The 57671-nt window shown below is 53.1% G+C and carries 50 protein-coding genes (2 of these 50 cut by a window edge); 26 read left to right on the top strand and 24 right to left on the bottom strand.

Annotated elements, in window-relative coordinates; translation table 11 throughout:
- Positions 1–107: the start of a ribosome silencing factor gene (rsfS, locus tag FBR45_RS12555; RefSeq protein ID WP_138502803.1), read on the bottom strand. The gene continues 289 nt to the left of window position 1, outside the view; 107 of the gene's 396 nt are visible here — the first part of the coding sequence; the start codon lies at positions 105–107; the stop codon falls past the left edge of the window.
- Between the two features lie 114 nt (positions 108–221).
- On the opposite strand from rsfS, the gene FBR45_RS12550 reads away from it, so the two are divergent.
- A complete protein-coding gene (locus FBR45_RS12550) occupies positions 222–998 on the top strand; it encodes a biotin--[acetyl-CoA-carboxylase] ligase (RefSeq protein ID WP_138502801.1) in 777 nt (258 codons plus the stop codon).
- A gap of 37 nt (positions 999–1035) precedes the next feature.
- Here FBR45_RS12550 and pafA read toward each other — a convergent pair whose 3' ends face one another.
- Complete coding sequence (gene pafA, locus FBR45_RS12545; protein WP_138502799.1) at positions 1036–2730, bottom strand: alkaline phosphatase PafA; 1695 nt, start codon at positions 2728–2730, stop codon at positions 1036–1038.
- Positions 2731–3001: 271 nt separating this feature from the next.
- Here pafA and FBR45_RS12540 point away from each other — a divergent pair, with 271 nt between their 5' ends.
- Positions 3002–3814, top strand: a complete 813-nt coding sequence (locus FBR45_RS12540) for a sterol desaturase family protein (protein ID WP_138502797.1) — start codon at positions 3002–3004, stop codon at positions 3812–3814.
- A 4-nt stretch (positions 3815–3818) separates the two neighbouring features.
- Here the strand turns inward: FBR45_RS12540 and FBR45_RS12535 are convergent, their stop codons facing one another.
- Positions 3819–4793 (bottom strand): polyprenyl synthetase family protein, encoded by a 975-nt coding sequence (locus FBR45_RS12535; RefSeq protein WP_138502795.1) that lies wholly within the window; start codon positions 4791–4793, stop codon positions 3819–3821.
- A 249-nt stretch (positions 4794–5042) separates the two neighbouring features.
- On the opposite strand from FBR45_RS12535, the gene FBR45_RS12530 reads away from it, so the two are divergent.
- A complete protein-coding gene (locus FBR45_RS12530; RefSeq protein ID WP_138502793.1) occupies positions 5043–6032 on the top strand; it encodes a patatin-like phospholipase family protein in 990 nt (329 codons plus the stop codon).
- 87 nt (positions 6033–6119) lie between these two features.
- On the opposite strand, the gene FBR45_RS12525 is transcribed toward FBR45_RS12530, so the two are convergent.
- The gene (locus FBR45_RS12525) at positions 6120–9479 is read right to left on the bottom strand and encodes a TonB-dependent receptor (RefSeq protein WP_171044881.1); all 3360 of its coding nucleotides are present in this window, start codon (positions 9477–9479) and stop codon (positions 6120–6122) included.
- Between the two features lie 381 nt (positions 9480–9860).
- On the opposite strand from FBR45_RS12525, the gene selD reads away from it, so the two are divergent.
- The 7 genes from selD to FBR45_RS12490 all read left to right on the top strand — a co-directional run bounded on the left by selD (position 9861) and on the right by FBR45_RS12490 (position 15410).
- A complete protein-coding gene (gene selD / locus FBR45_RS12520) occupies positions 9861–10913 on the top strand; it encodes a selenide, water dikinase SelD (protein WP_138502789.1) in 1053 nt (350 codons plus the stop codon).
- Positions 10914–10969: 56 nt separating this feature from the next.
- Positions 10970–11755 carry an alpha/beta fold hydrolase gene (locus tag FBR45_RS12515; RefSeq protein WP_138502787.1) on the top strand — a complete coding sequence of 262 codons (786 nt, stop codon included), beginning with the start codon at positions 10970–10972 and terminating at the stop codon, positions 11753–11755.
- 56 nt (positions 11756–11811) lie between these two features.
- Complete coding sequence (locus tag FBR45_RS12510; RefSeq protein WP_138502785.1) at positions 11812–12513, top strand: SAM-dependent methyltransferase; 702 nt, start codon at positions 11812–11814, stop codon at positions 12511–12513.
- 78 nt (positions 12514–12591) lie between these two features.
- On the top strand, positions 12592–13233 hold the full coding sequence (locus FBR45_RS12505) for an MBL fold metallo-hydrolase (RefSeq protein WP_138502783.1): 642 nt from the start codon (positions 12592–12594) through the stop codon (positions 13231–13233).
- 94 nt (positions 13234–13327) lie between these two features.
- Positions 13328–14029, top strand: a complete 702-nt coding sequence (gene pssA / locus FBR45_RS12500; RefSeq protein ID WP_138502781.1) for a CDP-diacylglycerol--serine O-phosphatidyltransferase — start codon at positions 13328–13330, stop codon at positions 14027–14029.
- Between the two features lie 36 nt (positions 14030–14065).
- On the top strand, positions 14066–14317 hold the full coding sequence (gene purS / locus FBR45_RS12495) for a phosphoribosylformylglycinamidine synthase subunit PurS (protein WP_138502779.1): 252 nt from the start codon (positions 14066–14068) through the stop codon (positions 14315–14317).
- 85 nt (positions 14318–14402) lie between these two features.
- Positions 14403–15410 carry a 3-oxoacyl-ACP synthase III family protein gene (locus tag FBR45_RS12490; RefSeq protein ID WP_138502777.1) on the top strand — a complete coding sequence of 336 codons (1008 nt, stop codon included), beginning with the start codon at positions 14403–14405 and terminating at the stop codon, positions 15408–15410.
- Positions 15411–15471: 61 nt separating this feature from the next.
- On the opposite strand, the gene FBR45_RS12485 is transcribed toward FBR45_RS12490, so the two are convergent.
- Positions 15472–15843: a CoA-binding protein gene (locus FBR45_RS12485; RefSeq protein WP_138502775.1), complete on the bottom strand. Its 372-nt coding sequence runs from the start codon at positions 15841–15843 to the stop codon at positions 15472–15474.
- A 299-nt stretch (positions 15844–16142) separates the two neighbouring features.
- On the opposite strand from FBR45_RS12485, the gene FBR45_RS12480 reads away from it, so the two are divergent.
- Positions 16143–16772, top strand: coding sequence for an HNH endonuclease (locus tag FBR45_RS12480; RefSeq protein WP_138502773.1), 630 nt, complete (start codon positions 16143–16145; stop codon positions 16770–16772).
- A gap of 106 nt (positions 16773–16878) precedes the next feature.
- Here the strand turns inward: FBR45_RS12480 and FBR45_RS12475 are convergent, their stop codons facing one another.
- Together FBR45_RS12475 and FBR45_RS12470 are read right to left on the bottom strand one after the other, a co-directional pair.
- Positions 16879–20730: a sensor histidine kinase gene (locus FBR45_RS12475; protein ID WP_138502771.1), complete on the bottom strand. Its 3852-nt coding sequence runs from the start codon at positions 20728–20730 to the stop codon at positions 16879–16881.
- Positions 20731–20854: 124 nt separating this feature from the next.
- Positions 20855–21151: an iron-sulfur cluster assembly accessory protein gene (locus FBR45_RS12470; RefSeq protein ID WP_138502769.1), complete on the bottom strand. Its 297-nt coding sequence runs from the start codon at positions 21149–21151 to the stop codon at positions 20855–20857.
- Between the two features lie 133 nt (positions 21152–21284).
- On the opposite strand from FBR45_RS12470, the gene FBR45_RS12465 reads away from it, so the two are divergent.
- A complete protein-coding gene (locus FBR45_RS12465; protein ID WP_138502767.1) occupies positions 21285–21809 on the top strand; it encodes a DUF7935 family protein in 525 nt (174 codons plus the stop codon).
- A gap of 45 nt (positions 21810–21854) precedes the next feature.
- On the opposite strand, the gene FBR45_RS12460 is transcribed toward FBR45_RS12465, so the two are convergent.
- The 3 genes from FBR45_RS12460 to FBR45_RS12450 form a co-directional block, all read right to left on the bottom strand.
- On the bottom strand, positions 21855–22706 hold the full coding sequence (locus tag FBR45_RS12460; RefSeq protein ID WP_138502765.1) for a hydroxymethylglutaryl-CoA lyase: 852 nt from the start codon (positions 22704–22706) through the stop codon (positions 21855–21857).
- Positions 22703–23053: a transmembrane 220 family protein gene (locus FBR45_RS12455; RefSeq protein ID WP_077921977.1), complete on the bottom strand. Its 351-nt coding sequence runs from the start codon at positions 23051–23053 to the stop codon at positions 22703–22705. The genes FBR45_RS12460 and FBR45_RS12455 overlap by 4 nt, the downstream gene beginning before the upstream one ends.
- A 61-nt stretch (positions 23054–23114) precedes the next feature.
- Positions 23115–23846 (bottom strand): tetratricopeptide repeat protein, encoded by a 732-nt coding sequence (locus FBR45_RS12450; RefSeq protein ID WP_138502763.1) that lies wholly within the window; start codon positions 23844–23846, stop codon positions 23115–23117.
- 250 nt (positions 23847–24096) lie between these two features.
- Between FBR45_RS12450 and FBR45_RS12445 the strand changes: the two genes are divergently transcribed.
- The 3 genes from FBR45_RS12445 (at position 24097) to FBR45_RS12435 (ending at position 26704) form a co-directional block, all read left to right on the top strand.
- Positions 24097–25248, top strand: coding sequence for a galactokinase (locus tag FBR45_RS12445; protein WP_138502761.1), 1152 nt, complete (start codon positions 24097–24099; stop codon positions 25246–25248).
- Positions 25249–25276: 28 nt separating this feature from the next.
- The gene (fsa, locus tag FBR45_RS12440; RefSeq protein ID WP_138502759.1) at positions 25277–25945 is read left to right on the top strand and encodes a fructose-6-phosphate aldolase; all 669 of its coding nucleotides are present in this window, start codon (positions 25277–25279) and stop codon (positions 25943–25945) included.
- A 78-nt stretch (positions 25946–26023) separates the two neighbouring features.
- Positions 26024–26704 (top strand): cell division ATP-binding protein FtsE, encoded by a 681-nt coding sequence (locus tag FBR45_RS12435; RefSeq protein WP_138502757.1) that lies wholly within the window; start codon positions 26024–26026, stop codon positions 26702–26704.
- Between the two features lie 224 nt (positions 26705–26928).
- Here FBR45_RS12435 and porX read toward each other — a convergent pair whose 3' ends face one another.
- Complete coding sequence (porX, locus tag FBR45_RS12430; RefSeq protein ID WP_138502755.1) at positions 26929–28494, bottom strand: T9SS response regulator signal transducer PorX; 1566 nt, start codon at positions 28492–28494, stop codon at positions 26929–26931.
- 297 nt (positions 28495–28791) lie between these two features.
- Between porX and FBR45_RS12425 the strand changes: the two genes are divergently transcribed.
- Genes FBR45_RS12425 through FBR45_RS12415 form a run of 3 tightly spaced genes read left to right on the top strand, consistent with a single transcriptional unit; the run spans position 28792 to position 30975 of the window.
- Positions 28792–29943 (top strand): LysM peptidoglycan-binding domain-containing protein, encoded by a 1152-nt coding sequence (locus FBR45_RS12425; protein ID WP_138502753.1) that lies wholly within the window; start codon positions 28792–28794, stop codon positions 29941–29943.
- Between the two features lie 10 nt (positions 29944–29953).
- Positions 29954–30172: a hypothetical protein gene (locus FBR45_RS12420; RefSeq protein WP_129605953.1), complete on the top strand. Its 219-nt coding sequence runs from the start codon at positions 29954–29956 to the stop codon at positions 30170–30172.
- Complete coding sequence (locus FBR45_RS12415) at positions 30169–30975, top strand: TIGR02757 family protein (protein ID WP_138502751.1); 807 nt, start codon at positions 30169–30171, stop codon at positions 30973–30975. The genes FBR45_RS12420 and FBR45_RS12415 overlap by 4 nt, the downstream gene beginning before the upstream one ends.
- Positions 30976–31091: 116 nt before the next feature.
- Here FBR45_RS12415 and FBR45_RS12410 read toward each other — a convergent pair whose 3' ends face one another.
- Together FBR45_RS12410 and FBR45_RS12405 are read right to left on the bottom strand one after the other, a co-directional pair.
- Positions 31092–33377 (bottom strand): heavy metal translocating P-type ATPase, encoded by a 2286-nt coding sequence (locus tag FBR45_RS12410; protein ID WP_138502749.1) that lies wholly within the window; start codon positions 33375–33377, stop codon positions 31092–31094.
- A gap of 41 nt (positions 33378–33418) precedes the next feature.
- The gene (locus FBR45_RS12405) at positions 33419–33628 is read right to left on the bottom strand and encodes a heavy-metal-associated domain-containing protein (RefSeq protein WP_138502747.1); all 210 of its coding nucleotides are present in this window, start codon (positions 33626–33628) and stop codon (positions 33419–33421) included.
- A gap of 354 nt (positions 33629–33982) precedes the next feature.
- Here FBR45_RS12405 and FBR45_RS12400 point away from each other — a divergent pair, with 354 nt between their 5' ends.
- The 7 genes from FBR45_RS12400 to FBR45_RS12370 all read left to right on the top strand — a co-directional run bounded on the left by FBR45_RS12400 (position 33983) and on the right by FBR45_RS12370 (position 42836).
- Positions 33983–34843 carry an ABC transporter permease gene (locus FBR45_RS12400; protein ID WP_246082217.1) on the top strand — a complete coding sequence of 287 codons (861 nt, stop codon included), beginning with the start codon at positions 33983–33985 and terminating at the stop codon, positions 34841–34843.
- Between the two features lie 10 nt (positions 34844–34853).
- A complete protein-coding gene (locus tag FBR45_RS12395; protein ID WP_138502744.1) occupies positions 34854–36134 on the top strand; it encodes an ABC transporter ATP-binding protein in 1281 nt (426 codons plus the stop codon).
- Between the two features lie 13 nt (positions 36135–36147).
- Positions 36148–37764, top strand: coding sequence for a glycosyltransferase (locus FBR45_RS12390; RefSeq protein ID WP_212748625.1), 1617 nt, complete (start codon positions 36148–36150; stop codon positions 37762–37764).
- Positions 37761–38774 (top strand): polysaccharide deacetylase family protein, encoded by a 1014-nt coding sequence (locus tag FBR45_RS12385; RefSeq protein ID WP_138502742.1) that lies wholly within the window; start codon positions 37761–37763, stop codon positions 38772–38774. The genes FBR45_RS12390 and FBR45_RS12385 overlap by 4 nt, the downstream gene beginning before the upstream one ends.
- Before the next feature lie 49 nt (positions 38775–38823).
- Complete coding sequence (locus FBR45_RS12380; RefSeq protein WP_138502740.1) at positions 38824–39903, top strand: polysaccharide pyruvyl transferase family protein; 1080 nt, start codon at positions 38824–38826, stop codon at positions 39901–39903.
- A 1014-nt stretch (positions 39904–40917) separates the two neighbouring features.
- Positions 40918–41820: a glycosyltransferase family 2 protein gene (locus FBR45_RS12375; RefSeq protein ID WP_138502738.1), complete on the top strand. Its 903-nt coding sequence runs from the start codon at positions 40918–40920 to the stop codon at positions 41818–41820.
- Positions 41820–42836, top strand: a complete 1017-nt coding sequence (locus tag FBR45_RS12370; RefSeq protein WP_138502736.1) for a glycosyltransferase — start codon at positions 41820–41822, stop codon at positions 42834–42836. Before FBR45_RS12375 ends, FBR45_RS12370 begins: the two co-directional genes overlap by 1 nt.
- A 25-nt stretch (positions 42837–42861) precedes the next feature.
- On the opposite strand, the gene FBR45_RS12365 is transcribed toward FBR45_RS12370, so the two are convergent.
- Both FBR45_RS12365 and FBR45_RS12360 read right to left on the bottom strand, forming a co-directional pair.
- Complete coding sequence (locus tag FBR45_RS12365; protein WP_138502735.1) at positions 42862–45267, bottom strand: ABC transporter permease; 2406 nt, start codon at positions 45265–45267, stop codon at positions 42862–42864.
- Between the two features lie 30 nt (positions 45268–45297).
- Complete coding sequence (locus tag FBR45_RS12360) at positions 45298–45591, bottom strand: hypothetical protein (protein WP_138502734.1); 294 nt, start codon at positions 45589–45591, stop codon at positions 45298–45300.
- A 316-nt stretch (positions 45592–45907) separates the two neighbouring features.
- Here FBR45_RS12360 and FBR45_RS12355 point away from each other — a divergent pair, with 316 nt between their 5' ends.
- Complete coding sequence (locus tag FBR45_RS12355; protein WP_138502733.1) at positions 45908–46939, top strand: aldose 1-epimerase; 1032 nt, start codon at positions 45908–45910, stop codon at positions 46937–46939.
- 49 nt (positions 46940–46988) lie between these two features.
- On the opposite strand, the gene FBR45_RS12350 is transcribed toward FBR45_RS12355, so the two are convergent.
- The 9 genes from FBR45_RS12350 to FBR45_RS12310 form a co-directional block, all read right to left on the bottom strand.
- Positions 46989–49205, bottom strand: a complete 2217-nt coding sequence (locus tag FBR45_RS12350) for a penicillin acylase family protein (RefSeq protein ID WP_138502731.1) — start codon at positions 49203–49205, stop codon at positions 46989–46991.
- A 78-nt stretch (positions 49206–49283) separates the two neighbouring features.
- Entirely contained in the window at positions 49284–50807 is a 1524-nt protein-coding gene (locus FBR45_RS12345) for an amidase (protein WP_394344374.1), read from the bottom strand.
- Between the two features lie 358 nt (positions 50808–51165).
- Complete coding sequence (locus FBR45_RS12340) at positions 51166–51438, bottom strand: DUF4242 domain-containing protein (protein WP_138502726.1); 273 nt, start codon at positions 51436–51438, stop codon at positions 51166–51168.
- Positions 51439–51484: 46 nt separating this feature from the next.
- The gene (locus FBR45_RS12335) at positions 51485–51658 is read right to left on the bottom strand and encodes a DUF1059 domain-containing protein (protein WP_077921994.1); all 174 of its coding nucleotides are present in this window, start codon (positions 51656–51658) and stop codon (positions 51485–51487) included.
- A 222-nt stretch (positions 51659–51880) separates the two neighbouring features.
- Positions 51881–53134, bottom strand: a complete 1254-nt coding sequence (locus FBR45_RS12330; protein ID WP_138502724.1) for an MFS transporter — start codon at positions 53132–53134, stop codon at positions 51881–51883.
- Positions 53135–53215: 81 nt separating this feature from the next.
- Positions 53216–54517 carry a Gfo/Idh/MocA family protein gene (locus FBR45_RS12325; protein WP_138502722.1) on the bottom strand — a complete coding sequence of 434 codons (1302 nt, stop codon included), beginning with the start codon at positions 54515–54517 and terminating at the stop codon, positions 53216–53218.
- A 72-nt stretch (positions 54518–54589) separates the two neighbouring features.
- Complete coding sequence (locus tag FBR45_RS12320; protein ID WP_138502720.1) at positions 54590–55363, bottom strand: 3-ketoacyl-ACP reductase; 774 nt, start codon at positions 55361–55363, stop codon at positions 54590–54592.
- Complete coding sequence (locus FBR45_RS12315) at positions 55357–56802, bottom strand: oxidoreductase (RefSeq protein ID WP_138502718.1); 1446 nt, start codon at positions 56800–56802, stop codon at positions 55357–55359. Before FBR45_RS12315 ends, FBR45_RS12320 begins: the two co-directional genes overlap by 7 nt.
- A protein-coding gene (locus FBR45_RS12310) for a glycosyl hydrolase (protein WP_138502715.1) crosses the window boundary here: on the bottom strand, positions 56799–57671 show its 3' portion. 555 nt of this gene lie beyond the right edge of the window; 873 of the gene's 1428 nt are visible here — the last part of the coding sequence; its start codon lies off the right edge, out of view; its stop codon occupies positions 56799–56801. Before FBR45_RS12310 ends, FBR45_RS12315 begins: the two co-directional genes overlap by 4 nt.

Here is a 57671-nt window from a genome sequence, read left to right as displayed (position 1 = left end):
CGCAGGTCCATTACAACAATGTCCTGCCCTTTCTTTTCCTGCATGCCTCTGACCACAAAATCGCGGATCTGTTCAGGCGTAAAATCATTGCTTGGCTTAATTCTCATGCTTTCGGTTTAACATTGCACGATAAGCTAATCAGCGGGTACTTTATCGATAAAACAGTGAGCGTAGCCCACAGCACCATGTATTAGCTTCCTACTACTAAACTAAACAAAGATTTGTACAAAATCCATCCCAAAACGCATTTTGTCGGGCAAATTTACCAATACCTGCCAAGCTGTCAGTCTACGAACGACGAAGCGTCTGCTTTACTCGCTCATTCCGACGTTGTTGAAGGACTTCTCATCGCAACTGACAATCAGACGGATGGTCGGGGGCAGCGCGGTAACACCTGGGAAGCTCAGCCAGCCCAGAACCTGACCTTCTCTTTGCTGTTTAAACCCACTTTTTTAACCGCGACCGAGCAGTTCTGGCTTAATATGGCCGTATCGCTGGGCGTTCATGACACGATAGCTCCCCTGGTACATGAAGACTGTCGGGTCAAATGGCCCAACGACCTGTATATAGGCTTCCGCAAGACAGGAGGCATCCTGATCGAGAATACGCTCCAGGGTTATAACCTGGCCTGGTCGGTAGTGGGCATCGGTCTCAATGTGAACCAAACCGAGTTCAGTTATTCAACCGCAACCTCGCTCCAGCAGGAAGCACCCTTACCCAACGGTTACGATCGGGCTGGACTTCTGGCTATACTGTGCGAAAAACTCGAAAAGCGGTATCTCCAGCTGCGCGCTGGTCAACGTCAGGTGCTGAAGTCTGACTACATGCAGACGCTGTACCGGTATCAGCAGGAAACCCGCTTCAGCACAGAGGACCGGACGTTTATGGGTATGATTGTCGATGTCGACGAGACGGGCAGGCTGGTAGTTGCCGAAGCCGGACGAACCCATCGCTTCGGCTTTAAGGAGGTGTCGTTTGTACCTATGACCAGCGAGTAGCTGCTTGTTTACTCGCTGGTCATGACAAATCGACGGGTTACCGGATTCCTTCGCCTACCGGATCGCCGATGCAGCCGCTTGGCTCAAGAACGCCCAGTAAAGCGGTTATTGTAGGGGCAATGTCGTGGATATGGGTCCGCCGGAACGTCTGACCCGGACGAACGCCCCACCCGTACAACAGGAAAGGCACGTGTGTGTCGTAATTATAAACCGTTCCGTGGGTTGTGCCGCGGTTGCGCCCTTCAAACCAGCCCGCCTGCTGCATCACGTATATATCTCCGCTACGATTGGGAAAATACACGTTACGGAATAGATTGGTCTGAATATCGGGCAGCGATTCCGCATGCAGATTGTGTAGGTTGATTACGTTCACAACCCCGCGCTGTTTGAGCAGTACGCTACTGATCAGTTCATACACTTCCTGAATCGCAATTTTCTTCTCTACTAGCAGTGGATGATTCAGGTAGATTTGCTGATTGAAATAGGTTAGCATCCACTTCCCTGGTCCATACGCCTTTTCGAGAGCGGCTTTAACGGCATCGCTTACTTCTCCATAGGATTTTACATCGGCCGGAATGCGGTACTGCTGGGAGAAACCCGGCACATCGGCAGCGCCATGATCAGCAGATAAAAACGCCAGCCACTCCCCTTTGCCAACGGTAGCATCGAGCTGGGTAAACAGTTCGGTCAGCTGCCGGTCGAGCCGTAGGTAGTTATCTTCGGTTTCAATCGCATGGGTCCCGAAAGCGTGGCCGATGTAATCCGGCGAGGAGAAGCTAACACACAGCATATCCGTCACGCCACTCTGACCCAGCTTTTCGCCTTTGAGAGCCGCCAGCGCAAACTCTTTTGTCAGCTGATCACCATACGGGCTGGTGCGCAGCACTTCGTATTTGCTGCTGCCCGCCTGCACAACGAACTCATGCGGAAAAACCGATTTGGATTCGCCCGGCAGGGTTGCCTCGTAGGCCTCGTCATCAACGGTACTCTCCGTATACTGGTCCAGCGGTAATAAGAGCTCCCACTTCTGGCCGATATAAGTCTCGGGCAGCTTCCGGTCGTTGAACTCCTGAACCCAGCGGGGTAACTCTTTCTGATAAAAAGTACTGCTGATGAACTTACCGTCTTTCGAGTCGAACCAATAGGCTCCGTTGGCCGCGTGGCCAGCAGGCAGAATAGCGCCCCGATCTTTGAGCGCTATACCCACTACCTTGGACCGGCCATCAGTAGCCAGCTTAAGCTGATCGCCAATGGTGGTAACGAGCATGTTGCGGGGCGACATCTTGCCGGCTGTACCTGTGTTTCCGACCGTGTTGACACTGGTATCTTCGGCGCAGTATACCATCCGACCCAGGTTGCGATCGTAAAAATCGTTACCCACAATGCCGTTCAGCGCAGGGGCAGAGCCGGTATAAATAGCCGCATGCCCGGGTCCGGTATAGGTGGCCGCGTAGTGGTAATGATTATTACGGGCATTGAACCCTTCGTCCATCATCCGACGAAAGCCTCCTTTCCCAAATTTGTCATAGTACCGGTACAGGTAGTCATACCGCATCTGGTCAACCACAATACCGACCACCAGCTTTGGTCGTTTCAGGGGCTGACCGTCGGCGTTGGCTGCCGCCGGCGAAATAACTTTACGAGGACTTGTAGAGCGTTTTGGTTGAGATGGCGTTTGAGCAAAGACCGTTACCGTAGTCAGTATCCACCCCAGGAAAGTAAGCAGGCGCATGAAGCCGTATTGTTTATAGGTTCTTGAAACTACCAACAAACATACGAACAAAAGACGGGGTCGCCGTTTATACAGCGTAAACGGAATGTTATCAGCCAGCGCCGTAACAACCGCGTTTAACTTCTGCCTATCGTCAGCCAGGGCCGGATATACTGATCGAACGGATACTATCACCAGTAACCGGCAATGCTACAAACTTTTTCTAACATTGGCCGCCTTATTGCGTTGCTGTACTGGATATAACCCGGGAGCACCTGCTCTCCTACCCCCTATGATTCAACTAACCAACCCGGCCACGTTCTGGCTCACCGGGCTCTTTTTTTTCCTGGCTATATTCGGGCGGTATGTCTTGTTCTCCCTTGCGTTCTGGTGGCTCTTTAACGTATCCATGAAAGAGCAGTTTGCCAGCCGTGCCGTACAGACCCGGCCCCGGAAGAACGGGCAGGATCGGCGGGAGATTGGGTGGTCACTGCTCACCTCACTCATTTTCACGGCCATTGCGCTCGCCGTCATGCTGGCCTATCAGGCTGGGTATACGCAAATTTACACTCGCCTGACCCATTACCCGCTTATCTGGTATCCGGCCAGCATTATTCTGACTTTATTTCTGCACGAGACATATTACTACTGGCTCCATCGGTGGATGCACCGGCCGGGTGTTTACCGCTGGGTACATAAGACCCATCACGACAGTATCACTACATCACCCTGGACTGCCTTTTCCTTTCACCCGCTCGAAAGTACGCTACAGGCTATCGTGATTCCGGTGTTGCTATTCGTGTTTCCGCTTCACGTATCGGCCGTGGGGATTATCCTGATGATCATGACCGTATCGAGTGCCATAAATCACCTAAATACCGAGATTTATCCCCGCGATTTCAATCAGCACTGGCTGGGCCGCTGGCTGATCGGGGCCACGCACCACAGCCTGCACCATGCCCAGTTCCGCTTCAACTACGGCCTTTATTTTACCTTCTGGGATAAATGGATGCGTACGGAGAGTCCGGACTTTCACCGTCTGTTTGGCGAGAAAACGAAGCCGAGGCTGACCAGCAAGCAGGAAGTGGTTCATCAGGAATCCTGACTCATCACTTGCTGCGTTCGATCGTATACTGAACCAGTTGATGTAAGGATTGCCGGTACAACGAGTCGGGAAACGAATTCAGCAGCTGCTGTGCTTCGGCCACGTATTGATTCATCGCTTCGGTGGCGTATTCGATACCGCCCGACTGCTTAACGAACTGGATCACCTCATCTACCTTTCTGGGGTTTTCGCTCTCATTCTTGATAATGTTGATGATCCGGCGCTTTTGCAGAAAACCCGCCCGGTTGAGCGCATAGATGAGCGGCAGCGTCATCTTCTTCTCTTTGATGTCGATACCCAGCGGTTTGCCTACTTCTGCCGTACCATAGTCGAACAGATCATCTTTGATCTGAAAAGCAATGCCGACTTTTTCTCCGAATGCACGGGCTTGTTCGATACGGTCTTTATCGACCCCGGCCGAACGGGCACCTACGGCGCAGCAGGCGGCAATTAGTGACGCCGTTTTCTGACGGATTATTTCGTAGTATACATCCTCAGTGATATCGAGCCGACGGGCTTTCTCGATCTGTAGCAACTCGCCCTCGCTCAACTCCCGCACGGCCGTTGAAACGATCTGTAACAGCTCGAAATCGCCGTTATCGACCGATAGCAGTAACCCTCTGGAAAGCAAATAATCACCGACCAGTACGGCTACTTTATTTTTCCAGAGCGCATTGATGGAAAAGAAGCCACGCCGGTAGTTCGACTCATCGACAACATCATCGTGAACGAGGGTAGCCGTATGCAGCAGCTCAATCAGCGACGCCCCGCGGTAGGTCGATTCGGTAATTTCGCCACAGACCCCGGCCGTCAGAAAGACAAACATGGGCCGTAGTTGCTTGCCTTTCCGTTTCACGATGTAGTTCATGATCTGGTCGAGCAGCATGACATCGCTCTTCATCAAGTCCCGGAACTTGTGCTCGAACAGTTTCATTTCGGCAGCAATCGGAGCTTGGATGTCGGCGACGGTGAGGGGCATCTTCGATGAGTAGTAGGCAGTTCTTACGTAAACAGTTGGCAGACCGTAACTGGATCAGCTGGTTACAAAGCCTGCTGCGAACTGCTTACTGCCAACTAAATTTCCGGCAAGTATAGTAAGGAAAGCGGAGACGGGGAAAAACAAGCATAAAAACGCAATCGGGTAAACGCAGAATACAGGGTAGCTCGTTTTGATTGTGGTCTAAAAATCATCAATTTACCCGCCCTGATTTCTTCCATTCATCTGCATATGGTCAATAATCCAACGCCCCCTACTCCGACCCATAGTCCAGCTTTTTCAAACCCCAGACACAAAGCGCTAGTGCTGGGTGGTGGTTCGCTCAAAGGCGCCTTTCAGGTAGGAGCCGTCATGGCGCTGTTTGAGTCGGGCTTTGTACCAGATCAGCTCTATGGTATCTCGGTAGGCAGTCTGAATGCGGCTTTCCTGGCTAACGAAGCGGCTCATCAGCACACCAGTACGGGGCAGGTCGACTGGCCCAAAGCGGGTAAGGCGCTCATCGAATTCTGGATCCGACACATTACCAAACCCGACGATGTAGCCGTAATTCGCTCCCGATTTGTGATGGGTTATAATACGCTGCTAAGCCGATTTGACGGCCTGCTCGACAACTCCCCCATTCAGAACCTCATCCGGAGCCACCTCGATCTGGAAGCGCTCAAAACCGGCCCTATCAAAATAAAGGTGGGGGCTGTCGATATTATTGAAGGCGACATGCGCTACGCCGACGCCAGCGACCCGAATTTCCTGGATTATATCTACGCCAGCAGCTCATTGCCTTTCCTGATGCCAGCCATCCAGATCGGGGGCGACCATCGTCGGGCGTTTCTGGATGGGGGCTTACGCGAGGTGGCTCCGCTCCGGGTAGCTATTGAAGACGGGGCGGGCGAGATTGCCTGCGTAGCCTGCCATGCCAAACGCATCTATAACGAAAAGTTTAATTACCGTAATCTGCTCAATCTGATGGATCGGGTGAAAGACATTACGGTCAATCAGCTCGTCAACAACGACATCGCCTGGGCCGAACGTTATGCCGAGCGGGAACATCTGCACGGGCGCCAGCTCCACCTGACCATTATCCGACCTACCGAGCCACTTCATCTGAACATGATGAAATTCACCTCCGACGACATAGGGCGGCTCATTGTCATGGGTTATCAGGCCGGTACAGATATCATGAAGCTCAGAAAAAGTAATGATCAGGCAGCCGTTTTGCCTTAGTTGTAGTTCGTTACTATAAGCGTAAAATAAATAGAGTCCCTCACCAGGTCGGTGAGGGACTCTATTTATGCAGGGTAATCAATCCGATTAGTTGAAGATATAACGTAGACCCAGTTGCGCCTGCCAGCGGTTAGCAATGGCCGAACCCGCCTGGAACGTAGACGTGCGGGGAACCCGGTTAGCCGAATCAAAATAAGGGAACTGGAACACCGGGCGACCCGTAGCGGTTGCGCCTGTGTTGTCGTAACCAACGAAGTTGATCGGTGTAGCCGTAGTAGCAAACTGAGCGTTACCCCATTCCGAGTTGATCAGGTTGCCTACGTTGAATACGTCGAGCGACACCTGGAATGCGTGGCGAGTCTGACCAAAGTTCAACGAAAACTCCTGAAGTACTTTAAGGTCCAGACGGCTAACGAATGGTGTTTGGGCACCGTTCCGCTCAGCATACTGGCCACGGCGGGTGCTCAGGTAGGGATCCTGATCAATGAAACGGTTGAGATCGGCCCACTGCTGATCTGCCGTATAAACCGTAGCTGATGCGCCTGTACCGACGGTAATATTCCGAAGTTGAATATCAGCCTGCGTACGGGGAATAAAGATCAGGTCATTGGTCAGCTGAGCATCACCATTCAGGTCACCTGAGTAAGCATATGAGTAGCGGTTTCCTGATGAACCGTTATAGAAGAGCGAAATGGTCGTAGCAGCATGCTTGTTCAGATAATCGAAGCGGTAAGCCGCCACACCGATGATACGATGTGGCTGCAGAAAGCTCGAATACGATAACACGTTTGCGTTAGGATCTCCCGATATTGAACGATCGCGCCAGATCGACTGAGCAATGGAGCCACCGTCGTTAACCGAACGAGAGTCCGTGTAGGAGTAAGCTGCTTTTGCATAAAAACCATTGGCAAACTGCTTCTGAATTTCAGCCGTCAGGTTATAAGAATACCCCTGATTCGTGTTACGCATCAGAATGGCATCCGTAATGTTCGGGTTGGCCGCCGATACTGCAGTGCCTGAAAGCGTAGCTCCTGTTGTGGGGTTCTGGCCATAAATCCGGTTGTAGGCCACTGCTGGGAAACCAGCCGCGTTGTTGGCGTAATAGATGGGGCGGTTATCACCACCATCGGGCCCACGCAGGTTCTGGGTCGAGTTGGGTAGGTTTACGTTCTGATGATAAACCGCATTCAGGTCTTTGGTGTAAATTCCTTCCAGGGTCAGAATGTACCCTTTGCCCAGGTTACGGTCGATACCCAAGTTAGCCCGGAATACTTGCGGGAACTTGAAGTTCGGGTCCGTAATAGCAATATTGTATTGCGTGTTGGCAGCCGCGTTAGCCGGGCGATACCGGTTAACATCGGGGTTGAAAGGACGGGCCAAATCACCCGTAGCGGGTGGGTTGTTAATTTGCGAAGAACCAAACAATACCCCGTTGTTACTGGCCTGGTTTGAGATCCACACATAGGGTACACGGCCGGTGAAGATACCAGCGCCACCGCGCACCTGGGTGGTTTTGTCGTCTTTAACATCCCAGTTGAAACCTAAGCGGGGAGAGAACAGTACAGACGCCTTTGGAAACTCAGATGTGTTTAGCCGAACACCCTCCCTGAAACCAGTTAATGCAGCCAAGTTCTCGTTTTGCTGAATCTCAGTCGGGATCGTAGGCACATCAGCGCGCAGACCCAGCGTGAATTTCAGATTACGGGCAGCCTGGTATTCATCCTGGGCATACACACTGTACTGAGCCGCTTTGATGTCGGCAAAGGGGAACGCACCACCAGGCAGGGCTGAATACTGAATCTGGAAGCGGGTTGGCTGCGAAATGGCTGTACCACCAGCGATTGGTGTTTGAGTCGCATTGCTGATAAAGGCATCAACGCTGGCAAACTGATATTGACCCTGATAGTTCGGGGCAAACCCGTTTCTGAAGCTGTAGAATTCGTTATACGTACCCAGCGTAAAGGTGTGCTTACCGGCAAAAATGCTGAAGTTGTCCGAAATCTGGAATACGTTCGAATTCAGAATGTTATTAAACGTAAACGGCTCATAACCGAAAGCCGTCAGCTGCTGACCGGCTCCGTTGCCGATATCTACCAGCGGGAAGTCCTGCGGCAGATAAGGGGTTTCCCGGAAATCACGGAAAGCCGAGTAACCAATTTGGAATGTGTTGGCAAATTTGCTGCCAAAGGTGCTGTTCAGTTCACCAATTACCGACTGCAGGTTATTGTTGATCCGGTAGAACGAAGCCAGATAAGGAAGTGCGTTGGCATTAGGCCCACGGCCCTGTGGCAAAGCCCCCGATGTTGATGGCGTAATATCAGAGTACGATGTAAGGAAATTGTACTTGATATTCAGCTTATGATTCTGCGAAATATTCCAGTCTAAACGAGCTGTTCCCTTATCGCTATTGGAAGGCAGCGTGTATCCCTCATAAGGGCCAGGGTTAAATCCGTACTGCTGCTGAATAAAAGCTGACAGACGATCCAGATCAGCGGCTGAGGCTCTCGAAACGTTGGCTCCTGTCAGACCAGGCCGCGACGCTACCCAGTTACCAGGAACACCATCATTCCGGCGCTCGCGCTCATAGTTGACGAACAGGAACAATTTGTTCTTGATAATCGGACCACCTAACCGGAAACCAACGTTGTTCAGGTTGAAGGCGTTGATTGGCTGTTCCACTCCATTCAGTTTCTTACCTACAAACGATTGGTCACGGACATAATAGTAAACCGAACCCTGAATCTGGTTGGAACCGCTTCGCGTAACCGCATTGATACCGGCACCGGTAAACGCACCCTGACGAACATCGTAAGGAGCAATAGCTACCTGAAGCTGATCAATAGCATCGATAGAGATAGGCTGAGCACCTGCCTGTCCACCAACCGTCGACGATAGACCAAAGGCGTTGTTGAAGATAGCTCCATCAACTGTAAAATTGTTAAAGCCTGAGTTCCGGCCTGCAAAGCTCAACCCATTGGCACGGGCATCCAGACGCGTAAAGTCGGCAAACGAGCGGTTCAGCGTTGGTAATGTCGTAATCTGCGTGTTGGTAATCCCCGTAGCAGCACCCGTTCTGTTGTTGTTAATTACAGAACTCCGCGAAGACGTTACAACAACTTCTGATAGCTGTTTACCCGCTTCTACCAGCTTTACGTTAGCGTTGGCGGCAGAACCGAGGTTAGCGTACAGGTTTTCTACCTTATTGTCCTGATACCCAACATACGTGAATGTTAAGGTATACGGCCCGCCAATACGCACAGCAGGAAACGTATACTGTCCTTGCGCGTTCGTCGTTGTTCCGTATTGGGTGCCTGACGGGGTGTGAACGGCAATGACCGTTGCACCCGGCAAGCCTTCATTACTGGCGTCGGTAACAGCCCCGCTGATAGACGAGGTGGTTACACCTTGGGCAAAAACTCCGCTACCGCTGAGTAAGGCGAATAGCATACTGCAGAACAACGGAAACGCTGTCCTGAATTGCAGTAGTTTTCTGTACATAGAAGTGTTTGATTTGGTTTGTAGTTCTGCGAAGCGCATACGGTTAGGTTAAGCTTCAATTCGGCCGCAAAGATGGCATAATTTCTCTCGGGTTACAAAGCAAGCCTTCTTCAAAAAGTACCAACTTAAGTTATTATATAGGCCAGCATCACGGAATAAGCCAAAAAGGGTCGCTTTACGTTCTATTCGCCTGTGTTAAGTTTTTGTTAAGTCCATCTAATCAGTTTGGTACTCTTCTGACCAATTTCGAACCAACCTTTCTATTCAGGCGTATTACTATCGATTTAGTTGCCATTAAGTAGTCCGTTCCGACTTAGTTTTGTCCCTGCTATGACCCCAATTGACACAACAGCCGTTAAGCTTACTCAGTATAGTCACGGCGCTGGCTGCGGCTGTAAAATCTCCCCCAAAATTCTTGACAAAATCCTGCATACCAACGCCACGGCCTCGCAGCCCCAGTATAGTCAGCTGCTCGTGGGTAATGACTCGCGCGATGATGCAGCTGTTATGGATATGGGCAATGGAGAAGCCATTATCAGCACCACCGATTTCTTTATGCCCATCGTAGATGATGCGTTCGATTTTGGTCGTATTGCCTCTGCCAACGCCATCAGCGATGTCTACGCCATGGGCGGTGAACCGATCATGGCTATCGCCATTCTCGGCTGGCCCATCGATAAACTGCCGCCGGAGGTAGCCGGTCAGGTGCTCGAAGGGTCGCGGGCAATCTGCCGCGAAGCCGGTATACCCCTGGCCGGGGGCCACAGCATCGACTCACCTGAGCCTATTTTTGGCCTGGCCGTAACGGGAAAAGTCCGCATCGACCACCTGAAACAAAACAATACAGCAACTGCCGGCTGCAAACTTTATCTAACGAAACCGCTGGGCGTTGGCATCCTGACCACAGCGCAGAAAAAAGGCATCCTAAAGCCTGAACATGCTGATCTTGCCCCGGCTCAGATGGCCAGATTGAACAGTTTCGGAGCCGAACTGGGGCGCCTGCCCTATGTTAAGGCCCTGACCGACGTAACAGGCTTCGGTTTACTGGGACATCTGACCGAAATGGCCGAAGGGTCTGGCCTGACGGCTCTTGTTGCGTTCGATGCCGTTCCTAGACTGCCGGTCGTTGACGAGTATCTGGCTCAGAAAAGCTTTCCGGGCGGCACCGTTCGCAACTGGGACAGTTACGGACACAAAATCAGCGACTTGACCGAAACACAGCGGTATGTACTGGCCGATCCGCAAACGTCGGGAGGCCTACTCATTGCCGTTGACCCGAACAGCACAGTAGAATTCGAACGCGTAGCCCGGGAAAACGGCTTTACTTTGCAGTCATTTGGCGAGCTGGTTGACCAGCGCGACAAAGTTGTTTATGTACACTAGACCGCAGTGGCGTGGCAAATTAGTTGATACTGCTTCATCACTCACTCGTTACTGGAATGAAACTATTTTTCCGTCAGGTCGGCGATACAGGCCCGGCTATCGTTATCCTTCATGGCATCTTCGGCTCGTCTGATAACTGGCTGACCGTAAGCAAGACCATAGCAGCTCAGGGATATCGGGTGTTTGCTCTTGATCAACGTAACCATGGCCAGTCGCCCCGGGCCGATGAGCAGGACTATCAAAACATGGCCGCCGACCTGCGCGCCTTTCTGATCGACCAAAACCTGACGGATGCTATCCTGCTGGGCCACTCCATGGGTGGTAAAACGGTGATGCAGTATGCCATGAGCTACCCGAGTGACGGTAAGCCGGGTTCGTACCGCAAACTCGTTGTGGTTGATATAGCGCCCAAGTTCTATCCCGTTCATCACAGCGATATTATCCGGGGTCTGAAAGCCATTGACCTGCTTGGTCTGAAAAGCCGTAACGAAGCCGATACAATTCTGAGTCAGTACGAACCCGCTCTTTCAGTGCGGCAGTTTCTGCTCAAAAACCTGTACCGGAATGAACAGGGACAATTCGACTGGCGGCTCAATCTCCCTATCATTGAGCGGGAGTTGCATGGTGTGGGCGAAGAGCTAACCAACCCCCGAATCGTCACGGAGCCGACGCTGTTTATCCGCGGTAGTGAGTCGCCCTATATCCTGGATGATGACGTACCTTCTATCAGACGCATTTTTCCGAATGCACGGATCGAAACCATTCCGGGAGCCGGCCACTGGGTGCAGGCCGAGAAACCAGCGGAGTTCGTTGACACGCTGCTCCGTTTTTTACAAGCCTGACCAACCCCCTGCTCTTCTTCAGGGTATTGTATACAAAACCGAATCCCAGTTGCCGGATGCCGACGCTTTATCTTATACCGACGCTTCTTGCCGATGACACGGCGGCTGAGGTTCTCCCCCCCTACGTCCGTGAGGTGATCGAAAAAACCGACGCTTACTTTGTAGAGAACATACGCACAGCCCGCCGGTTCATCAGTGGTCTGAAAACCAGCCGGATCATTGACGAAACAACGTTCTTCGACCTCGATAAGGATACCCCCCCGACGGATACCCGCCGGCAGATCCAGGAACTGATGGAACGCAAACGAAACGCCGGGGTGCTGTCGGAGGCAGGCTGCCCGGGCGTAGCCGATCCGGGTTCTGTGGTCGTTGGCATGGCTCATGCGTTGGGCTGGCGGGTCGAGCCACTTGTAGGCCCATCCAGCCTGCTGCTGGCCCTTATGGCGTCGGGCCTGAACGGGCAGTCGTTCGTATTTCAGGGGTATCTGCCGATCGAAAAGGCAGACCGGGTCCGGACCATCCGGCATCTGGAAAAAGAAGCCCAGCAACGGCAGCAGACCCAGATTTTCATCGAAACACCTTACCGAAACGATGCGCTTATGGCCGATGTGCTGGCCAGCTGCCAGGGGAACACGCGCCTATGCGTAGCCTGTAACCTGACCGCCCCCGATGCCTTCGTCCGGACCCTGACCATCCGCGAATGGAAATCGCAGGTACCCGATCTGCGCAAAAAACCAACGGTGTTCCTACTTTTGTAGCGCAAAGGCGGAGCTGACTCCGCCCGTTTTTATTCATCAGCGCGGGCTTTCCCACCTGGCAGACTATCTGCATCGTTTATGATCCAAGCCTTTGAGTTTTCTCCCTTTCAGGAGAATACCTACGTTATTGCTGACGAGACATCGGGCGATGCCATCGTGATTGATCCTGGTTGTTACGAGCAGGCCGAGAAGGAAGCCCTAAGCCAGTTTCTCGACGCCCGCAAGCTTACGCTGAAATACATCCTGCTCACCCATGCTCATCTCGATCATGTGTTCGGGCTGGCTTATCTGAAGCGCCGGTACGGGGTTCCGGCCTATCTGCACGAGCGCGAACAGGTCATTTATGCCGATGTACCAACCCGTTGTGCGCTGTATGGTCTGCGCGGCTACGAGCACAGCGAGATCGATGCCTGGCTGAAAGAAGGCGATCAGTTTCAGATTGGCAGTCTGACACTCGACGTTCTTTTTACGCCGGGACATGCACCGGGGCATGTTGCGTTTGTTAACCATGCCGATCGGTATATAGTCGGGGGCGATGTCTTGTTTCGGGGGAGCGTTGGTCGCACCGACTTTCCGTACTGCAACCATAATGACTTGCTCAACAGCATCAGAACCAAGTTCTTTACCCTGCCTGACGACTATACGGTCTACGCGGGCCATATGGACCCCACTACCATTGGCCATGAAAAACGGACTAATCCCTTTGTAAAAATCAACTAGCCAGCCTGGCGGTCGGTCAACTCCCGAGGGCTAACTGTTATCCAGCCTCTTTTAACCCGCCTGCTGACCAGCGAACCGATCCGTTCGTTCATCCATGAAAGCCCTTCTCAAACATATTCCAAACGCCATGACCTGCGGTAACCTGCTCTGCGGGTGCATTGGTATGGTCATGGCCCTGCGGGGACAGCTCGAACTGGCGGCCTGGCTGATCGGGCTGGCGGCCATCCTCGATTTTGGCGATGGGTTCGTTGCCCGACTCGTTGATGTTTCGGGGCCTTTTGGCAAGGAACTCGACTCCCTGGCCGATGTCGTTACGTTTGGCGTATTACCCGCTACCCTCGTTTTTCAGCTTTGCTGGTTTCAGCAACTGGGTTCAATCTCGTACGCAGCCTTCCTGATTGCCGTACTGTCGGCGCTCAGGCTTGCCAACTTCAACATCGATACCCGCCAGTCCGAATCGTTCATCGGGCTGCCTGTCCCGGCAAATGCTATGCTGATTGCGGCTTTTCCGCTCATGGGCCGGTATCAACCCCAGTTCGACGCTATATGGCAGAATGATATTGCGCTGGGTATGATGATCGCCTTTTCGTTCATGCTGGTATCCGACCTGCCTTTGTTCGCGCTGAAGTTTAAATCATTTGGCTGGGCCGAAAATCGGGCGAAATTTCTTTTCCTGATCGCATCCGCGCTGCTACTGCTATTTTTGCAGTTTGCAGCCATTCCGCTCGTTATCTTACTGTACATCGTTGTTTCACTTTTTACCAATGACCGAACCCGTGATCGGGTCACGAAGTAACTCTTGCGTGAGCCGTTCACTTGTTCACTCTTTACCATGAAATACATAGCCGAGATCAACATCATGACTCGTCCGGAGATTCTGGACCCGCAGGGGAAAGCCGTACAATTAGGGCTGCACAATCTTCAGATGGATACAATAGATAACGTTCGGATCGGAAAGCACATCCGGCTCCAGGTCGACGCCGAAACGGAAGAGAAAGCCCGGGAAACCGTTGATGCCGCCTGTCGCCAGCTGTTGGCTAACCTGATCATGGAAGACTATTCGTTTGAGCTTCGGGTCGCCTGACCTCCAGACGCAACGGGTTTTATGGGGCTACAAGGTTTAGTACCTTTGCCCCTGTTTTAGCGTCTGCGGTCGCAGACATCAACGAATGAATACACTTCACTCAAAAATTACGGGTTTAGGCTACTACGTGCCCGAAACGATTGTCAAAAACGACGATCTCAAGCAGTACATGGACACGTCTGATACCTGGATTCAGGAGCGGACAGGCATAAAACAACGGCGCTGGTTCACGTACGGCAAGGATACCAATGCCAGTATGGCCACGGCTGCGTCACGCATGGCTCTCGACAGGGCCGGTCTGGATGCGTCGGCGGTTGACCTTATCGTATACGCAACTCTTTCGCCGGATTATTACTTCCCCGGTTCCGCTTTTCTCATGCAGCGTGAACTGGGCCTGGAGGGGGTAGCCGTTATCGATATCCGTCAGCAGTGTTCGGGTTTCGTGTACGCGCTCTCCATTGCCGATCAGTTCATCAAAACCGGCATGTACAAAACCGCCCTGGTAATCGGGTCAGAAATACAGTCGACCCTGATGGACAAAACCACCGAAGGGCGGGGTGTAGCAGTAATTTTTGGGGACGGGGCAGGAGCAGCGGTAGTTCAGGCTACGACCGACCCCAGCCACCGGATTCTGTCGACTCACTTGCATGCTGATGGTCGCTTCGCCGAAGAACTTTACCTGAAAGATCCCGGCAGCAGCCGACCCAATCATTTTATCACCCCGGAGACGGCAACCGAGAGCGGCAGCAGTGTTGTCATGAATGGCAACGCCGTCTTCAAACATGCGGTGGTTCGGTTTATGGAGGTGATCAATGAAAGCCTTACCGCCAATGGGTACCAGCCCGACGACCTGTCGCTGCTGGTGCCGCACCAGGCCAATATTCGCATTTCGAACTACGTTCAGCAGCAGATGGGCCTGCCCGACGAGAAAGTTTTCAATAACATTCAGTACTACGGTAACACAACGGCGGCTTCGATACCAATTGCCCTAACCGAGGCCTTCGACCAGGGACGGGTTAAGTCCGGCGACCTGATCTGTCTGGCCGCTTTCGGAAGTGGCTTTACCTGGGCCTCAGCCCTCATACGCTGGTAATAAAAAAGGTCGTATCGCACAGTTCAGCGATACGACCTTTTTTGTACTGTCCTGACCAGGCCTAATACGTGCCTACAGATAGCATGACCAGCGTACAGGCGTGCAACGGCTCAATCCCCTCCTGTTTCAACATCTGCTCAAACTCGGGGTTTTCTGCGCCCGGGTTAAAAATGACGCGCCGGGGCTTAAGCTGCCGGATGTACTCATAGTAATCGGGCTGATTACGCGCCCCGACATACATCGTCACGGTATCTATATCCTGAAGCGCCGGGCGACCAGTCTGAATAGGCTGATTGTCTATAGTTCCCTTTCGTAAACCGATCAATTCGACAGTATGTCCGTACCGCATCAGGCTACGGGCTGCCCGGTTTGAATACCGGTCTGTCTGCTCACTGGCTCCAATCACCAGCGTCTTTTTCGTGGCTGCGTCCATCTTTCTGTATACCAAGTAGCCTATATAACCCTGCGATTTAGAGCGAGGTTCAGGATTCTCCCTAGCAATTCATTTACTTTGTTGATAGTTTTGCTAACAGAATGACGGTATACACTATCTATATTTCCGTTGAGTACGCAAGCAACTCTACTTACCAAAACCACTATTTTGTTGATTTTCAACAATTTTGTAGAAAAACCGCCCAACCATTTTGTTTCATTTCTGTTATACATTAGTTAAACAGAAAGTGGTACATTCGTATTGGTTTTCTGTCCGTAAACGTCCAATTACTACCAGTTATGAACGATAAAAGAGGCCAGGATTATTGGAATGAGAAGTGGGTCACGATACCGTTCGAAGATGTCGAAAATCCTCCTCGATACGACGTATCAAACTACGGCAGATTGCGTAGCTACCAGTCAGATGCATCGGGGAAGCGAACCGGCGCCGGAGCTGGTAAGGAAGGAAAGCTTATCAAGGGCTCGGTCATCCAGGGCTATAAGTCACTTAATATACGAACTGAAGGAAAAACGCTTAACCGGTATATCCACAAACTGGTAGCCGAATATTTCATTGTTCGCGAGCGGGCCGACCAAACGTTTGTGATTCACCTTGATCATGATAAGCTCAACAATTATTATCAGAACCTGCGCTGGGTTACCAAAGACGAGATGGTCGAACACAACCGGGAAAATCCGAATGTGAAAAACCGCCCAACTGTTCGTAATGCCCGAAATTACAAGCTGACAGAAAGTAAGGTCAAGATTATCAAGAAGCTGTTGCGGAATGATAAGAATCGATTGAAAATGATTGCCAAGCAGTTTGGCATAACCCATACGCAACTTAATCGTATCCGGTCGGGGGAAAACTGGCGCCACGTTTCTATTGAAGATGATGTGCCCGCCGTAACCTCCAGCGACCGTTCATGACTAGTTGCAGCTGATTTTATTTGAGTGATGTTTGAGACAATGAGTTACAGCCGGTTGGGTATCCTGACCGGCTGACTATTTTTATAGCCTCAACGGTTTTTATCTTTCAGCTCACCGGCTGATTGATAGAAGGTAAGGCCACGCTGGCTAGTGGTAGCGATACAAAGAATGAGGTACCTACACCTTCGGTGGTTTCGAACCATATACTGCCGCCCGCGTGTTCAACTCCTCGTTTGGCAATGGCCAGTCCCAGCCCGGAGCCGCCCCGCTTCGTACTAAAATTAGGCAGGAACACCTTGGTATGAATGGCTTCCGGAATACCAGCTCCGTTATCGTGAATCTCTATTTGTACCTCGTCATCGTTAGTGTACAGCCGCAGATCCAGCACCGGTTTACGGTCGAGCGGCACAGACTGAATGCCGTTAATGATCAGATTAGTCAGTATCCGACCAATCAGCTGTCGATCACCAATGGCCATTACGGGCCCGTTAACGACCTGTCGCCGAAGCGTGATCCGCTGGTCGTCGGCGTACAGATCAGCTGCCTTGTTGAGCACTGCCGTTACTTCAAATGTTTCATTGATAGGCAACGGCATTTTGGCAAAGTCGGAGAAGGACGTAGCAATATCACTCAGGTTATCAATCTGGTCCAGGAGCGAATCGAACGTACGCTGAATAACCCGCCTGGTAGCCGACTCGTTGGCACCCAGTGAACCGTCGCTCCCGTTGGTATTGGGGAAAGTGCGCTGCAGGTGTTGCAGCGTCAGTTTCATCGGCGTGAGCGGGTTTTTGATTTCATGCGCAACCTGTTTGGCCATCTCGCGCCAGGCCGATTGTTTTTCATTCTGAGCCAGCGCCTGTTTGCTTTCTTCGAGCTTAACCAGCATCCGGTTGTATTCCCGGATCAGCAGCCCGATTTCGTCGTCAGAACGCCACGGAAGCGGATCGTTTGGCCGGTCGAGGTTCGTCTTGCGGATTTTCTGAGTCAGGAGTCGCAGCGGTTTGGTCAGTACATGCGAAGCGAAATAAGAGAGAACCAGGAAGAAGAGAAACAAGGCCGTAAAGATGCTCAGCGCCGAAGCGATCACTTCAATAATCTGCCGATCGAGCTCCGGGCGGGCGTAGAAATAAGGGATACTCAACACCCCCAACAACTTACCGTCGTAGGACTTTATTCCCGCATAGGCGGTACGATAGTGTTTGGTACCCAACGATTCGTCGAGCAGAATCTGGTTTTCTTTCTCCTCAATTACGCGAATGTAAGCTTTCGGGTTGATCTGTTTCGACAAGTACCCATTCGCATACATCAGCGGCCGGGTCGAGGTGTAGAGCCGCCCCTGCGTATCGAACAGGTTTATGTCAATATCCGCATCACGGGCAATCTTACTCAACTCCTCTTCCATAGACGCCTTGCTGCGTTTGTTAGCAACCAGGTGCTCATCCAGATACGTCACAAAATTAGCCGCAATGTTGCGGGTATTGCTGATGTACGTACTCTCCTGGTTCGTGATGTAGTTGGAGCTGATTACACTCAGGATAATAATGATCACCAGCAAGAGCGGCAGGAAAAAGGCCACATTCAGCAGGATCTGAATACGGGTCGAGTAGTTGATGCTGAACTGGGTAAAGCTGTAGTTGATCGCATAGGCTACAATAACCGCAATCACAGTCAGTACCAGCAACAGGTACAGGAACGAAAAGTTGGAGAAGATATTCCGAAACGGATACTCGTCCGACGATACCACCAGCAGCCGACCGTCGCGCCCCCGCAGGGCTACGTGCTGATACTGGTTGGTTGCCACCCCTTCGGTATACAAGCGGGGATCATTGAGCAGCGATGCCGGCATTTTCCGCTCGTAGTTGTAGCTGCCCGTACTGTATAAGAGCCGGTACTGGGGTAGCCCGGTCGAATCTGTTTTCTTAATACGGTCGAAAAATCCGTAACTGTAATCCTGCTCGTCGGGATCTTTCGTAAACTTCGTATCGACGAGCAGTTCAGGATAAACACTTTTCACGCGTTCGTTGCGGAGTCGCATATCCAGGACAATATACCCAACAGAATCGCGGGGAGCGGCTTTGACTCCTTCGTCCATGTAGAGGGAGCGTCCGAGCTGCCGAACCGTCATGAAGCATAGATACTGCTTCAGGAACTGATTGTCGGCTTCGTTAACAAAGTAGATACCGGCGTAATTGGTACGGTAGGCAGGTTTCCGATAACGAGTCGTCAGGTCGGCGAGCGATACCGCGTTCGGACTCACATCGAGCGGACGACCATCGGCTTTAAAGGAAAAAACCTCAATATCGTATTTGTCGAAATACTTGTCCAGGTGAAGGGTTTTTATCCGTTGCTGAATGCGTTCACGAACCAGCAGCGTGTCTGACCGGAGAGCGTGTTCAATTTCAGTATCGCGCACCACTGACTCCAGCGCTTTGCTCATCAGAAATTCGCCGAACTCATCGTTTTCAGCCAGTAACTGCGCAGCAAAAGCCCGTTCATGAACCAGCTGTTTCCGAATCTCCTGGGTGTACACCACATAAGCGGTAGTAACCGCGCAGACGAAAGCGGCCAGAAAAAGATAAATTGATGTTTTATAGCGGAAGGTGTAAAGCGTACGGGGAAACTTGCCTACGTAAATCAGCATGAAGTACAACCCGTTAACTCCATAAATAGTAATCAACGGCCAGTTGAGCAGGTAAGCCAGCAGCGCCGTAACCAGGGTTCCCAGCAGAATGAGGAGTATCCCCCGCCCTACCCGCGCAAGCCGGTTATAGCGAAGGAAAAGACTGGCCAGTAGATGAACCAGCAGGAAATAAACGAACGACACCCCAATGAACACCAACAGACACATTACCTTCAAAAAGGAAAAGTGGATGTTCAGGGTTATGTCCAGGGTAAACTGCGACTTTTCGTAAATATTATTCAGCTCGCTGTAGCAGAACGCAAAGACAACATAACTCGCTATGACGCAGCCGACAGAAACAATGGCCTTACCCCAGTCCGGTAACCGCAGAAGGGCAGTATAAGTAGCAGAACGGAAGTAGTAGTTTACCCAATACAGCGCCAGAATAGCCACCACCAGCACGTTCAGCAACAGATCGCCTAAGGACGGCACCAGGACCGATGATGCGTAGAACTTAGGATTGAACAGGTCGGATTCGATGAACAGAAACGGTACACCGAAATACAACATCAGCGCCCGCAACAGGAGTAAGTAGGCTGCCAGCCAGGCAAATCCAAGTTCATACAGCCTGCGCTGCCGAAGCCCCAGGATGACCTGTAGTATATAAAGTCCTAGAAAAATGATGCCAATCGTTGCCAGAATGATGGTATTGACCGGCGTAGAATGGTTTCGGTATACATCGACCCTGGGCGGTTCAACCGAAAACAGAAAGACCGACGCATTGTCATAAATAGCCTGGTACGGCTGCCGACGCTCGGCACTAACCGACTTTGGATCCAGAGCGAACAGGCTGGCGCTGTAGCCCGATTTTAGATAGGCGTTGGTATTGCGGTAATACCGATAAACGTTTACAAGCGAAAATACATCATTAACAACCGAGCCTGACAGAACCCGTCTGTGACTAACCAGATAACGCCCCTGCTCAAAATCGACCAGTTTAGGGTCCCTGACGTCCTGGATTCGTTTGTAATCGGGGATAAACCGATGATCGGACCAATAGAACAATTGTCCGTTACGAAAAACATAGAAAGGGTATCGGGTAGTCAGATTGAGGTTGGCAAACGGGGCTTGGGGTTGCTGGCCCAGCAGGGTAGCAATACGGTCGAGCTCTTCCGTGCTGACGGCCATCTCTTCCTTCACCCGCTGCTGTACCGTACTCAGATACTGTTCGTCCGTAGCAGCCGGTGCGTTTCGCTCGAGCAGGAAATAGCATAGTACCGACAACCCGACGGCCAGCACCGCCAAAATAAGGAAAATATGTTGCTCGATACGCTTCACTCGATTCGGTACGTTTTTACAAGCTGACTAGACCTAAAATCATGCCAAGTTTTTATCTTCTGGGGTAGTTCTGAATATCTAGTTTTCAATCTTTGAAAACAATATACTTAGTAGTTCCCTCAAACTACTTATTGCTATCGATCTTATCGACAGTAAAACCGCCCGTTTCGTAGCCGATTTCGACGCCTAATACGTAAAGTAAATGCTTGCGGTCAATAATGATGCGCACCCCACTGACGTTATACACTTCGTCGGCCGGTCCGGGCAGGTCGAAACCCAGTAGCCAGGACGCTCCGCAGCCTCCACCGCGGACCCCCACCCGCAGGCCATAGGTTTCCGGAATTTTATTTGCCTGAAGCGTATCGATTATTTGTTGACGCGCTTCTGTTTTCACAAAAACAGGATTGTCTAGTAATGACATATGGTACTAACGAGTCACAGATTCTGATATTTTATGGGTAGATATCAACAAAAAGCATCAATTTAAAGACTTATCTATCAATGGCCTGCTTGCCAAATTTACTTGTTTTGACGCAAATAACCTGTACCAATTTATGAACTTAGTGAGTGATTTTTTGAAGCTGATCATTCCGGCCGGACTTGTTTTGTACGGTATGTATCTGACGGTTAAACTGCTGCTGGAACGCGAAGCCGATCGCCATCGCTACGATACTAAAAATCGCTATACAGAAGCGGTAGTTCCCATTCGGTTGCAGGCTTACGAGCGAATGACGCTGTTCCTGGAGCGGATCAGCCCCAACAATCTGTTACTCAGACTGGGAGGCAGCTCTACCACCGTGCTTGATTTTCAGCAGCGACTCCTTCAGGAAATCCGGGATGAATACAATCATAACCTGTCGCAGCAGGTATACATGAGTCAGGCCGTGTGGGATCAGATTCAGGCTGCCATGAATGATGTGATGACCCTAATCAACCAGGCATCCGGCGACACCCGCCCCGACGCACCGGCGCTCGAACTGTCAAAACGGATTTTTGAACGGATCATTCAGAAAGAAAAGCAGCCCACGGCTGATGCGATCAAAAGCCTGAAAGATGAAATTCAGGGTATGTTCATGTAACGGTAACGGCCGCCATTCCTCAGCTCGCTTGTTCATACCGGACTTTCAGGCACCGAATACCTCGCTGGCCAGCCGGAAAGCATCCTGCAACGCTACCTCATCGATAGCGGGCTTCAGTTCCTCGTCGGCACGCAGTACAGCAAGGATGTCTTCGGTGGGCAAGTTACCTGTAAGGCTTTCTGCTGCCATTGGGCACCCACCGTAACCGCACAGCGCTCCATCAATCCGGCGCACGCCCGCCCGCAGAGCCGCCTGCACTTTTGCGGGTGCCTGACCCGGTAGCGCATGGAGATGTGCTCCGAACTCCAGCTGCGGAAACGTCTTGATCAGATGGGTAAACAGCTGCTCGATGGCTTCGGGAGTCGACGTACCTACCGTATCCGACGGAGCCACGATACGGATACCCAGTTCGGCCAGTTGCCCGGTAAATGAGCCTACCCGTTCCGGGCTGTAGGGGTCGCCGTACGGATTGCCGAAGCCCATGGACAGGTAAACGACCAGCTGTTTGTCGGTAGCCTTGCAGAGCGTCTGTATCTGAGCCACTTCGGCAAAAGCCTGCCCGATGGATTTGTTGGTGTTACGCTGCTGAAACGTCTCCGATACCGACAACGGGAAACCGATATAACGGATTGATGAAAAGCCAGCCGCCTGCTCAGCACCGCGCAGGTTAGCAACAATAGCCAGTAGCTGGGTGCGGCTTTGGGTTAGATCCAACCCTGCCAATACCTCGGCCGTATCCCGCATTTGCGGAATGGCTTTGGGCGAAACAAAACTGCCAAAATCGAGCGTGTCGAAGCCTACCCGCAGCAGGGTGTTCAGGTAGCGTATTTTCAGCTCGGTCGGCACGAAATGAGCCAGCCCCTGCATGGCATCGCGAGGACATTCAATCAGTTTCATCGTCGGAGGGGTTGGCGGGTTAACCAGGCCAGACTACCCATGGCCAGCGCACAGATCAGTAACCCACCGGCCTCGCGGGCCAGTTCAACATTCAGGCTTCGCATACCCACCTCGCTGAACATAAATCCTTCAAAAACGGGGGGGCGCTGATACCAGGCAGCTACGAGATACAGTAGAGCCATTCCGACAAAAAACCACCAGCGCGCCACACCCGCATAGGCCATAAAGCAGGCTACCGCAGCGGCTCCGTAAATAGGCACCCACACTTCTGGGTCGGGGTCGTTATACTGAAAGGCCGCAAACAGCAGAAAAAGCAGACCAAAAGTAACCGCAAGTATTTTTCGCATAGGTTTATAAACTACATTCCGGAGAACAGAAACGGTTCAGCCTCGTGGTTTCTACTTGATTTTACTGGCAATACTGCGCCAGCGCATTGGCCGCGTCAGCATAGCCAAGCGTCTGAGCCTGTTTCAGACTCAGGCAGGCCGCGTCGCGCTGATTTTGCAGAAGCTGGGCAATGCCCAGTCCGTAAAACGCTTTCCCAAACCGCGGGTCAGCCTGAACCGCCTGTTTGAAGTCGGCCACCGCCCCGTCCAGATCCTTCTGCTGATACCGCAAGTTGCCCCGGTTGTAGAGCGCCAGTGCGTTTCGGTTATCCAGCGTAATAGCCTGCGAGAAATCATTCATGGCTGGTTGCAGCTGGCCCTGCTGGGCAAATAACTGACCCCGGTTCAGAAAAATTTCGGAGCGGGTTCGCTGGCTGGTATCGGGCGCCAGGCGGATGGCATCCGAATAGTCTTTCAACGCACCACCCAAATCATTCTGGGCTACTTTCAGCAAAGCGCGGTTGTAATATGGCCGGTAATAGTCGGGCTTGAGCCGGATCGCCTGATCATAATCGAGGGTCGCATTGGCGTATTCTTTCAGTTCAAAGTAGGCCACGCCCCGCGAATTGAAGGCTTCTACATTATCATTGTCGGCTTCGACGGCCTGATTCAGCGACTGAACGGCTTCCCGAAACTTGCCGTCGCGCAGGTAAGCCCGCCCCTGTTCTACGTACTGGTCGCCCGAGTTGCAGGCGCTCAGTATCAGTAGTAAATAAGCCGAAATAAGGCCCAGCCGGTAGGTCTGTGATCTCATAATATATAGGTTGTCGTGTAGCCCGATGACGGGTTTTTCAGGCGATTTATAAACCGTCTGTAGAGTTAGTATGAAATTTAGGACAACAAAGGTACGGGCGAAATTTGGTCGTTTGCCTAACAAATGCTTAACTTTGCATCGGCAAATCGGTGCTACCAGCTCCTGCTGAATCCCCCAGGTCTTGACCGAAGCAAGGGTAGGTGGTCGTAGCGGTGAGACATTGGTTTGCCATTTTTTGTTTCCGGCCAGCATGGACCTGATCTCTTCCCTAACCGACTCTTTTCGCAGCCTTTTCCACGACGAACCACGGTTGTTTTGTTCCCCCGGTCGCGTCAACCTCATTGGTGAACATACCGATTACAACGAAGGCTTTGTGCTTCCGGCTGCTATCGATAAAGCCATTTATCTGGCTATTGGACCTCGTTCCGATAACAAACTACATATCGTTGCCCATGATCTGGGCAAAACTTACCAGGGCTCCCTCGATCAACTCGAAAAGACCGACACCTGGGCCGATTATCTGCTCGGGGTTCTGGCTCAGCTCAAACAGGCAGGACACTCGTTTGGCGGTCTCAACTGCCTGTTTGGCGGCACCATACCGATGGGTTCAGGTCTATCCTCGTCGGCTGCGCTGGAGAACGCCGTCGGCTTCGCTGTCAATGAACTGTATGGACTAGGCCTTTCCCGAATCGATCTGGTCAGACTCTCGCAACGCGCCGAAAACGAGTTCGTAGGCGCTAAAGTGGGCGTAATGGATATGTTTGCCAGTATGATGAGCAAAGCCGGACACGTCATCAAGCTGGACTGCCGGTCGCTCGATTATGCGTATGCTCCCTTACAGATGGAAGGCATCCGGATTGTGCTTTGCGACTCCCGGGTCAAACACTCACTGGTGAGTTCAGAGTACAACACCCGCCGGGCCGAGTGCGAAGCTGGTGTTCGTTTGTTGCAAGCCTTTTACCCCTCCATCAGTAGTCTGCGCGACGTAACGATGGCTATGCTGGATGAGCATGTAAAAAACACAAATCCCCACCTGTACCGCCGGTGCGCCTATGTGGTGCAGGAAAACCAACGACTCCTCGACGGGGTGACGGCACTGGAATCGGGCGATGTAGCGGCTTTTGGGCAGTACATGTACGGTTCACATGAAGGGCTGAGCCGCTGGTATGAAGTAAGCTGCCCCGAACTCGATATTCTGGTCGATATTGCCCGTCAACAGCCCGGTGTACTGGGTGCCCGTATGATGGGGGGCGGCTTCGGAGGCTGTACAATCAATCTGGTGCAGGAAGACGCACTAAGCGCTTTTTCGGAGCACATTACAAAAGAATATTTCGCCCGAACGGGTAAAGATACTTACCTTCACACCTGCAAAATACAGGACGGAACGAAGGAGTTGAACTAGTATTCCCTCAAAAAACGATTACAAAAACATGAAATTCTTCATTGATACGGCAAACCTCGCCGACATTCGCGAAGCTCAGGAAATGGGCATTCTTGATGGTGTAACCACCAACCCATCCCTGATGGCCAAAGAAGGCATCACCGGTAAAGATAACGTCATGCGTCACTACAAGCAAATCTGCGATATCGTAGAAGGCGATGTCAGCGCAGAGGTGATCTCGGTGAAATACGAAGAGATGATCAAAGAAGGTGACGAACTGGCCGAACTCGATGAGAATATCGTTGTCAAAATCCCCATGACAGCCGATGGTGTTAAAGCTATCAAATACTTCTCCGAAAAAGGAATCCGTACCAACTGTACGCTGATTTTCTCGGCTGGTCAGGCGCTGGTAGCTGCCAAAGCCGGTGCCTCGTTCGTATCTCCTTTCGTTGGTCGTCTGGATGACATCTCGACCGACGGTATGGCGCTGATCGAGCAGATCGTTACGATCTTCACCAACTACGGCATTACTACCGAAGTACTGGCCGCTTCAGTACGCCACCCGATGCACATCATCCAGTGCGCCGAAATCGGTGCTGACGTGATGACGGCTCCGCTTAGCGCCATCAAAGCGCTGCTGAATCACCCCCTTACCGACAGCGGCCTGGCTAAATTCCTGGCTGACCACGAAAAAGCAAATCTGCCGGTTAAACAATAAGAACAGACGCCAGCAGTTAGCAGTAGACGGGCCCGTTTACCGCTAACTGCTGGTGGTCTATTGTCCCTGCTACGTATTATGTTTTCCTCCGAGCCTGTGCTGACACTCGACAATGCTGATATTTTTCAGGGCCAGAAATTAGTACTGGGTGACGTTTCCTTTCAGGTTCATAAGGGAGAATTTGTTTACCTCATCGGCCGCACCGGTAGCGGTAAATCATCCTTGCTGAAGACGCTGTATGCCGACCTCTGGCTCCAGCATGGCAAAGGGCAGGTAGCTGGCTTCACCCTGAACGCCCTTAAACCCCGCGACGTACCACAACTGCGTCGGAAGATCGGGATCGTCTTTCAGGACTTCCAGCTGTTTTTCGATCGCTCTGTAGAGGATAATCTGAAATTTGTGCTCAAAGCCACCGGCTGGAAAGACAAAACCAGTATGAACAACCGCATTGCGGACGTGCTGATGCAGGTTGGACTAGGAACGGCTCAGAAAAAAATGCCGCACCAGTTATCGGGGGGCGAACAGCAGCGGGTTGTAATTGCCCGCGCCATGCTAAACGAACCACAGATTCTGATTGCCGACGAACCAACCGGGAACCTTGATCCGGCCGTCTCCGACCAGATTATGAAGGTTTTCCAGGCCATTAACAATGCCGGAACCGCCATTCTCATGGCTACTCATAACTACGACCTGCTCCACAAATACCCCGCCCGCGTGCTGCGCTGCCAGGATGGTCAGGTCGTTGAACTGAAAGGCTAGTTCAATTTCATTTTCGGGAAAGTCCGTTTATCATTCTGCACAGCGGCTACACTGATAGTATCTGTTGTCGATACAGCTGCCACGCGCCCGTATGCATACGTTACCTGTCATTGCCAGGGTAAGGCAGCCGGGCACGAACCGGTGTTCAACAAAAGAGGTGTAGCCGGTAAAAGCCGCCAGCGACCTTCACGAACTACACCTCTCCTAGTGCTGGTAAAATCCACTTATTTCGCCTTCATGTAGGCAAACGGAATAATCATTTCCTCGAGCGAAATTCCGCCGTGCTGGAAGGTATTCCGGTAGTGGTTCACGTAGTAGTTGTAATTATTCGGGTATGCGAAGAAGTAATCCTCGAGCGTGAACACATAAGCCGTAGAGACGTGCGGCTTGGGCAGGAAGAGCCGCTCCGGCTTACGTCCCACAAACAGGTGATTCTCTTCGAAACCAAGGTTCTTACCCTGTTTGTAGCGCAGGTTGGTATTGGTTTCGCGATACCCCACAATCTTGGCGGGCTTCTGCACGCGAATCATGCCGTGGTCAGTCGTTACGATAAGGCGACCACCCTTGGCCGCAATCTTCTGGACAAACTCCAGCAGGGGCGAATGCAGGAACCAGGACCGGGTAATGCTCCGGTAGGCCGACTCATCAGGCGCCAGCTCCTTAATCATAGCCATATCCGTACGGGCGTGGCTCAGCATATCGACGAAGTTATAAACAACCACGTTCAGCTGGTTCTGAAGTAAGTTGTTGAAGTTGTCGACCAGCGATTTACCCTGGTTAACGTTCAGAATTTTATGGTAAGACATCTTCACATCCAGCCGGCTCTGGGTCAGCTGCCGACGCAGGAACTCGTCTTCGTGGTTATTAAGGCCTTCGTCTTCGTTATCGTCATTAACCCACAGGTCCGGGTGTTTCCGTTCCATCTCGCTCGGCATCATGCCGGAGAAAATAGCATTCCGGGCAAATCCTGTCGTTGTGGGCAGAATGGAATAATACGACGACTCCTCTTCTACCGAGAAGTAGTCGGCCAGGAGTGGCTCAATAGCCTTCCACTGATCGTACCGCAAGTTATCAATCAGAATAAAGAAAAGCGGAGGCTGGTTGCCGCTCTGATCGACCAGCGGGAACACTTTCTTACGCATCAGCTGGTGCGACATGACAGGGCTGTCGGCTTTCGGATCGTTCAGCCAGTCTTCGTAATTATCCATCACGAACTTACAGAACGTAGCATTGGCTTCGCTCTTCTGCATGTTCATCACCTCCGACATACTTTTGTCCTGTGAGCTATCCAGCTCCAGTTCCCAGTATATCAGCTTTTTATATACATCGGACCACTCGCTATGATCCATGCGGTCATTATACTGCATGGAGATATTCCGGAAGTCCTGCTGGTAGCCGATGTTGGTCCGCTCGGTAACGAGCCGTTTGTTATCCAGTATTTTCTTAACCGATAGCAGGATCTGGTTGGGGTTGAGAGGCTTGATAAGATAATCGGCAATTTTAGAGCCGATGGCCTCCTCCATGATGTGCTCTTCCTCGCTTTTGGTGATCATCACAACCGGCAGGTTAGGCCGCATCTGTTTGATCTGCGATAACGTCTCGAGCCCCGTCATACCGGGCATCATTTCGTCGAGGAACACAACATCGTAATTACTCTGTTCAACCTGATCGAGCGCGTCGGCTCCGCTATTGACCGATGTAACGTCATAGCCTTTGTTTTTCAGGAAAAGGATGTGGGGCTTGAGAAGATCAATCTCATCGTCGGCCCAGAGTATCGAATAGTTTTGCATAGGCATTAGTTGACTAAAAACACGGATCAGCGGCTTGGTTTTCGGCTGGTCCTGTCAGAAAATCGGCGTACCGATTGGTACAATTCTAAACGTCAAACGTCCAGTTCTGTTTGGGTGGTTCGTTATTTATAGCCGGATTCCGGTATTTAACAACAATTAACACCCCCCACCATTACCGATTGATAAACGGAAATAGTCCTAAAATCCGTTTGTCGGTAAACACCGCCGTATTTTTACATTAATTTTACCAACGTTACCGTCTTGTCTTGCAGCCAGGCAGCGGGCACAGCCCAACCCATGAAGAAACATATTGTAGTAACCGCTTCCGCTTTGTTGCTTGGCGGGGCTTTGTTTAGTTCAGCATCACTTGCCAGCTCTTCGGAGCCCATGCTGACCGACTCGGTCGGTGTCGAAAAAAAGGACGGTAAACGCTTCATTCTCCACCGTGTTGACGAAGGCCAGACGCTGTTTGCAATTGCCCGTCGGTACGGGCGATCGGTAGCTGAAATCAAGGCGGCTAACCCGGACATGACCGATGCCGTCCGCTACGATCAGCTCGTCCGGATTCCGCTCCCCGACGGCGCCCTTAGCCGAAAGCAGGAAAAAGCAATCGACAAGGCCATCAAAAAAGAAGAGAAAGAACAGAAACGGGTAGCAAAAGCCGAGCCAGACGTTAATAAAGACGCTAAGCGCACCGACGACCCGGCCCGCTCGGGAATTCACGTGGTAGAGCCCGGTCAGACCCTCTACAGCCTGGCCGTTCGCTATGGCGTGTCGCAGGACGACCTGCGCCGTTGGAACAGCCTCAGTGCCAATAACGTACTAATCGGACAGGCGCTGATCGTGTCAGAGAAGGCCTATCAGGCTCGTAATCCAGCCGGTCCTGTTCCGACCGTAGCCGTCAAAACGCCCGACACGCCGGCCCGGACGCCCGCGCGTACCGCCGATACCCGCAAGCCAGAACCCGCCCGTACCGATCCCCCCAGAAACGATTCGCCCAAAGAGGATAAACAACGGACCGAGCACGCCCCCCCGGTAGCCCGTACCGAACGTACTACTCCAACCCCCGCAGCCGAACCACGCCGGACTGATACCCCGCCTACGCCAGCTGCCAAACCCGCCGAAGCCGAGGTTGAACTGCCCCGCCCGGGCAACGACGCGCCCATGCCTACCCGGGGCCGTCGTCTGTCAGACAGTGGCGTTGCCGAAATTATTGAAGGCGACGGATCGGGCAAGTACCTGGCCCTTCACCGAACAGCCCCGATCGGCACGCTGGTCCAGGTACGCAACCTGTTCAACAACCAGAGTTTGTGGGTTAAAGTGATTGGCAGGCTGCCCGACACCGGCGTCAACGACAAAATTCTGATAAAGCTCTCGGCGCAGGCCTTCGCGAAACTTTCGCCGGAGGACCGACGTTTTCGGGCTGAGGTGAGTTATATTGTTCGGTAGATACCGAGTTATGGAAAAAGAAACCAAAGAGGAACGAATTGCCCGGCGCCATCGGGAACGCGATGAGCAGATGAAGGGAACCGTAGGCTATCAGACCTTCAACGTGATGTTCGTCATGGCTTATCCGTTCATTGCCGTATTTACGTTTGTGATGTCTACGCTGCTGGCCTTGTTCTCGGGGGTTTCGCGGGCTATGGCGTGGGTGGTGAGCGGGGGAAAAAGCCGATGACCCGTATAACGCAGGCCTCGACATCCGCTGATTCAGCTTTGTTGAAAGATTTTTTAGATGCGAAGGCCGATCAGTACAATCGGCCTTCGTTCATTGAACGCGACCCAATCAGCATTCCACACCGGTTTTCGCGTCGGCAGGACATTGAAATTATGGGGTTCTGGGCGGCCGTTCTGGCCTGGGGGCAGCGACCGGTCATCCTGAAAAAAGCCAATGAGTTGATCGACCTCATGGACGGTTCGCCCTATGACTTTGTCCGTTCCCATCAGGAGAGTGATCTTACCCGGTTTCTGGCGTTTAAACACCGTACCTTCAACGCAACCGACGCGCTTTACTTCCTGCACTTTTTCCGGACCTATTACCAGGAAAACGACTCGCTGGAAGATGCCTTTGTGACCGACTCCACCTCAACGACCGGCAACACGGTCGAGTCGGCGCTGGTTGCCTTTCACGACCGGTTCTGCTGCGATCCGTTCTTTCCTGACCGGACCCGTAAACACATTGCGACGCCCGCCCGCAACTCCTCCTGCAAACGGCTGCTGATGTTTCTGCGCTGGATGGTCAGACGGGATGACCGGGGTGTAGATTTTGGCCTCTGGACGCGGTTGAGGCCGGAGCAGCTGGTGATGCCGATCGATGTCCACGTAAACCGGGTAGCCCGGTCGTTAGGCCTGCTTAACCGACCCCAGACCGACTGGAAAGCGGCCATCGAATTAACCGATGCGCTTCGCCAGTTCGACCCAGCCGATCCTGTCCGTTATGATTTCGCGTTGTTCGGCCTGGGCGTCGAAGGCGAAATGTAATTCATCTTCGACACACCTCCCAGCAATGTACGGCCTTCGGTAGGTTATCGGATCAGCTTCGGTCATGCCCGGCACATAATTCCAATCCGGCTGGATGGTTCAAACCGCCTGGCGACTCAGAGCTTCACCGACCGAAGCCGCAGGCTATTTGTCACGACCGACACCGAGCTGAGGGCCATGGCTCCTCCCGCAATCATTGGACTCAGCAGGAATCCGAACGACGGATAAAGTACCCCGGCTGCGATCGGGATACCGATCAGGTTGTAGATAAAGGCCCAAAACAGGTTCTGCCGAATGGTCTGTACCGTTTTTTTCGACAGCCGAAGCGCCTTCGGAACGCTGTTCAGATCGGAGGTGATGAGCGTCATCCGAGCCACGTCCATCGCAATGTCAGACCCTTTGCCCATGGCGATGCTCACATCGGCCCGGGCCAGGGCCTCGGAGTCGTTGATCCCATCGCCAACCATCGCTACAACACAGCCCTGCTTCTGTAAGTCCGTGATAAAAGCGGCTTTCTCCGCGGGCAGAACCCCGGCTTTGTAGCTACGTAGACCTACCTGACGGGCAACAGCCCCGGCCGTATAGCTGGTGTCGCCCGTGAGCATATACACGGCTATACCCCGCTGTTGAAGCGTTTCGATAGCCTGCTTCGACGTTGCCTTAATGGGATCGGCAATGGCGATGATGGCCAGGAGCTGGCAACTGGCGGCACTTGTTCGCCCGAAGAAGACGACCGTTTTAGCCTGCGCCTGTAGCTGTTCAGCCTGCTGTTGCTGATCGTCATGAAGGTCAATACCGTACTCAGCCAGCAGGTTCTGGTTACCAATCAGGTAAGTGGCATCGTCATACTGACTGATCACACCTTTTCCGGTTATGCTGTTGAAGCTACCAGCCGGAGTGGACACTACAGCCGGGGTTTTCAGGTATTCGGTAACGGCCGTTGCCAGCGGATGTTCTGACTGCGACTCCAGCTGATACAAAATCCTTTCTTCGCGTTGTTGATCCGCATCAGGCGCCAGCCAGACCAGGTCAGTTACCAGCGGTTTCCCTTCTGTAATTGTACCCGTCTTGTCGAGCACGACCGCGTTGACCCGACGACCCATTTCGAGGCTACCGGCATCTTTGATGAGAATATTGTTCTCGGCTCCCTTCCCAACACCAACCATAATAGCCGTAGGAGTGGCCAGACCCAGTGCGCATGGACAGGCGATGACCAGTACCGTTACGGCGGTCAGCAGCGCCGTTGTGAACGAATCGCCGGTGGGGGCTACCGTATCACCCAGGGTCAACCAGAACACAAAGGTCAGTACCGAAATGGCGATGACAATCGGTACAAAAATGCCCGCAATTCGGTCGACCAGCTGCTGAACGGGCGCTTTACTACCCTGCGCATCCTGCACCGCCCGGATAATCTGGGCCAGCACCGTATCAGCCCCTACTTTTTCGGCGCAGAACCGAAAACTGCCTTTCTGATTGATGGTTCCGGCGAAGACCCTGGCCCCTACCCGTTTTTCAACCGGTATTGGCTCTCCCGAAATCATACTCTCGTCGACGAACGACCCGCCCGACTCGACCTGCCCATCGACCGGAATGCGCTCACCCGGCCGCACAATGAGTACATGCCCGACCCGCACCTGCGCAATCGGTAGTTCATAGTCACCCGTTTCGTCGGCTACCAGAACGGTTTTTGGTTGCAGGCCCATTAGTTTCCGGATGGCCGACGAGGTACTCGACTTAGCCCGCTCTTCGAGTAACTTACCCAGCAGAATAAAGACGATAACCACAGCAGCGGCTTCGAAGTACACGTGCGGATGCAGGCCGCGCCGGTGCCAGAAATCGGGGTAGAGTGTATTGAAAGCGCTGAACACAAACGCAATACCGGTGCTCAGCGCTACCAGTGTATCCATATTGGCTTTGCCATGACGGGCCTGGCGCCAGGCATTGACGAAGAACGACCGGCCAAAGCCAAAGACAACCGGCGCCGACAACGCCATCATGATATAATTACCCCAGGCCCAGTCCATGAAAAGCATACCAATGATCACGACGGGAGCCGCCAGCGCTGAAGCCCAGATAGTACGCTCTTTGAGTGCCTGATAGTGTTTCTGCTGCGCTTCATCCTGGACCTGCTGGGCGCTTTCGGGGTCTTCGGCGTCGATAACGATATCGTAGCCCACAGCCCGGACAGCCGTTTGCAGGCCGTCGGGGGTAACGACCTGCGGGTCGAACTCTACCCAGGCATTCTGGTTGGCATAGTTCACCCCGGCATCACGTACGCCCGCCGTATGTTTCAGCGTCGACTCAACGCTAACCGCGCAGGCCGCGCAGCTCATCTCCAGCACCGGAAACGTTTTCCGAACTGATGCTGCTGACCGGGCCGATGGAGCTGGACGTACATTCATAACTTGGGGGTTGAAGTTACCGCGACAGCGGTCGGGGGTGATCAGGCTAGCGGCTCCGCTTTGTAGCCAGCCTTCTCAATGGCCTGCGTAACGGCGGCATCACTGGTCGTTGTGTCAACGGTGAGCACCCGGTTGGGGCTTTGCAGATCGACCTGCCAGGCGTTTTCACCAACGGCCTCGTTGAGGAAAGGCGTAACCGCGGCCACGCAGTTTGCGCATTTTATATTGGTTTTGAATTGCTTCGCGTCCATGATGTTGTGGTTTGTTATCGATAAACTGACTGACACAAATTTCCGCTTTTGCGGACTCGTTCCTGTACAGAATTTACGCCCACCCGTGCAGCTTTCCGGTGCCGCTGTTTATACAACCCAAGTCAGTCCGCCCTTAGTTCATGCGGAGATGCCCCGGGTTCTGAGCCGTTATGGTCAACAACGTAAGTGATCGACAGGCAGGTTTTCTGATCATTATTCCTCTCACCGGCTGGCCGGACTCGTCATTATCAATCTCTATAGAAGTCACTTAATCTACAGAGACCATTTATTTCATCGCTTTTGTGCTCATTCGCAAAAGATAGTTGCTTACTTTTGGCGAGATTGGTGTATAGAATGGAACAGGTATCAAAAGCAACCGAATGGGGGTGGGAGCTCAACAGTCAAACCAGCTGGTGGGACTGGAAAGTAAAGGAGCTTTGGGAGTATCGTAATCTTTGGCTTCGTCTGATTCGAAAAGACTTTCTACTCAACTATCAGCAAACCCTGCTCGGGCCCTTATGGATTCTTTTCCAGCCTATTTTGACTCTGGTCACCTACATTCTGGTATTCAATAAGCTAATCGGCATTTCAACCGGCAACGTTCCCCCCGTCTTGTTCTACCTGATTGGCATTGCCTTGTGGACCTTCTTCAGCGAGAGCTTTATTGCTATTTCCTTTACATTCATCCACTACGAGCGCATTTTTCAGAAGGTGTACTTTCCGCGGCTTATCATCCCCCTTTCCATATTGAGCGCCAACGTCATCCGTCTACTATTGCAGCTTTCGTTGTTGACGATCATAACGGTTGGGTACTGGCTACTTTATCGTAACCCGGTCATGATGAACAGCTGGATGCTGGCCCTACCTATCGCCATTCTGTTGATTGGCGTCAACGGCCTGTCAACCGGCCTGCTCTTTGCCGTACTGACGGCTCATTACCGCGATTTAACGAACGTAGCCAGCATTGGTATCCGGCTGATGATGTTTGTCACCCCGGTTATCTACCCCATGGCGGTTGTACCCGAACGATTTCGGCAGGTTGCCGCCCTGAATCCGCTATCGCCCCTCTTTGAGGTATGTCGGTTCGCTTTGTTTGGCGAAGGTACCTTTACCCCCACTCAACTGGCGTATAGCCTTTTCGTTACGCTGCTTCTGTTCGTCGGCTCCATGATGCTCTTTCATAAGCGGGTCGATAAACTAATGGATGTCATTTAAAGCCGGGATAATGTCAGAGACAATCATACAGATAGAAAACGTTTCCAAGTACTACCGGCTAGGCACCATCGGAACCGGCTCTTTCCGACAGGATCTTCAACGCTGGTGGACAACCCGCGTTCGGCGACGGGAAGATTCGTTTTTCGGCGACAACACGCCCCTTCCGTCCTCATCGGCCATTCTGGCGCTGGATGATGTTAGCTTCGACATCAGGCAGGGGGAGGTCTGGGGCCTGGTTGGGGCCAATGGAGCCGGTAAGTCGACCTTGTTGAAAATCATATCCCGGATTACCCGGCCCAGCCAGGGAGTTATTCGCGGCAAGGGCACCATCAGCAGCCTGCTCGAAGTCGGCACCGGGTTTCATATGGAGCTGACGGGCCGTGAAAATATTTACATCAGCGGCAATATGCTCGGCATGAGCAAAGCCGACATCCAGCATAAGTTCGACGAAATCGTTGCCTTCTCGGGCATTGAGCGATTCATCGACACGCCTGCCAAGCGCTACTCGTCGGGCATGTATATGCGGCTGGCCTTTGCCGTAGCCGCTCATTTGGAACCCGACATCCTGATTGTGGACGAAGTACTGGCCGTTGGCGACGCCAGTTTTCAGAAGAAATGCCTCGGAAAGATGCAGGAAGTGGCTCAGGACAAAGGCCGTACCATTCTGTTCGTCAGCCATAACATGCAGGCTGTTAATAACCTATGTCAGAAATCGGTCTGGCTGGAACACGGACGCGTGCGCGAGCTGGGAGAGACCCGCACGGTTGTTACCAACTTTTTGGCTACCTACCAGCAAAACACGCTTCAAAAAACCTGGGATACACCCGAGAATGCGCCCGGCAATCAGCAGGTCCGCTTCAGATCCATTGAGCTAATACCAGAATCGGATGACCCCCAGCGCCTGATCAATGTAACGACGCCCCTGCGGGTTAGTTTCTCGATCTGGAACTTTGAACCGGAGACCTGGATTAACGCTTCCCTGCAGCTTTATACAAACCTGGGCGAATGCGTGTTTGAACTGCCAACGGCCAGCCTGTACTGCGCAAAAGGCGTATTGGAAGGAGCGTGCACCATTCCGGGTCATTTCCTGAATGATGGCGTTTATTACCTGTCTATCCGAATCCTGAAAGATGCCAGCTCTGTCCTGTTCGATTTCCAGCAGTGCCTGTCTTTCGAGGTTGAGGATTACCGGGAAAATACGGCGTGGTTCGGAAAATGGCCGGGGGTGATTCGGCCGACTTTTCCGTTTGCCTGGCGACAGGTGGCTACAGAAACCGCTCATTCACTCTAAATCCGGCCTGTCAGTGAATAAGCCTTTGGTTTCGATCATTATCCCCTGCTACAACCAGGGCCGATACCTACAGCAAGCGATTAACAGTGCAGCGCGCCAGACCTACACCCCGTTCGAGATTGTAGTGATCGACGATGGTTCAACCGATGAAACGAAAGCCGTTGCTTTACAGAACCCGTGGGTGCGCTACGTTTATCAGGACAATCAGGGCTTGTCGGCGGCTCGTAATACAGGCATAGACCACAGCCAGGGCGACTACCTGGTTTTTCTGGATGCAGACGACCTCCTGCTGCCGGGTGCCCTGTCGTATAACGTACAACAGCTCTTTCAACACCCGACGGCTGCCTTCGTTTCGGGGGCCCATATCGGTGTCGATGAGCAGCTGACCATTCTCTGGACAACCAAACGTGTGGTGCGGGCCAACCACTACCGCAACTTCCTGCGGATCAATTACATTGGTATGCACGCAACGGTCATGTACCGACGGTGGGTCTTTACATCGGTCCGTTTCGATACGTCGCTCAGCGCCTGTGAAGATTACGATCTGTACCTGACCATCTCCGCTGTGCACCCCGTACATCACCATACGGAAGTGATAGCCGCTTACCGCCGGCACCAGACCAATATGTCGTCTAATATACTGGTCATGCTGTCAACGGTACTCTCGGTGTTGCAGCGTCAGGAAAAAACACTCCGGACGGCGGAGGATCAGCAGGCTTACCAGGACGGGGTCAGCAACTGGCGCTCGCTCTACGGCAACCAGATGTACGTTCAGCTGATCAACTACCACGCCCTGCTCGATGATAAAATCCGAATCCGTTACGAGCAGCTGCTTCGCCAGTACCAGCCCAACCTCTTCCTTCGTTACCGACTACTTGAAAAATATATGCCCCTCAGGCCTCTCCTCAAACGTATCGCATCATCGTATCCGCTGCGCTGGGTATACAGAACCCCGTTCCTGAAAAAGTACAGCCCGCCGGTAGGATCTATTCATATTGGCGATCTGAAACGCACCAGCCCCATCAGTACTAGTTTTGGGTACGATCGGGGCGGGCCTGTTGACCGGTATTATATCGAACGTTTTCTTCAGCAGCAGGCTGCATCGATACAGGGACGGGTGCTGGAGATCGGTGACAACGAATATACCCTTCGGTTCGGCGGGAGCCAGGTCGCTGAAAGCGACGTGCTTCACGTACATGCCGATGCTCCCCAGGCCACCCTTGTTGGCGACCTCACCCATCTCCCGCAGGTACCCGATCATACCTTCGACTGCATCGTACTTACCCAGACCCTTCACCTGATCTATGACTTTAAGAGTGCCCTGCAAACCTGCTATCGTATCCTAAAACCAGGCGGAGTTCTGTTGATGACCTCACCGGGCATAAGCCCTATTGACCACGGCGAATGGAAAGAGACCTGGTACTGGTCCTTCAATGAACTGTCGCTCAGAAAAACCCTGTCAGAGCATTTCCCGATCAATGAGGTCGAGGTAGACGCCTTCGGTAATGTACTAGTTGCCACGGCTTTTCTGTATGGCCTCGGAATCAGCGAGTTGGATCAGGAGCAGCTGAACACAAGCGATCCGCACTATCCCGTCATCATTACCGCCAAAGCCCGTAAACTGTCATGACGTCACTGCCAGACTGGGTTCGCCGACTCAAACAATCAGTCAGCCCTTCCGCGCTGGTACTTATGTATCATCGGATAGCCGAAGTTGATATTGACCCCTGGGACCTGTGCGTCAGTCCAACCCATTTTGAGCAGCACCTGCAAACCCTGCAAAAGAACTACCCAATCCTGTCGGTCAACGAGCTGGCTGATCAGCTACAGACCGGACAGCTAACCAAACAGGCTATCGTTCTTACGTTTGACGACGGCTATGCAGACAATTTTACGATAGCCAGGCCGATGCTGGAGAAGTATGGCATACCGGCGTCGTTCTTCCTGACGACCCAGCCTCTTCTCGACCAGCAGAGGTTTTGGTGGGATGACCTGCAACAGATTATATGCCAGACACCCCTTCTACCTGACCGGCTTTCCTTACCGATCGCCGATGACAATCTGGAGTTTGAGTTGCTCACGGAAGCGCGGCTTACCACGGCCCTCCGAACCAGCCTCAGCACATGGAAAGCCCACCTGGCTCCCCCCTCCAGACGGGCCATGCTGTATCAGCATATCTGGGAGAAGCTAAAGCCCTTACCCCACCACCTTCAGCAACAGACACTACATGCATTGCGTTGCTGGAGCGGGGCTGAATCTATGGCAACACCTTGCCCATCTGTTATGACGGTAGCCCAGGTTCGTGAACTCAGCCAGCATTCGCTGATAGACGTAGGGGGCCATACGATTTCCCATCCCGCCCTGGCCAATCATAGCCGGGCGGTGCAGCAACACGAGGTTGCGGGCGGCAAAAGCCAGCTGGACGAACTGTGCCGGCGTTCGCTGACCTCCTTTGCCTACCCCTACGGCAACTACAACCAAACGACCCGTCAGGTAGTAGAGCAGGCGGGTTTTTCCATTGCGTTTACTACCAGGGCCGTAGCGACAACCCGCCACACCGACCGCTATCAGATTGGTCGGCTTCAGATACCGGATTGTACAGGCCCCCAGCTACAGAAACAAATAAACAAGCTGCTGTAAAGTCCGCTCACCCGGCTGGCGGCAGATCAACTACCACGCACACAGCATTATGAATAAAAAAGTACTTATTGCCGGCTGGTTTAGCTTTGAACATGGCCACCCCACAGCTGGCGATATCATGGCGCTGAACAGCACTACGGCATGGGTAGAAGAAGCAGGCTTACCCTACGACGTCGCCTTCGACCCGCCGTTCACGGGCGGTGTGAACTGGCGAACGGTTGAGCCAACCTGGTATTCACATGTTGTGTTTGTGTGCGGCCCTTTTGAACAGGGCAACTACGAAGCCGATTTCCTGAGCCGCTTTACAAACTGTCGGTTAATTGGCCTCAATTTATCGATGCTGGTTCCGCTGAATCGATGGAACCCATTCGACCTGTTGCTGGAGCGGAACAGTACAGCTACCGTACGACCCGACATCGTTTTCCTGGCCCGGGAGCCTCTCGTACCTGTTATCGGTATTTGTTTGGTAGAGCCTTATCCAGGAGCGCTGGATGCAGTAGCGAATCAGGCCATTAATCGGTTGATCAGCACGCGCCACGTGGCCGTTGTCTACATAGATACCCGGCTCGACACAAACAGCACTCATCTCCGAACACCAGCGGAGGTAGAATCGCTTATTGCGCGAGTAGATGTGCTTGTTACCACTCGGCTTCACGGAATGGTTATGGCGCTGAAAAACAACGTGCCGGTGCTGGCTATCGACCCGGAAGCGGGTGGCGCTAAAATTGTGGCGCAGGCACAGAAAATAGGCTGGCCCGTCGTGTTTCAGGCTGACGCACTGGATGACCATGAATTAAATAATGCGTTCGATTATTGTTTGACTGAACAGGCGCGCAAAAAAGCACTGGCGTGTAAACATCAGGCTATAGAAATGGCGGAGCAAATTCATGCTGAACTCGTATTGGCATTGACCCATTCAGAGAGCCTCGAAAATACGTACAGATCCAGAATAAACAATCCGGAAAATAACGCCTGGACAAAAGGCTTACTATCAAAGCAGAAAACAGAACCGTACTGGTTAAGAAAAGCAAAAGCTGATATCAAGAAAACAGCAAAAGCTGTCTTATACTGGTCGTTACCAACCCCATTTTATAACAGTATTGCCCGGACTAAAAACCCCTTCCGATAACGAAATACGTTATTTAATTCTACCGACCCACAAACTACAAAAAACAAGATTTCTGCGCCGTATAAAGGCGAACTAAAAGCCAGAATAGTGTCTAGAAAACTATTGCTTTATCAGCTTATTAACTGAATAAATCATTTTCCAGCTGACAGGATAACGAAGAAGCCCGTTACTCAAATGTCTAAACCCATTGCGAACCAGCACGCAACGCTATCACTATGCCGTGAGACCACAGTCTATCGTAAAATAGTAACCGTATATAGTTTTACACAGGCCAACTTTTACCTATGTTTGTGTTCACTAATTTCACAGAAAGGATCTAATAATACACACATTCCAAGTTTTTCCCACAAAACCAAAGTATTTATATATTGATTCTGTAAAAATATAATTCATTATGCAATAATATTCGCAATAAGCTTTCAAAAGATGATATTTTATAACTTTTTCTACAATTAAGTACTTATCAATTTTACTGTATTTATTTTCGCTGACACTTTCGAATATGATAGTCTTGTATTATTATTGCATGAATATATACTCCATTATATGAGTAGACCATTTTAGTATCTGCGACTTGCAAACTGTTGCTGCTTAGCCGTTCCACCACATACCTTGTCCACGCAAACACCAATGCTTACTCTTCATTCATCCAAAGACGCGCTCTGGCCTAAAGGGCCGGCATTTGCTCTAGGGAATAGGCTCTTTCGCCCTATTTTGAAACGTCGTTGCTTTTCCTCTCAATACCTGCATATCCGTTAACACCTGGCTCTTTTCTTCGCGATGGTCAATCATCCCTTACTTATGTCAGTTACAGTCTGCCCTGTCTAAAGCCTGAATGTATTAGCACGGCATACCCATACTTACGGGAACTCCTTTGTCTTCCTCGCGGATAAATTTTTGTTCTCTTCCTCAATCAGTTAGCTTGTGAATACCCTTCTTTCACATCGTATTCTGTTGGAGCCACCCGTAATCAGTCCTGTTTCCGACACGGAATCAAGGCCTCTCTGGTCAGTTATGATTCCCGTATACAACTGCATGTCTTATTTACAGCAGACCTTGCAGAGTGTACTGATCCAGGCTCCGGGCCCTGATCAGATGCAGATTGAAGTAATAGATGACGCCAGTACAGACGGTGACGTTGCCGGTCTGGTCGCAGCCATAGGCAAGGGACGAGTACAGTATTTCCGACAGGACAGGAATGTGGGTAGCCTTCGCAACTTCGAAACCTGCCTCAACCGCTCCCGTGGCCAACGAATTCACCTCCTTCATGGCGATGATTATATACAGGGTGGCTATTACGAGGCCATGAACCGGCTGTTTGACTCCTATCCGGACATAGGGGCGGCTTTTTGTCGACAAAGTCACGTAGATGAAAAGGGCTATGTACTGGGAACAACTCCCAGCGAAGCCAATAAAGATGGCATTCTGAAAAACTGGTTGTTTCGCATTGCAGCGATGCAGCGAATTCAGTACTGCAGTATCTCCGTAAAACGTAACGTATACGAACACTTGGGTGGTTTTTTTGGCGTTACCTACGGCGAAGACTGGGAAATGTGGATACGAATAGCGCATAAATATTCTATTGCGTATACGCCAGCTATTTTAGCTACCTATCGACAACATCCAGCCTCTATCTCGGGTCAGTCGTTAGCAACAGGCCAGAATTTGCGGGATCTAAAATGGGTAATCGATACAGTACAACATTATTTACCTCCCGGAAGCCGCCGGCAGCTGCGAACTGCTTCTTTAAAAAACTGTGCGCATGGCAGCTTAGGTACAGCCCATTACATCTGGCGAAAAGCGCGCAACAAACAAGTGGTAGAAGCACAAATCCGGGGGTCTTTATCGCTCCATAGGGACATTATTTTGTACGCAAAAATTGTATTTCTTTATAGCAGAATGCTATTAAATAGTTGATGAAAGACGGTGTATCTATTATTGTCTGTACGTACAACGGAGCAAGCCGTTTGGCGCCAACTTTGCTTCATATTGCCAAACAAAAAACACCTGATACATTAAAGTGGGAAGTAATATTAATCGATAATAAATCAACAGATAATTCGGCATCCATTGCCAAGGAGCTATGGAATTCATACGATTGTGATGTCGATTTCCGCATCGTTCATCAACCAATACAGGGCCTGAGCTTTGCGCGTGATATGGGGTTTCAGGAAGCGCGCTATGAATACATACTCATGTGCGATGATGACAACTGGCTCAACGACGATTACGTTGAAACAGCCTACTCCATCATGAACAGCTACCCTACTGTTGGCATTCTGGGCGGCCACGGAAACCTGGTTTACGAAACGTCGCCACCAGACTGGGTTACCAATTACCCCATACATGCTTCGGGGAGCCAGGTGTATAAATTTAACCTGGTGAGGTCTTACGGCATCTACGGAGCGGGGTGCGTATTACGAAAATCAGCCTATCAAACACTCAAAGAGTCAGGGTTCGAGTTCACACTAACCGACCGGCTGGGGTCTGAGCTGAGCAGTGGAGGTGATATTGAACTGTGTTATGCCATCGCGCTGGCCGGTTATGCCGTTTATTATGACCACCGACTTCAGTTCCAGCACTTTATCCCCTACAAACGAACTACCTGGGAGTATTGTATCAAATACGTTAATGATTCTTCCCTTTCGCACATTGTACTGGAACCATTCAAGATTCTGCTCATCATAAAAACACAAAGCCTGGCTACGTTCAGACTCGTTTTGCTCATCAACTTTATCCTACGTGTTTTGCACCTTGCCTTTTACCTGACTAAAAGAATGGCGTTGAGATGTGTAGGAGTTGACACAAAAATTATCGATTTGAAGGTTGCCACCCTGAAAGCTAAACTATCTACCTACAAACACCATTCGGTGATGGTTAGCAACTTTCGTAAACTGGCGGCCATTCAGCAACAGTTCAGCCTGAACAGGTAACTTTGAGCAGCTGGCTAATAGCTTTTTATTCGCTCCGCAGACTTCTGACCGGGTTCAGCAGGGCCGCTTTGACGCTCTGGAAACTAACCGTCAGCAAGGCGATGCCTATCGACAGAACGGCCGCCAGCGCAAAAACCCACCAATGAAGAACGGTGTGGTAGGCAAACCCGCTCAGCCATTGGCTCATTGCCCAGCCCGCTATAGGCGATGCAATCAGGATGGCAATCCCAACCAGCTTCAGAAAATCCTGCGACAACAATGCCACCAGACTGGAGACCGAAGCACCCAGCACTTTCCGGATGCCAATCTCTTTGGTCCGCTGCTCAGCCATAAACATCGACAGACCAAACAAACCCATACACGAAATCAGGATAGCCACCCCGGCAAACACGCTGAACAGCAGTTGCTGGGTTTGCTCGCGGGCGTACAGACGGTCAAAGCGCTCGTCGAGAAACTGGTAATCGAAAGGGCGCTCGGGGAAGAACTGTTTCCAGACCGCTTCGACCCGGGCTACGGCTGTTGGCATGTGCCCGGTGAGGGGCACCGATATCCAGTTCAGATTACTGCGGGTCATAATCATGGCAATGGCCGATACGTTCTGGTGCAGCGATTCGAAGTGGTAATCCTCCGTCACGCCGATGATCTGCCCCTGGCTGGGGCCGTACCGGAACGATTTGCCGATAGCCTGGTCGGGTGTCCAGCCCATCAGCCGAACGGCCGTTTCGTTCAGAATCACCATGGCCGTATCGGTTGGGAACGAGCGGGAGAAATTACGCCCGGCGGCCATACCGATCCGATACGCCGGGATAAAGTCGTAATCGACCCGCAGCGAACGCAGGTTGATCGTCACCGGAGCCAGGGTATCCCCTTTTTCATACGAGGCATCGTAGGAGTCGAGCAGACGCCCCGACGGAATCCGCGACGACCGCCCGATTTCACCCACTACACCGGCCCGCTTCAGCTCCTGTTTCAACGTCTCATAACTCGTCGTCGAATCGCCGATGTCGGGCAGGAGAAGCATCTGGTCTTTCTGATAACCCAGCCGGTAGGTCTGTATGTAGTTCATCTGGTTGTAGACCACGGCCGTGCAGATAATAAGCGCCACAGCAATAGCAAACTGCGTCACTACCAGGGTTTGCCGTAACCGGCCCGTCCGAATGGCTGACGTGACCTGCCCTTTCAGCACCCCCAGCGGCCGGAATGAAGTCAGAAAAAAGGCCGGATAACTGCCGGCTACCAGGCCCGTCAGTATGGTGATACCAAGCAGTATACTCACGAACACCGGGTCGACAAGCTGCCTGACCGACAGTTGCTTGTGGGTAAAATCGTTCAGCACGGGCAGGCCGATCAGCACCAGAACCAGCGCGATACCCAGCGCAAACACGACAACCAGTATCGACTCACTCAGAAACTGGGCAATAAGCTGGGTACGCAACGCCCCTACCACCTTGCGCATGCCCACTTCACGAGCCCGACTGGCCGAACGGGCCGTTGCCAGGTTCATATAGTTGATGCAGGCGATGAGCAGAATAAACAACCCGATGGCCGAAAACAGGTAGATATACCGAATGTCGCCGGTGGGTTCAACTTCGGAATCGGTATGTGAATACAGGTGAATATCGGTAATCGGCTGTAGCGTCAGCACCGACCATTTCGAGGGCTTAATGCCCCCCTCCTGCGGCACGTGTTTGTCCTGAAAAGCGCCCATGGCTGCCTGCATCCGCTGAGGGTCGGCCCCCTCCCGAAGCAGGGCGTAGGTATTGAACGCATTATTACTCCAGTTGGTCCGCAGCCCGTCGGCCCCATATACCCGCGGGTCGTTCAGCGTAGAAAAGGAAATCAGAAAGCTCGGATGAAAATGGGCCTGGTTGGGCAGGGGTTCAAACACACCCGTCACGGTCAGATCGTACTGGTTGTCGAGCCGCACCGTTTTACCAATGGGGTTCTCCGTACCAAAGTACTTCGCTGCCATAGGCCGGGAAAACATAATCGAAAACGGGTTAGCCAGCGCCTGATCCGGATTACCGCTCAGCAGCTGAAAGCTCAGCACCCTGAACAGGTTACCCTCGGCGAAAAAAAGGTCCTGCTCGTTGAACGAATGCTCACCGTATCGGACGAGGCCGTTGTTTTCGAGTGTCCGCACCGCCTGCTCCACCTCTGGAAAATCCTGCTTCAGCAACGGCCCGAAGGGCGGGGCCAGCTGAGCTAGCTTAAGCGTGGGTATTCCTTCCGAAGACAGGAACGTACGCGAGATCCGATACACCCGGTCGGCCCGGGCGTTGTAGCGATCATAGCTCAGCTCATCGCGAACGTAGAGGGCGATCAGCAGAAAGCAGGCCAGCCCAATAGCCACCCCGGCAATGTTGATGAAACTGAACCCCTTATGCTTCGACAGGTTGCGAAAAGCAATCTTGATGTAATTGCGTATCATAGATTAATGACGGCTAAACGGTTTACCTCATTACGATCCTGTCAGCAGCTGACGCTGAATAGCCATATCTCCCTTTCGCATGAAGGCAATCGGCACAAACGTATCCGTAGGAGCGCCGATGTAGTAGAGCGACCAGTCCTGATCATACTGCGAAATCATCTGGCGCAGACACTCGACCCGATCAAAGGTGGGAACGGTACAGTCGCCCCAGTAGAAAAGCTCGACGCGATAGTGCAGTTCGTGCTTCTTGCCGTTAATTGTTACGTCGATCTCAATGTCTTGTTTGCCGGGGGTTGAGGGAATAGGAATAGCGATATGTGCCATAGATACAGACGAGTTGGCAACAGAATATGTCTATCAGTATAAGCTACTCGTCAGCCACGGGGCCAACAAGCCTGTAATCCCCAAACAGCGTACCACATTTGCAAATCACTGATTATCAAACATATAAATCAGATCAAAAGCCAGTAGTGTCCGTTAACGGACGCGGGCCGTTCAGTTACGGACATGGCTGGCCGGCCACACGTAAGATTGTGACAATCAGTGGGTGGTGTGTTGCGTTAGCATACGTTTTTACTAAAATGTCGAACAATCTGGGTACGTTCAGATTTATTAATCTGTACAGACTGTCCCTCATTCTATGCCGTTCCTGATTACGCAAGAACCATTTGGTCCACTGGCGACCGACTCCCAGCCGCTCACTGAATATCTGCTGGAACATACCGAAACCGGTGAATTTGTTTCGATCATCCCGGCCTATGGAGGGATTCTTCGGCGTCTTGTGCTCCGGAAGGGAAATGATTTGTATGCCCTGTTGAAAGGTCCCGAATCACCACAGGCGCTCCTGGCCGATGAGACTTATGCCAGTGCGTTCCTGTTTCCGTTTGCCAGCCGCATCCGACACGGTATCTACTCGTTTGAGGGGCAGGACTACGCCCTGAAAATGAACGAGGTTAGCCGCGACAATGCGCTGCACGGCTTTGTACACGGCCGCGAGTTCACGGTTGTCGACCAGGACACCAGCCCGACTCATGCCCAGCTGACCATCCGTTATACCTATGAAGGCGACACGGTTGGCTACCCGTTTCCGTTTACCATGACGGTCACGTATGAGCTGGTTCAGGGCGATCAGCTCCGGCTTGGCAGTAACTATACTCAGGACCGGATGTGTGCGCTGCGGGTCAGCTACGAGATTATCAATACGGGGACTACGGCCTGTCCGGCTGCCTTTGGCTGGCACCCTTACTTCATGTTCTCCGAAGAATCGGTCGATAACATGACCTTGTCACTGCCGGCCCGTACGCCGATCGTACTCGATGGCAACATGATCCCCAACGGGCGGCTCGGCCTGCTGAACGCGGAGACTATCCCCCTGAAAGATGTTCAGCTCGATAGCCCGTTTGCCATCGAGCCAACCGGCATACCCGCCGAAGGCGGACCTTTCGCCGAAACCATGCTTACCTCCCTTCGCACGGGCGTTCGGCTGATTGTAGGTCAGCAGACCGGCCCCGGAAAACTTAATTACCTGGTCTGTTACACCCCCGGCCGACGCGACAGCGTGGCGATTGAACCCCAGACCAGCAACGTAAACGCGTTCAACAACGGAGAAGGACTTGCCGTGCTGGACCCCGGCGATGCGCTGTCGGGCTCCATGTGGGTGCGACTCGATTAATCAGCTTAGCGGCTAACTTCCTGCGCGAAACACAACCCGGTGAGCAGGCCTACTTCTCACCCGGGTGGTACGTCTTTTCGACGTGTTGCTGCACCTCTTCCGGGTAGAACCATACATCCTTGAACTGACCTTCGCAGTAAAGCGGGGCCTGGTCGGTGAAGTGGGTTTCGCCGGGGCGGCTGCTTTGGCCACCCGTAACTACGGAACGGGCTTTTACCCGCTTGCCAAACTCCACGACAGCCACAAAGCTGTTGCCTACGCTGCCGTACCGCTTTTTGGTACCGGGATAGGTACGGGCCGCAAAAGCCGCCAGCGACCCCCAGGCCGACGAGGTAAAGCCAACCGGAATGCTGGGCTTCAAATCGTCATACGATTCCTGGGTTTTACCCGTCAGGCGCTGGTAGCGGTTGATGTCGCCCCAGGGCGTTTTCCAGCTGCCAAAGTCGCGCGTGAGGTCTTTGAGTACGTCGGCCAGGGCCGTTACCTTTTCCTGGGGCGTAGTGGCTTTGATAGTGAAAGCACTCAGGCTCAGGTTATCGAACCGCTGGTCACCAGCCGCCCGGCTCCGGGCCAGCCGCTGAATTTTCTCGCCCCACAGTATAGCCAGGGTCTGACCAACCGAAGCTGTTCCGTACGATCGGTTCCAGTCTTTGAGTACCTGAACGGCATCGGCCAGATCTTTCGACTGATTTACGGCATCGCCCGAAACGCTCTGGTAGGCCGTAAACAGGGGAGGCAGGAGATCGTCGAAAGCCACCAGATGCGGGTCGTTGGCGGCCGCGATCAGTGTGTCGAGTGTATAAAGCGATTTACGACTCAGCACACGAACGGCATTGATACCCCGGTAGTTTTCGGCATCGGGGGCCATATAAGCCGGAAATTTGGTCTTGTCGGGGCTGCTGCTACCCGATACCGTGAAGGGGGTAGCGTTGCAGTTCTGAATCCAGCCGCTGGCCGGGTTACGGACCTGCACAATCTCATCGACCGAGTGCAGCCCTTTCCAGTCGGTGGCGGGATTGCTGCCATCAACGGGCTGTTCCCAGTCGAACCGGGTATCCCGGCGGGGCATAAAATTACCATGCCAGTACGCAATGGTGCCGTCGCGATCGGCGAAGATGGTATTGTTCGATGCGTTCCCGTTCAGCTTCATCACCTCTTTGTAGCTGGCATAGCCCGTTGCTTTCGTGCGCAGATACGACTGCGACAGCGCATTAAGGGGTGTATTCATCATGTTGATGGCAATCCATTTTCCATCCTTCTCCCCGGCAATGGGGCCGTGCTGGGTGAAATACATGGTGAAATCTCTGTACTGCATGCCTGTACCCGACTTGTAGGGCAGCCGCACTTGCTGCGTCCGCACCGGCTTCAGGGCATTCCCGTATTTGTAGTACAAGCCATTCCCTTTTTTCTCAATCGTTTCCAGGTATTCGTCCATCGAGTCGGCGTAGCTGGTCGTGTGCATCCAGCCGCAGTTTTCGTTGAAGCCCTGATAAATAAAGAACTGACCCCAGGTTACGGCTCCGTACGCGTTTAGCCCGGCCTGGCTGATCATGTGCACCTCCGACCGGAAATAGAACGAGGTATGCGGGTTTATCAGCAGCAGCGCATTGCCGGTGGCGCTCCGGGCGGGGGCAATGGCAAAGCCGTTCGAGCCAATGGATTCGCGTTCGTAATGATCGAAGCGGGGGTTCCAGGATGTCGACTTCCGCTGCTCGTAAAATGCTTTCAGTCGCTCGGTCGATACCACGCTGATATTGCCGCCAATACTACCTTCGCTGAACATGAGCGGCATCCAGGGTTGAAAACGGGTCAGCAGACGAGGCTTGACGTCGGGATGGGTATAGAGGTAATAGTTGGCTCCATCGGCAAACGCATCGAGTAACTGCTTCATCCAGACCGGGCTTTTTTTGTAAATAGCGATGGCCTGGGTAGTGTCCATGAACAACCGCGCCCGCAGATCGTGGTATAGCGCCGACTCCCCTTCCACTTCGGCCAGCCGACCTATTGAGGTAATGTAGTTTTCCTCGACCCGGCCAAAATCATCTTCGCACTGGGTAAACAGCAGCCCGAATACGACGTCGGCATCCGTTTTACCGTAAATATGCGGAACACCCCAGGTGTCGCGGGTAATGGTAACCTGTTTGGCGCGCTGCTGCCAGCGTGCCAGCTCGGCTTTGGTAAACGACTGGGCGTGAAGTACGGTAGAACTCAGAACGATGATCAGGCTTCCGGCGAAGCTGACCCAGGTTGATCGAAAGTAACACATCAGGTTGGTAGTAGTTAGGTATTTGGCAGCTCCAAGCTAACCGATTCCGGACAAACAGTAAAACGTACAAGTTTCTATCTACTTCGCCAGGACCGGAAACTGGCTGGGCGCCACCCGATGCTGGGTGGCCTGTTCGTAGCTGTACGTTAGCCGGATCAGAGTGGGCTCGGCAAAGATTCGGCCCAGGAACTGAATGCCGGCTGGTAAGGTACCCGTGGTGTAACCCATAGGAATGGTGAAGGCAGGCAAACCCGTTGCGGGGGCAATAAGCTGGCTATTGTCTCCTTTATAACCGGCCGCATCGCCTACCCGCGCGGGTGGGTAATTCCAGGTCGGGTAAATCAGGGCATCGAGCTGCTGGCGGTCCATCGCGGTCTCGACGGCGCTTCGGTAGGCAATCCGGAGCGGGTCGGTGAAAGCGTCACCGCAGGGAATTTCAGGATGTACCGGCCGCCCCGATCGGGTTTGCTGGGTCAGGAGCCGGTTGCGCACGAGGTCCGAGTAGCCGCCTACCCGGATGATGTCTTCCAGCGTTTTGAGCGTGTCCCGCTTAACGAAGGTCCGTAGATAGGTTTCTATATCGGTTCGGAAATCGGCGCACCACTGGTTAGCCCGCAGCGAGTCCAGATTCGGTATAGTGACGTCGACGACCTGCGCCCCTGCCTGAACGAGATCAGCTATGGCCTGCTCAAAGAGCTGTTTGATTTCCGGATCGATATTCTTGTCCACCAGCTGGCGCATCACCCCGACTCGGGCGCCCAGAAGACCATCCGCCTGCATAAACTGCGTGTAGTTGTCAGGAATTTTGCCCTGGCTGTGTTTCGTGATGGGATCGCGGGGGTCGTAGCCCGCCGTGACGGCCAGCACCTTTACGGCATCCTCAACCGTTCGGCACATCGGACCGCCTACGTCATTGCGGGTATAGAGCGGAATGATACCGTACCGGCTCACCAGCCCCAGCGACGTCCGAAACCCGACCAGTGCGTTGTGCGACGCGGGCCCGCGAATGGAATTGCCCGTATCGGAACCCAGCCCGATCATTCCCAGATTAGCCGCCACAGCAGCCGCCGTTCCTCCGCTCGACCCGGCCGGCACGTGGGCCAGGTTGTACGGATTTAGCGTTTCGCCCCCGATCGAGCTCTGCGAATGCATAGGGGTAAACGCCCACTCGGCCATGTTCGACTTGGCCAGTACAATGGCTCCGGCGTCGCGCAGTTTCTGCACTTGCCAGGCATCTTCGGTCGGCACGAATCCTTTCAGGGCTACGGAGCCGCCGGTGGTTTGCAGTCCCTTTGTGTTGAAATTATCTTTAACGACGACCGGAATACCATGCAGTGGCCGCAGCTTACCGGTTTTCCGAAATTCGGCATCCAGCGCCCGGGCGGTAGCCATCGCTTCGGGATTGGTAAGGATGATTGAATTGAGTTTGGTAGGCTGGTCGTAGGCGTCAATCCGATCCAGGTAGGCTTTTACCAACTGTTCACTCGTCAGCGAGCCCGTCCGAAACGCCCGGTGAACATCCGCAATGGTTGCTTCCGGCAGTTTAAATTCAGCTCCGGGCACTTGTTTACCCTTCCGTTGCCCCTGAGCAACCGGATTCATCAATAAGCTTACCAGAAGAGCTGGCAGGACAATGCGTACTGAATGCAGCAGACGTAGAGATGATCGCATATGGGGAGACTGGGCGAACCATATAATCGTATGGTAAAATTAGGGTTAGTAACCATAACCCCGCCACCCCTGCGCGATAAAAGCGGTATTTATTTCGCTCATTGACCTATAGACGGAATAAATAGCCTAGAAACCCTCTGCGTATTTCAACCAACTACTCTTCTGCCAGAGCCACAGGAAAACCGCAGGTCACCCGACCAAAAAACCGTTGCCGCCGAAATAGGATGCGGCTTCTGGATTTCCGGCGCGGATGGGATCGGTTGACCCCACCCGCGCCGGAAGAAACCTTTTACTCCGCCGTTGTCGGATCGATAATGGTCTTTACTTCGTTGACGGCGTTGGCGGGAAAGCCGCCCTGTTCGGCATGTTCCCGAACCATTGCTTCATTGGGAGCGATGTAGACGCAGTAAATTTTATCGCCCGTTACGTAGCTCTGCAGCCACTGAATCTGCGGTCCCATGGTGCTGAGCACCCCACACGAGGTCTGGGAAATTCCTTTCAGCTGATCGGCTGATAACGTGCCGGCGCCCGGAATGTCTCGTTCTATTACATACTTCGGCATTGCGTGAACGGTTTAGCGAGGTGTTTACGGACCTTGGGTCGATGGCTCAGGCCTCTTCGTGAATCAGCGACTTGAGCCCTTCGGCCAGTTCGGGCGTTACCGTTACGCCGTGTACGCTGCTGGCATGTTCAGCGGCCTGGGCCAGAATTTCCTCGTCAGTTTCGGCGTGGATTTGGGCGTTGCAGTCGAAACCGGCATCGCGGCAGTTAAGCGTTTTCATGGGTGTCTGGAGATTAAGGTAAACGAATCGTTTCGGGTGTCAATCCCTGCGTACAAAGCGCGGGGGACTGACACCCAAAATACGGGTTTGTAACCCATGTACCCTATCTAACTTATCAAAAGGTCGTTGAGCAGACCGCCCCTACCGTTTACTAACAATACGCTGACCTTCAGCTACTAATGCATGAGTAGTCTTTCATTTTACGACTATTCAGGCACGGCCTTATCCTTCTACGTAATTCATATCTTTGCTGAAGGTTTCTTCCAGAAAATTCAGGGCCACCAGCGAACACAGCACCACTACCCCACCGATCAGCAACGGGCCGTTGGTAAGCCCCAGCGATGGCTTCAGCGACACAAACAGCCAGGTAAGCGGCACCGTAGCTCCGCGCACGAAATTAGGAACCGACGTAGCCACTGTAGCCCGCAGGTTTGTGCCGAAAAGCTCAGCCGCCAGCACGATGAACAGCGTCCAGTAGCCATTACAGAACCCCAGGCCAACACAGATCAGATAAAACTGGCTGGTCTGGCTGATGGGAGCCAGCAGGTACACCAGCATCATGGCAAACGACAGGAGAATAAAAATCCGGATGGCTTTTTTGCGGCTCTGCAGGCGCTGGCTCAGCAACCCACTCACAATGTCGCCCACCGATTGACCGGCAAAGGCCAGCATCACCGCTTTACCCGCAATGATGGGTTCGGCCAGACCGGCGTGGCGCCCGAACTCGGGCGAAAACGTAATCAGAATCCCGACCACGAACCATAAGGGGATGCCCATCACGATGGCCAGGGCGTACTTGCGCAGACTCGGCAGATGGGTAATCAGCTTCAGAAAGTTACCCCGCTCGACCGGCTTCGATTTAAGCGTTTCAAACAGGCCTGATTCAAATACGTTGACGCGCATCACGAGCAGCAGCAATCCCAGCCCGCCACCCACAAAATAGGACATTCGCCAGGCAAACAGATCGGCCACGAAATAGGCCGTAATGGCCCCCAGCACTCCCATCGTTGCCACCAGAATAGACCCATAGCCCCGCAGCTGTTTAGGCAGAATTTCGGCAACGAGGGTGATACCAGCCCCCAGCTCGCCCGCCAGACCAACCCCGGCTATAAACCGCAGCAGGGCATACTGGTTCAGGTCCGTAACTATACCGTTAGCGATATTGGCCAGCGAATACAGCAGGATAGACCCGAACAGGACCGACAGTCGGCCCCGCTTGTCGCCCAGCACACCCCACAGCACGCCACCTACCAATAGCCCTGCCAGCTGCATATTGAGCAGAAAAACGCCTTCGGGCAGCAGTTGGTCCTCCGTTACACCCAGCGCTTTGAGACTCGGCACCCGTACTACGCTGAACAGAAACAAATCATACATATCGACAAAATAGCCGAGCGCAGCCACCAGTACAGGAAGCTGGAGCAGATGCTGCCGCGTCGATTTGGGCGCGGCCGTGACTGGAGAATCGGGTAAAGTCATGGGGTTTCGGAGTCGTTAGGGACATCCCCGTCTGTCGATCAGGCGCTGCTGGCGCTGACCGGCAGACGGGGTTCCGTGAAACTAGACGGTGGTAGGTATTACGTACGGGGCCCTGTATTTGCGGGTGAGCATGGCATTGGCCTGTTTGTCGCCAACGAATACTTCTTTCTGCGGATCGAAGTCTAGGGTACGCCCCAGCCGGTAGGCAATGTTGCCCAGATGCGCCAGCGAAGAGGCCAGGTGCGCCGTTTCAACGGGACCGTTGAGCATTTTTTTGTCGCGGGCGCGGGCGGCATCGACGAAGTTTTTATAGTGATCGCCCCCGGCGTTGCGGGCGGGGCCGGGCTCCCGGTTGCGCCCCAGGTAGGTTTTGTAGTCGGCGTAGCCGTTGATGACCATGTAGCCTTTGTCGCCGTAGAAGATGTTGCCGACTTCTACACCGTCCTCTTTGTTGGTCATCCAGGGGCGTACCTCAAACTCAATGATCTTACCCTGCTTCGGGTAGTGATAGGTAGAGGTAAGCACCTCGGGGGTTTCCTTGCAGTCGTTCCACAAAAATTTACCGCCGGCCGAGGTGATCTTTTCGGGCAGCCCCACGTCGAGTCCCCACATGCAAAGATCCGTTTCGTGAATGCCCTGATTACCGATGTCGCCGTTGCCGTAATCCCAGAACCAGTGCCAGTTGTAGTGAACGTAGTTTTTGCTGAACTCCCTTGTCTGAGCCGGTCCCTGCCACAGATCCCAGTCCAGCCCCTGCGGCACGGGCGAGTTACCCAGATTACCGATATCGGCCCGCCATTTATACACGGTGCCGCGCGCCATGTAGACTTTCCCGATAAGCCCATCGCGCAGGTGCTGTATGGCTTCCTGAATAGCTGCCGAACTTCGCAGCTGTACGCCATGCTGTACGATGCGGTTGTATTTGGTAGCGGCTTCGATCAGTTTCCGGCCCTCAAACAAATTGTGGCAGCCTGGCTTTTCGACGTACACGTCCTTTCCGGCCTGGCAGGCCCAGATAGCCGCCAGCGCGTGCCAGTGGTTGGGCGTGGCAATGCTGACGGCGTCTATATCCTTGTCGTCGTAGACTTTGCGCAGGTCCTGCTCGGTTTTCAGCCTCCGTTTGTATTTGGCCTCAAAATCGGCCGCTCCTTGTTGCAGCACCACATTGTCAACATCGCACAGGGTGGCTACCTCTACGTTGTCGAGCTTCGAGAATCCGGCAATATGGTCTTTACCGCGCCCGTTGATACCGATAACGGCTACCCGCAACCGGTCATTGGCGCCGAAGGCTCGGCTTGGAATAATGGTAGGCAGCCCCAGCACCGCCGAGCCGGCCACGGCGGTCTGGATGAACTTACGTCGGGAATAAGAGGGATTGGTCATGATCAGGGGGTTTAGGAAAACAGGTTGGTATTGAGCAGTCAAAAGGTTATTTGTCTATCCTCGTCCATCAGCCTACAGTCGGGCCAGCGTCAGCCCGCCGTCAACCATAAACACCTGGCCGGTTGAGTACGGAAACCCACCGTCAGCAATGGCCGCTACGGCCCGCCCCACATCGTCGGGCAGTCCCCAGCGGGGTTGTACGGTTAGTCCGCTGGCAATCAGTGTATCGTAGCGCTCCGCCACACCGGCGGTCATGTCGGTTTTTATAACCCCCGGCCTCACCTCGTAGACCGGAATACCAAACTCACCCAGCCGCACCGCAAACAGCTGCGTAGCCATACTCAGGCCCGCTTTTGAGATGCAGTAATCGCCCCGGTTAACCGACGCCACGGTGGCCGACACGGACGACACGGTAATGATGCTGGCCTGAAAATCGGCCATCGCGTTTTTTTGGGCGATCAGCCAGTTCGCTACGGTCTGCGTCAGAAAATAAGCACCTTTCAGGTTGATGTTCAGCACCTGGTCGAAGCTCGCTTCGGTAGCCTCCAGCACGTCGGCCCGAATGCTGGGGGCTATACCGGCATTGTTGACCAGCAGGTTCAGCTGCCCGAAGTGCGTCCTGATTCGGTCTATCATACCAGCCCGGGCGTCGGCATCGGCAATGCTACCCTGGCAGTAGATCACCTCCGTACCGAACTGCCGCAACTGATCGAGCACCGCCCCTACCGACGACTCGTCGCGTATGCCGTTGATGGCCAGATCGAAGCCCTTTCTGGCCAGGTGTTCGGCAATGCCCAGCCCAATGCCCCGGCTACTTCCGGTGACGAATGCAACCCGTTTTACCATGCTTCCTTGATAGCTTTCAGCGTTCCGGCTTCGGGCAATTTTTTATACAGCGTATCCAGCGGGTAACAGCCCGACACGAGCCCGTTGCGGGGCGCCGTCGTACAGTCGGAAAACGTCCGGCAAATCTGGTTGCGGACCAGCGGCCTGCCTGCTACCAGATCGGCGGGCATGGTCGGGTATGACAACACCATCCGTCCGAAGCCAACGCTGTCGGCCATGCCGGTTCGTAGTACGTGCTGCGCTACGTTGGGTAGCCACTCCTGCAGATACGAATAGCCAGACCCGATAATGACCAGCTCCGGAAACGCCTGTTTCAATTCGGCTGTCACGTCGATCTGCCGCTTCACGCCCCGCAGCGGATCTTCGGGCGGCAGGTAACCGTCGGAGGGCGGAAACAGGGCCGGGCGCATCAGGTGCGGGTTGTAGTAAGGGCTTCCCCCCGTTATACAAACCAGCTGAATCCCCAGCGACTGCGCCAGCGCCAGAAACGCCTTCGGTTCAGCCAGGTCAATGTCAAGACCCGACGAATGCCCCCCAAACGCGAACGGATACGCATCCGTTTTCTCGGGTTCGCCCACCTCGTTCACGCCTTTTTTGAACGGTAACAGATCGAACGCACTCAGCCGGACGGCCATTTCCAGGCCCGGCGCAGCCTGCTGAATACCGGCAACGATGGAGCGCAGGAAGCGGGTCCGGTTCTCGAAACTGCCACCGTATCTGCCGGGTCGGTTTACGGCGCTCAGGAACTCATGACCCAGGTAGCCGTGGCAGTGCTTGATATCGACAAAATCGTACCCCGCCCGCTGGGCCAGTACAGCCGCAGCGACATAGTGGTTGATGATTCTGTCGATAGCCTCGTCGGTCAGGGTTGGGTAGTCAGGTTCCATCCCGAACTTCTGATTGAGGTAGGGATGCGCATACAGTATTTTCGATTCGAATTTTTTATGACTGTTCGGCTTGCAGAACCGGCCTGAATGGGTGAGTTGGAGCCCGATCAGGAGGTCATCGGTACGCCCGAACCGCTGGTTATGGGTATCGAGAATCAGTTGACGCAGCTGGATAAATTCATCCAGATTGTCGGAATTGATGACCAGCTGGTTGGGGTTGGCTTTCCCTTCATGACAGACCGCCACGGCTTCGCAGCCAAACAGTAGCTTGGCTCCACTCTCGGCAAACTTCAGCCAGCGCCTTCGGGTGAAGTCCGTCGGTTTTCCGTCGGGGGTGCCGTCCCAGCCTTCCATGGGTAAAATACACAGACGATTACCAATGGTCTTACCCGACCGTAGTAGAATGGACTCGGTAAACGGACTTTCCGATGGCGGCAGCAATTCCTCATCGAAGGCCAGATCGATACCACCCGTTTGCAGGTAACCGCCCAGATCGGAGGCCGTTTTGAGCTGGGCCATTCGGGTGTATTTCGGTTTGTATTTTCCGCTCATACTAGCTGTTCGTGGTTGACAATCTGGCTGAAAAAGGTGTAGTAGGGTGCTCCGTCTATGATCCGCTGAAGGTAGAGGGCCACCTCCCGCAGATGGTAATCGCCCCACATGCTCGACTCCCCACAGGGAACGCTACGCCCTTCGGGAATGTAGTCCCAGCCGTTGGGCCGGTGGTAGACCGAGTGCAGCAATAGGCCCTGATGCGCCGGGTCGGTGCTGAGGTAAGGCTCGTCGAGCAGCGTATCCAGGACGGTCAGGCCAGCCTGCCAATAGCGTTGACCCGCTTCAGCATCGGCAGGTTGCGGCTTGCTGATGAGGTAGTTCCCCAGCCGCAGCAGGCCCTGGGCAGCAATGGCCGCTGCCGAGCTATCGACAGGTTCGTACTGGTTATAGGGGTTGGCGGGTTGGTTAAGGTAATCACCCAGTTTATGCAGATTGGGGGCCCCCGTATCCCAATACGGCACGCCGTCGGTAGGGGTGTTATTAATGTAGAAGTCGCAGGTAGCGCGGGCGGCCCGGCTCATCATGGCTTCGAGGGCATCGCGACCGCCCAGCGGAGCCAGTTCATCGTCAGGAATTGCAGACAGTGCTTCGAGTTCTTCGGCAAAGCCGCACATGGCCCAGGCCAGGCCACGGGTCCAGGTGCTGAACCCGGTATAGCCCTGCTGTGAGTTCGGGCAGCGGTAGTTGCCATCGGTAACGTTGAAGATACTTTCGTGGGCCGTGCGTCCCCAAACGTCGTACGAATCGCGTCCTTCTCCGTAGTAAACGGCGTAGTCGGCCGTAGCCCGGATGTGGAGTAGCGCCCGCTCCAGCAGGTTGATTACCCGATCACCTTCGCCCTGAAAGGTGTGCCCCAGCAAATGACT

The sequence above is a fragment of the Spirosoma lacussanchae genome (assembly GCF_005870035.1).
Classification (GTDB): domain Bacteria; phylum Bacteroidota; class Bacteroidia; order Cytophagales; family Spirosomataceae; genus Spirosoma; species Spirosoma lacussanchae.
This window is presented reverse-complemented; position numbering and strand designations above follow the sequence as displayed.

Coding starts and splice junctions, on each gene's coding strand:
- pafA (WP_138502799.1), bottom strand. CDS start 2,730: ATGCGCCTGCTTACTTTCCTGGGGTGGATACTGACTACGGTAACGGTC.
- FBR45_RS12540 (WP_138502797.1), top strand. CDS start 3,002: ATGATTCAACTAACCAACCCGGCCACGTTCTGGCTCACCGGGCTCTTT.
- FBR45_RS12535 (WP_138502795.1), bottom strand. CDS start 4,793: ATGCCCCTCACCGTCGCCGACATCCAAGCTCCGATTGCTGCCGAAATG.
- FBR45_RS12530 (WP_138502793.1), top strand. CDS start 5,043: ATGGTCAATAATCCAACGCCCCCTACTCCGACCCATAGTCCAGCTTTT.
- FBR45_RS12525 (WP_171044881.1), bottom strand. CDS start 9,479: ATGCTATTCGCCTTACTCAGCGGTAGCGGAGTTTTTGCCCAAGGTGTA.
- selD (WP_138502789.1), top strand. CDS start 9,861: ATGACCCCAATTGACACAACAGCCGTTAAGCTTACTCAGTATAGTCAC.
- FBR45_RS12515 (WP_138502787.1), top strand. CDS start 10,970: ATGAAACTATTTTTCCGTCAGGTCGGCGATACAGGCCCGGCTATCGTT.
- FBR45_RS12510 (WP_138502785.1), top strand. CDS start 11,812: ATGCCGACGCTTTATCTTATACCGACGCTTCTTGCCGATGACACGGCG.
- FBR45_RS12505 (WP_138502783.1), top strand. CDS start 12,592: ATGATCCAAGCCTTTGAGTTTTCTCCCTTTCAGGAGAATACCTACGTT.
- pssA (WP_138502781.1), top strand. CDS start 13,328: ATGAAAGCCCTTCTCAAACATATTCCAAACGCCATGACCTGCGGTAAC.
- purS (WP_138502779.1), top strand. CDS start 14,066: ATGAAATACATAGCCGAGATCAACATCATGACTCGTCCGGAGATTCTG.
- FBR45_RS12490 (WP_138502777.1), top strand. CDS start 14,403: ATGAATACACTTCACTCAAAAATTACGGGTTTAGGCTACTACGTGCCC.
- FBR45_RS12485 (WP_138502775.1), bottom strand. CDS start 15,843: ATGGACGCAGCCACGAAAAAGACGCTGGTGATTGGAGCCAGTGAGCAG.
- FBR45_RS12480 (WP_138502773.1), top strand. CDS start 16,143: ATGAACGATAAAAGAGGCCAGGATTATTGGAATGAGAAGTGGGTCACG.
- FBR45_RS12470 (WP_138502769.1), bottom strand. CDS start 21,151: ATGTCATTACTAGACAATCCTGTTTTTGTGAAAACAGAAGCGCGTCAA.
- FBR45_RS12465 (WP_138502767.1), top strand. CDS start 21,285: ATGAACTTAGTGAGTGATTTTTTGAAGCTGATCATTCCGGCCGGACTT.
- FBR45_RS12460 (WP_138502765.1), bottom strand. CDS start 22,706: ATGAAACTGATTGAATGTCCTCGCGATGCCATGCAGGGGCTGGCTCAT.
- FBR45_RS12455 (WP_077921977.1), bottom strand. CDS start 23,053: ATGCGAAAAATACTTGCGGTTACTTTTGGTCTGCTTTTTCTGCTGTTT.
- FBR45_RS12450 (WP_138502763.1), bottom strand. CDS start 23,846: ATGAGATCACAGACCTACCGGCTGGGCCTTATTTCGGCTTATTTACTA.
- FBR45_RS12445 (WP_138502761.1), top strand. CDS start 24,097: ATGGACCTGATCTCTTCCCTAACCGACTCTTTTCGCAGCCTTTTCCAC.
- fsa (WP_138502759.1), top strand. CDS start 25,277: ATGAAATTCTTCATTGATACGGCAAACCTCGCCGACATTCGCGAAGCT.
- FBR45_RS12435 (WP_138502757.1), top strand. CDS start 26,024: ATGTTTTCCTCCGAGCCTGTGCTGACACTCGACAATGCTGATATTTTT.
- porX (WP_138502755.1), bottom strand. CDS start 28,494: ATGCAAAACTATTCGATACTCTGGGCCGACGATGAGATTGATCTTCTC.
- FBR45_RS12425 (WP_138502753.1), top strand. CDS start 28,792: ATGAAGAAACATATTGTAGTAACCGCTTCCGCTTTGTTGCTTGGCGGG.
- FBR45_RS12420 (WP_129605953.1), top strand. CDS start 29,954: ATGGAAAAAGAAACCAAAGAGGAACGAATTGCCCGGCGCCATCGGGAA.
- FBR45_RS12415 (WP_138502751.1), top strand. CDS start 30,169: ATGACCCGTATAACGCAGGCCTCGACATCCGCTGATTCAGCTTTGTTG.
- FBR45_RS12410 (WP_138502749.1), bottom strand. CDS start 33,377: ATGAATGTACGTCCAGCTCCATCGGCCCGGTCAGCAGCATCAGTTCGG.
- FBR45_RS12405 (WP_138502747.1), bottom strand. CDS start 33,628: ATGGACGCGAAGCAATTCAAAACCAATATAAAATGCGCAAACTGCGTG.
- FBR45_RS12400 (WP_246082217.1), top strand. CDS start 33,983: ATGGAACAGGTATCAAAAGCAACCGAATGGGGGTGGGAGCTCAACAGT.
- FBR45_RS12395 (WP_138502744.1), top strand. CDS start 34,854: ATGTCAGAGACAATCATACAGATAGAAAACGTTTCCAAGTACTACCGG.
- FBR45_RS12385 (WP_138502742.1), top strand. CDS start 37,761: ATGACGTCACTGCCAGACTGGGTTCGCCGACTCAAACAATCAGTCAGC.
- FBR45_RS12380 (WP_138502740.1), top strand. CDS start 38,824: ATGAATAAAAAAGTACTTATTGCCGGCTGGTTTAGCTTTGAACATGGC.
- FBR45_RS12375 (WP_138502738.1), top strand. CDS start 40,918: ATGATTCCCGTATACAACTGCATGTCTTATTTACAGCAGACCTTGCAG.
- FBR45_RS12370 (WP_138502736.1), top strand. CDS start 41,820: ATGAAAGACGGTGTATCTATTATTGTCTGTACGTACAACGGAGCAAGC.
- FBR45_RS12365 (WP_138502735.1), bottom strand. CDS start 45,267: ATGATACGCAATTACATCAAGATTGCTTTTCGCAACCTGTCGAAGCAT.
- FBR45_RS12360 (WP_138502734.1), bottom strand. CDS start 45,591: ATGGCACATATCGCTATTCCTATTCCCTCAACCCCCGGCAAACAAGAC.
- FBR45_RS12355 (WP_138502733.1), top strand. CDS start 45,908: ATGCCGTTCCTGATTACGCAAGAACCATTTGGTCCACTGGCGACCGAC.
- FBR45_RS12350 (WP_138502731.1), bottom strand. CDS start 49,205: ATGTGTTACTTTCGATCAACCTGGGTCAGCTTCGCCGGAAGCCTGATC.
- FBR45_RS12345 (WP_394344374.1), bottom strand. CDS start 50,807: ATGAATCCGGTTGCTCAGGGGCAACGGAAGGGTAAACAAGTGCCCGGA.
- FBR45_RS12340 (WP_138502726.1), bottom strand. CDS start 51,438: ATGCCGAAGTATGTAATAGAACGAGACATTCCGGGCGCCGGCACGTTA.
- FBR45_RS12335 (WP_077921994.1), bottom strand. CDS start 51,658: ATGAAAACGCTTAACTGCCGCGATGCCGGTTTCGACTGCAACGCCCAA.
- FBR45_RS12330 (WP_138502724.1), bottom strand. CDS start 53,134: ATGACTTTACCCGATTCTCCAGTCACGGCCGCGCCCAAATCGACGCGG.
- FBR45_RS12325 (WP_138502722.1), bottom strand. CDS start 54,517: ATGACCAATCCCTCTTATTCCCGACGTAAGTTCATCCAGACCGCCGTG.
- FBR45_RS12320 (WP_138502720.1), bottom strand. CDS start 55,363: ATGGTAAAACGGGTTGCATTCGTCACCGGAAGTAGCCGGGGCATTGGG.
- FBR45_RS12315 (WP_138502718.1), bottom strand. CDS start 56,802: ATGAGCGGAAAATACAAACCGAAATACACCCGAATGGCCCAGCTCAAA.